Raw genomic sequence first — 45,926 nt, 5'->3', positions numbered from 1 at the left:
GCGTTTCCGACTCTATCAGACCGTTTTCCGATCCGATTTCCTCGGTGCTTTCCAGGTTCCCGCTCCGCTTTCGCTTCGCGTTTCCCTTTCCGGCGGTTCCGACTTTATCAGAAGTTCTCAGCCGGTCTGACCGGGCTTCGCTTTCCGATTTATCGGGGGCTTCTTCGTAATCGATACCGATTCCGGAAGCAGATAGATGTTCACTGCCGCCCATCTGGACCAGGTCCAGCTCCAGGCAACTGTTCGAATCTACCTCCCCACCCGCTCCGTGTCAACGGCTCCGGTGGGGCGAAGAGGAGACTAGCAGCTCAGCGGGCCGAAACGCACATCAGGCGGCTGTCGGCACGGTGGCGCTTCGCTCGGTCGGCGCCACGTCTCCCGTGTCACCTGCGCGCACAGCACGGCCGCCCAGGACGTAGACGTAGGCCAGGAAGGCCAGTTCCACCGCGATGCCGATGCCGATGCGAGCCCAGGTGGGCAGGCCGGAGGGGGTGACGAAGCCTTCGATCGCGCCGGAGACGAACAGGACCAGGGCCAGTCCTATGGCCATGCCCACCGCTGCCCGTCCCTCCTCGGCCAGGGCTGTGCGGCGCGAGCGCGGGCCCGGGTCGATCAGGGTCCAGCCGAGACGCAGTCCCGTACCGGCAGCCACGAAGACCGCCGTCAGTTCGAGCAGGCCGTGCGGCAGGACCAGGCCGAGGAACGTGTCGAGCCGGCCGGCCGAGGACATCAGTCCGATCCCGACCCCCAGGTTGAGCATGTTCTCGAAGAGGACCCACAGGACCGGCAGTCCCAGGAAGACGCCCAGGACGAGGCACATGGCGGCGGCCTGGGCGTTGTTCGTCCAGACCTGGGCGGCGAAGGCGGTCGCGGGGTGGTCCGAGTAGTACGTCTCGTACTCGCCGCCGGGACGGGTGAGCTGTCGTAGCTCAGCAGGAGCCGCGATGGTGGCCTGGACCGCCGGGTGCGTGCCGATCCACCAGCCCAGGAGGGCGGCGACGGCGACGGAGAGGAGTGCAGTGGGCACCCACCAGTGCCGCGCTCGGTAGACCGCCGCGGGGAAGCCTTCCAGCAGGAACCGGGTGACGTCCCGCCATGAGGCCCGGCGGGTTCCGGTCACCGCTCCGCGCGCGCGGGCCACCAGCTGGCTCAGCCGACCCGTCAGCAGTGGGTCGGGGGCGCTGGAGCGGATCAGCGAGAGGTGAGTGGCCGCACGCTGATAGAGGACGATCAGTTCGTCGGCCTCCGTGCCGGTGAGGCGGCGCCGACGGCCGAGCAGTGCTTCGAGGCGGTCCCACTCGGCTCGGTGGGCGGAGACGAAGACGTCCAGGTCCATCGTGTCTGCCTGCTCCTCGGCTGGTTGGTCGACTGTCCGCCGGATGTGTCGGCTTGTCCTACTGCGACGCGACGGCCCTCAGCTTGGCAGACTGGCCGTCTTCGGGGCAGGCCAGGGAAGGGCGGCGGGGCGTGAGCGAGCTGGTGACGGGTGAGGCGGTGGCGCTGGAGCTGCGTCCGGCGAGGCTGCCCAGCAGGGCGCTGGCCGTACTGCTCGACCTCGTCGTGGCGATGGCCGTCTACGTCCCGGTGAGCGTGGGGCTGCTGGCTGCCACGGCCTCGCTGGACGCGGCGGCGCAGATCGCGCTGTCGATCGCGACCTTCCTGCTCGTCCTCGTGGGTGGGCCGATCGCGGTCGAGACGCTCAGTCACGGGCGCTCCCTGGGCAAAGTGGCGTGCGGGCTGCGTGTCGTCCGGGACGACGGCGGGCCCATCCGGTTCCGGCATGCGCTGGTGCGTGGCGCGATCGGCGTGGTGGAGATTCTGATGACGTTCGGGGTCGTCGCCTGCATCGCTTCGCTGGTGTCGGCGCGGGGGCGGCGGCTGGGCGACGTGTTCGCGGGGACGCTCGTCGTGCGGGAACGGATACCGGCCGGGCAGGCGGTTCCGGCACCGCCTCCGCCGCCGTGGCTGGCCGGGCGGTTCTCGGCGCTCGATCTGTCGGCTGTGCCGGACGGGCTGTGGCTGGCCGTGCGCCAGTACCTGACGCGGATGGGTCAGCTGGACCCGCAGGTCGGCTGGGGCATCGCGCAGCGCCTCGCCGCCGACCTCTCCGCGTGCACCGGTACTCCGGCGCCGGCCGAGGTACCGCCGGCGATGTATCTGGCAGCGGTGTTGCAGGAGCGGCAGGTCCGGGAAGCCCGGCGGGCGTTCGGGAACTCTTCGGCCGACGTCCCCGCGGCGCAGCCGCGCGTCGCGCCGCCGGCGTCTTCGGCTCATGCTCCGGCACCGGCTCCGTCGCCTGCCGTTCCGCAGCCGCCGGTGGCGCCGCCTCCGGCGCCTGTCGCGCCTCGGGGGCCGGGCGGGGGCGAGCCGCCCGCCACGGGCTTCGTGCCGCCCTCGTAGGCCCGGGCGGCCGGAGGTCCGGTTGGCGCTCGTCGCAGGGCCGGTGGGGGGCTCGGTCCGCGCTCAGGCCTCGAAGACGGACGGCGGTGACTGGAGGTCCTCCAGCTCGACGCCGGGGGCGGCCAGGACGACGTCGCCGGCGAGGTGCACCGTGTGCCGTTCGCCCGTGTCCAGGGCTGTGACCTGGTATTCGTCCACGGCCAGGGGGCCGTTGTCAGTGGCGTGTGTTTCTCTTTTCACCAGGGCCCAGGACTGGTCCACGGTGCGGGGGGCGAGGACCGGATCCGTGAAGGTGACGAGGCGTACGCGGGTGGCGGAGGCCGAGGGGGTGAGGCGCAGGAGACGAGCGGTGGCGACGAGGAACGCGGGGGACGTGCCGGTGAAGGCGTGGGCGCGCACATTGCCTTCGGTGGCGTGGGTTCCGGTGGGGTCGGTGCGCACCCAGGTGAGGCCGTCGAGGGCGGCGCCGCGCACCTGCCAGCCGCCCGCGTGCAGTTCGAGACGGAGGGGGCGGCCGAGCGCGTCGAGTGCGAGATCGACCGAGCCGCGGTGATCGCCCGAGGGGGAGGTGACCTGGGAGACGTAGCGCCAGCCCGAAGGGCCCGGTGCGCACTGGAAGTGTTCTTCCGCGAAGGGGGTGTGATCGTGCGGATCGTGGAGCGAATAGCGGCCGCGAGGCATGGGGGTCCTGGGGCTTGACGGGCCGGTCCGGTCAACGGGGCAGGCCCCCGGCACGGGGGTGCGGGGGCCTGTCTCGGAGGACCGGGGATCCGGTGGACCGGGCGAGCCTGCGGTGTGGCTCGCGGGTCGGTCCGTGGGAGCGGTCAGTAGCGGTAGTGGTCCGCCTTGTACGGGCCGTCGACCTCCACGCCGATGTACGACGCCTGCTCGGGACGGAGCCGGGTCAGCTTCACGCCGAGCGCGTCGAGGTGGAGGCGGGCGACCTTCTCGTCGAGGTGCTTGGGCAGCACGTAAACGCCGGTCGGGTACTCGTCGGGCTTGGTGAACAGCTCGATCTGGGCCAGGGTCTGGTCCGCGAAGGAGTTGGACATCACGAACGACGGGTGACCGGTGGCGTTGCCCAGGTTGAGCAGGCGGCCCTCGGACAGCACGATGATCACCTTGCCGTCCGGGAAGGTCCAGGTGTGGACCTGCGGCTTGACCTCGTCCTTGACGATGCCGGGGATCTTGGCGAGGCCGGCCATGTCGATCTCGTTGTCGAAGTGGCCGATGTTGCCGACGATCGCCTGGTGCTTCATCTTCGCCATGTCGGAGGCGAGGATGATGTCCTTGTTGCCGGTGGTGGTGACGAAGATGTCGGCGGTCTCGACGACGTCGTCCAGGGTCGTGACCTGGTATCCGTCCATCGCCGCCTGCAGGGCGCAGATCGGGTCGATCTCCGTGATGATCACGCGGGCGCCCTGGCCGCGCAGCGACTCCGCGCAGCCCTTGCCCACGTCGCCGTAGCCGCAGACGACGGCGGTCTTGCCGCCGATCAGGACGTCGGTGGCGCGGTTGATGCCGTCGACCAGGGAGTGCCGGCAGCCGTACTTGTTGTCGAACTTCGACTTGGTCACCGCGTCGTTGACGTTGATCGCCGGGAACAGGAGGGTGCCGTCGCGCTGCATCTCGTACAGCCGGTGCACGCCGGTGGTGGTCTCCTCGGTCACGCCGCGGATCTCGGAGGACAGCTGGGTCCACTTCTGGGGGTTCTCACCCAGGGTGCGGGTCAGCAGCTGGAGGATGACGCGGTGCTCGTCGGACTCGGCGGTGTCGACCGGGGGGACCTTGCCGTCCTTCTCGTACTCGACGCCCTTGTGGACGAGGAGGGTGGCGTCACCGCCGTCGTCGAGGATCATGTTCGGGCCGCCGGTGGCGGCGTCGGGCCAGGTCAGCGCCTGCTCCGTGCACCACCAGTACTCCTCCAGGGACTCGCCCTTCCAGGCGAAGACCGGGATGCCCTGGGGGTTCTCCGGGGTGCCGTGGGGGCCGACCGCGATGGCGGCGGCGGCGTGGTCCTGGGTGGAGAAGATGTTGCAGGACGCCCAGCGGACGCGGGCGCCGAGGGCCGTGAGGGTCTCGATGAGGACGGCGGTCTGCACGGTCATGTGCAGGGAGCCGGTGATGCGGGCGCCCTTCAGCGGCTGCTTCTCCGCGTACTCCTTGCGGATCGCCATCAGGCCGGGCATCTCGTGCTCGGCGAGGGTGATCTCCTTGCGGCCGAACTCTGCCAGGGACAGGTCGGCGACCTTGAAGTCCTGTCGGCTGTCGACAGTCGTCATTACGGGCTGCTCCTCGGGATCGGGTCGAGGTGGGTACGGCTGACCTGCGCGGCGGCGGACACAGGGGTGCCCGAGGAGGACACAGGCATGCCCGCGTGCGCGCAGCGCAGTCCGTCGGAGGCCCTCTCTCCCTCGGCCGGCCCGTCCTCGGGCCGCCCGACCGCCATCAGCAGCGACGTCTGGCTCCGTCCCAAGCTACACCGCAGTGCCCTGCGGCCCCAGTCCGCCTCCGCACAGATCGGGCCGTTCGTGGATCAGTGGCCGCCGCCGTGCGGGTTCGGTCCGCCGGGGGTGGCCTCGGGGTCCGCTCCCTTGGCGGCCTCCGCCTCGCTGTAGATGTCGGGTTCGAGGTAGATGACGCGGGCGATGGGGACGGCGGCGCGGATACGGGACTCGGCGGCGTCGATGGCGGTGGCGACCTCGGCGGCGGTGTCGTCGTGCCGCACCGCGATCTTGGCGGCGACGAGCAGTTCCTCCGGACCGAGGTGGAGGGTGCGCATGTGGATGATGCCGGTGACGGTGTCGCCGTCGATGGTGGCGGTCTTGATCTTCTCGACCACGTCGGCGCCTGCGGCCTCACCGAGCAGCAGTGACTTGGTCTCGGCGGCCAGTACGAGGGCGATCAGGACGAGCAGCACGCCGATGCAGACGGTGCCGATGCCGTCCCAGACGCCGTCGCCGGTGAGCAGGGAGAGTCCGACGCCGCCGAGGGCGAGGACGAGGCCGATCAGGGCGCCGAAGTCCTCCAGGAGGACGACGGGCAGCTCGGGTGCCTTGGCGCGGCGGATGAACTGCGCCCAGGAGAGCTTGCCGCGCAGTTCGTTGGACTCCTTGATGGCCGTGCGGAAGGAGAAGCCCTCGGCGCAGATCGCGAAGGTGAGGACGGCCACCGGCCAGTACCAGTTCTCCAGTTCGTGCGGGTGGCTGATCTTCTCGTAGCCCTCGTAGATGGCGAACATGCCGCCGATGGAGAACAGCACGATGGAGACCAGGAAGGCGTAGATGTAGCGCTCGCGGCCGTAGCCGAACGGGTGCTGCTCGGTCGCCTCGCGCTGGGCCTTCTTGCCGCCGATCAGCAGCAGGAACTGGTTGCCCGAGTCGGCGACCGAGTGCACGCCCTCGGCGAGCATCGACGAGGAGCCGCTGAAGGCGAAGGCCACGAACTTCGATACCGCGATCGCGAGGTTGGCGCCGAGTGCCGCCACGATCGCCCTGGTTCCGCCTGACGCGCTCATGTGTTCGCGTTGTCCCTTCGCCTTCGTGTCACCTTCGTACGGGGTGTGTACGTGTTCGCACACCTTCGTGCGCCTTCGTACGGGTCGAACGCCCCTGTTGCGCACGTGTCCGTGCCCGGCCTCGCCCTTTGCCCGCCCTTTGCCGGTGGGTCATTGTTGCAGCCCCGCCGGGCAGCGGTACGTCAGGTCACCACAGGCCCGGGCGCGCACGTCAGGCAGGTCAGACGACGACCGTCGCGCGGAAGAGCGTGCCGGCACCGGCGACCTCGGCCTTCTCGCCCGCCGGAACGAACACGGAACCGCCCGGGGTGAGTTCGTGCTCGCCCGCCCGTACGGAACCGGCGGTGCAGAGCAGGATCTGCGGGGTGCGCAGGGTGAGGTCGTGGGCCGGGGCGCCCGCCGGGAGGACGTAGCGGGACAGCCTGAACTCGTCGATGGGCGTCTCGTAGACCTCCTCGCCGTCCCAGGCGGCCTCGGGGCGCAGCACGCCGGGGTCGCCCGCCTCGAAGCGGACGATGCGCAGGAGTTCGGGGACGTCGACGTGCTTGGGGGTCAGGCCGCAGCGCAGGACGTTGTCGGAGTTGGCCATGATCTCCACGCCGAGGCCGCTGAGGTAGGCGTGCGGGATGCCGGCGCCGAGGAAGAGTGCCTCGCCGGGCTGGAGGCGGACGTGGTTGAGGAGCATCGCGGCCAGGACGCCCGGGTCGCCGGGGTAGTGGTGCGCGATGCCCGCGTAGGGGGCGTGGTCGCCGCCGAGGCGGGCGCAGGCGGTGGCGGCCTCTGTGACCGTGCGGGTCATCTCCTCGGGGTCGGCGGTGAGGATCGCGGTCAGCACCTCGCGCAGGGCCGCCTCTTCGGGATGGGCGCGCAGCAGGTCGACGTAGGGCTTGAGGGAGTCAACGTCGAGGGCGGCGAGCAGGTCGGCGGCCTCGCCGGGGGCACGGAAGCCGCACAGGCCGTCGAACTCGGTGAGCGCGCAGATCAGTTCCGGCTTGTGGTTGGCGTCCTTGTAGTTGCGATGCGGGGCGTCGACGGGGACGCCGCGGCGCTCCTCGTCGGCGTAGCCCTCCTTGGCCTGGCGGAGGTCGGGGTGGACCTGGAGGGAGAGGGGGGCGCCGGCGGCGAGGATCTTGAGCAGGAAGGGCAGGCGGGGGCCGAACTTCGCGACCGCCTCGGCGCCCAGTTCCCGCTCCGGGTCGGTGTCGATGACCTCGACGAGGGTGCCGCGCGCGGTGCGCGAGGGCGCGCCCGGGTGGGCGCCCATCCACATCTCCGCCTGCGGTTCGCCGCTCGGTTCGACGCCGAGGAGGTGCGGGATGGCGGTGGGGGAACCCCAGGCGTAGGGGCGGATGGTGTTGTCGAGGCGGTCCATGCGCTTCTCTCTGCAGTTCTGGTCAGCCACCGCACCCCGTCGTACGGCGATCCGGGCGTCCAGGTCGTGTCGGGCCGGTCGTGTCCGGACGGGCGTGTCCGGACGGTCGTGTCCGGACGGTTGTGTCCGGACGGTCGTATCGGGCCGCTCGTCTCGGGTCGGGTCCTGGAGTCAGGCCCTGGAGGCGAGCGACAGGTAGACGGCGGTGAAGTCCGTGACCGCGATGAGTTCCGCGAGGCTCTCGATCTCGCCGCCGGGCTCCGGTTCCAGCTCGCTGATCGGCGTGTCGTGGCTGAGGGCCAGGTCACGGGCGGAGGGGGCGGCGGTGAGGCCGCCGAGCGGGCGGTCGCGCAGCAGCACCACGCGGGCGTGCAGGGCGGGCGGCTCGTCGACGCGGTCGCGGAAGAAGTCGTCGGGGTCGGCGCTGGCGGCCAGCGGGCCGGCGAGCAGGGCGCCGTGCGCGGCGAGCCCCTCGGGGAGTTCGGCGACGGCGGCGGGGATGCCGGACAGTTCGGCGAGAACGGCGGCGAACCGGCGGCCCGCGGGGCCTGCCGCGACGCCCTCGGTCCAGATCACCGGCAGGGCGTCGGCGAGTTCCGCGGCGAGGGTCTTGGCCGGATTGCTGTACGTGGCGATGGCGGGTCCGCAGCGCTCTGCGATCTGGTCGAGCCGGTCGGCCGCGGCTTCCAGGGCGTCGGGCGGGGCGGTGAGCAGGCCGACGCGGTCCAGGAGCGCGAGCAGCGGGGTCAGCAGCGCCCAGAGCACACCGGGTGCGGATCCGGCGAGGGGTTCGTCGTGGTCGTAGGGGGCGGTCGCCATCGGGATGAACAGGCCGTGGACGCCTTCCATGGACTCGGCGAGCGGGGTGTGGGCCGGGGCGACGGCGACGACCGTGCAGCCGCGGCGGTAGGCCTGGTCGGCGAGGGCGGACAGGCTCGGCTCGGTGCCGTCCGGGGTGGCGATGAGCAGCAGGTCCACGGAGCCGGCCCAGCCGGGCAGTTCCCAGCGCAGGGCGCCGGAGGCGGAGGCGACGCCGGTCGGGGCCAGCCGGGTGACGGGGCTGCCCGCTCCGGCGAGGGTGCCGAGCAGGTCGGCGGCGTGGGTGGCGGCGGCGCCGGGGCCGGCGATCAGAACGGCGCGCGGGCGGCCGTCGGGCTTGAGGCCGCCCACGCCCGCCTCCGCGGCGTGCCGGGCGGCGGTGCGGACGCGGGCGCCGGCCTCGGCCGCACCGCGGAGCAGTCCGCGGTGGTCGGCGGCGGCGAGCGCCTCCGGGGCGTCGAGCAGCGATTCGTCGAGCATGGGCGGCAGCCTCCGATCGGGTGCCGAACGCCGGGCACCGGGGCGTCGGAACGTCGGGTGGTCGGGACGGCGGGGCATCTGGACTGCGGGTCGCGGACGGCGGGTGGGGCTGGTCGGCGGTAGGCCGTTGGGCGGTAGGCCGTTGGGCGGTAGGCCGTTGGGCGGTAGGCCGTTGGGCGGTAGGCCGTTGGGCGGGCTCGCGGACCGGGGTCGGGCCGGTCCGCGGGAGCCGGGCGACGGTGGGCGGGGGCCGGGCGGGCGGTCTTCCGGGGGCCGGGCCGCGGGCTCGTGTCCCGGCGCCGGCAGGTCCTCCGGTCGGCGGCGGCCGGGCCTCGCGCCGTCGGGGCGGCGGTCCGGCGGGGGTCAGGCGGGGCGGCGGGCCTCGTCGACGAGCAGCACGGGGATGCCGTCGCGGACCGGGTAGGCCAGCCCGCAGTCCTGACCGGTGCAGATCAGCTCGGTGTCCTGCTCCTCGAGGGGGGCGTGGCAGGCCGGGCAGGCGAGGATCTCCAGGAGGCCGGCTTCGAGCGGCATGGGGGTTCCCTTCGGGACGCGGGGTGCGTGTGTGGTTGTACGGACGTGCCTGGTCAGCGTACCGCCGGTCGGGGGCCCGGTGGTGGGGGTCGGCCCGGCTGGTGCCCGCCGGTGTCCTGCAGGTGTTCGGCCGGTGCCTGCCGGGGGCTGCCGGTGCCTCAGCCCCGGATGATCTGCAGGACTTCGTCGCGGACCTCGGCCATCGCCGCGGCGTCACGCGCCTCCGCGTTGAGCCGGAGCAGCGGTTCCGTGTTGGAGGGGCGCACGTTGAACCACCAGTCGGCGGCGGTGACCGTCAGGCCGTCGAGTTCGTCGAGGGTGACGTCGTCGCGGCCGGCGTAGGCGGCCCTGAGCGCGGCGAGGCGGCCGGCCTGGTCGGCGACCGTGGAGTTGATCTCACCGGAGCCGGTGTAGCGGTCGTACTGGGCGACGAGGGCCGACAGGGGGCCGTCCTGGCCGCCCAGCGCCGCGAGGACGTGCAGGGCGGCCAGCATGCCCGTGTCGGCGTTCCAGAAGTCCTTGAAGTAGTAGTGCGCGGAGTGCTCGCCGCCGAAGATCGCGCCGGTCCTCGCCATCTCGGCCTTGATGAAGGAGTGGCCGACGCGGGTGCGCACCGGTGTGCCGCCGTTCTCCTTCACCACCTCCGGGACCGACCAGGAGGTGATGAGGTTGTGGATGATCACGCCCCGGCCGCCGTGCCGGGCCAGTTCGCGGGCGGCGACCAGCGCGGTGATCGCGGACGGGGAGACCGGCTCGCCGTGTTCGTCGACGACGAAGCAGCGGTCGGCGTCCCCGTCGAAGGCGAGCCCGAGGTCGGCGCCCTCCTCGCGGACCCGCTTCTGCAGGTCGGCGAGGTTGGCCGGATCGAGCGGGTTGGCCTCGTGGTTGGGGAAGGTGCCGTCCAGCTCGAAGTACAGGGGGACCAGGTCTACGGGCAGGCCGGTGAGGACCGTGGGCACGGTGTGGCCGCCCATGCCGTTGCCCGCGTCGACGACGACCTTCAGAGGGCGGATGGTGGTCACGTCGACGAGGGAGCGCAGATGTGCCGCGTACTCCTCCAACGTGTCGCGCCGGGTGACGGTTCCCGTGCGCGCCGCCGGTTCCGGGGCGCCCGACTCGCGCCAGCGCTCGGTCAGTTCGCGGATCTCGGTCAGCCCGGTGTCCTGGCCGACGGGTGCGGCGCCCGCGCAGCACATCTTGATGCCGTTGTACCGCGCCGGGTTGTGCGAGGCCGTGAACATCGCGCCGGGCAGGCCCAACGCGCCCGAGGCGTAGTACAGCTGGTCCGTCGAGCAGAGTCCGATCTCTGTGACGTCGACGCCGAGCCGCGCCGCGCCGCGGGCGAAGGCGCGGGCCAGGCCGGGTGACGAGGGCCGCATGTCGTGCCCGGTCACGATGGCGTCCGCACCGGTCACCTCGGCGAAGGCCGCCCCGAACAGTTCGGCGAGCGACTCGTCCCACTGGTCCGGGACCACCCCGCGCACGTCGTACGCCTTGACGATCTGCGACAGATCAGCAGCCACGGCCAACCCTTCTGAAGTCCCTATCGGTCCCCACAAACTACCCGTCCCGGACGCCGCGGCCGACGCACGAGGCGAGTGGCGGGTGACGGGTGGCGTGGGAGGGGGACCGCGCCGAGCGGGGCGGAACGCGCGGCGGAGGATGGGGAGAACGGGGACGTCGTGCCCGACCAGGGCCGTGGTGAACGGTTTTGTCAGTTGTCCGGCGAGCGCAGGACCCGCAGGTGGCCGCGGCGCGCGACCTCCATCGGGTCGGCCCCGCGGGCGCCGCCGCCACCGGCCTCGGCCGCCCGCTCCTGAGGACGGGCCGCCTCGCGCACGGCGTTGGCCAGCGCCTCCAGGTCGTCGCCGCTGGGCCGGGCGGGGGCCGAACCGTCGAGGAGCCGGACGACCTCCCAGCCGCGCGGGGCGGTGAGGCGCTCGGAGTGTTCGGCGCACAGGTCGTAGCAGTGCGGCTCGGCGTAGGTGGCGAGCGGGCCGAGGACGGCGGTCGAGTCGGCGTAGACGTACGTCAGCGTCGCTACGGCGGGACGGCCGCAAGCGGTGCGCGAACAGCGACGTACAGGGCTCACGACGTTGGACGGTACCGCACTCTTGAGCGGGCCGCGACGACTCTCCACCAGGTCACTCCCCCGTGTCGTGCTGTGAAACACCCCACACACTCCTTCCGACACACCCTACTGACCTGCGCGGACGGCGGATGTCGGGGTCTCGAACACCTCTTGTTCCGGTCACGATTGGGTACGAACACCGTCAATTGCCTTGAGTTCGGCGGTCCCGGAGAGATACGGAATCGAGTCCGAGCTTGGCCGGAACCGGCCTCGGGTGACCGGTCTCCACGCGGACGCCACGGTGCCGGGACGGCATCCGGAACGAGGCGCGGGGGCCTGCCCGGGACTACCCTTCACCAGTGATGGACAACCGTGTACCGCCCCCTGGCGCCGCGCCCGGGCCCCGACGACGTGATCGCCACGGCCGGGGCATGCGCGGCCCGATCGCCCCGCCGCAGGTGCCACTGGCCGCGAGCCGTGCCGAGGCGTTCGCGGACCTGGTGCAGGACTCCGTGGATCGGCTGGAGCGGCGGTGGCCGCAGCTGGCCGACATCGACTTCCTCGTGCTGGAGGTGCCGCGTCCGGCCGGGCCGGGCCAGGCCTGGAGCGACGAGCCGGTGCCGCTCGGCGACACCGTTCCCGCCGCTGAGGGGCGCCGGGCGCGGGTGGTGGTCTACCGGCGGCCGGTGGAGATCCGCAGCAAGGGCCGTGACGAGCGGGCCGCGCTGGTACACGAGATCGTGGTCGAGCAGGTGGCCGAGCTGCTGGGCCTGACCCCGGAGACGGTGGACCCGCGCTACGGGGAGGACTGAGCGTCGGCCCGGCCGGCGCCTCGCGCAAGTCCGTGAGCACGGCACCGGCGCGAGCCGGGCGGCCCGGCTCGCGCTCACGGCTTCTGCAGGACCGTCACGTCCTCGTCCGTGTGCGGGACCGAGACCGTCCCGCGGTCGTCCGGCAGGGTCTGGACCGTGAAGCCGGGGGCGCCCTCCACCGTCGCCGTGAGGGTGCGCGCCCCGTAGACCGGACCGCCGGACAGGCACTCCACCGTGAGGGCGTACGTGCCCTTCAGGCCGGCCGGGCGGGGCGGGGTGATGTCCTGGGTGGTGCCCGCCTTGACGGAGTACGTCTGCGACGCCGCCGTCCCGCCGTCGGTACCCGCCGACGCGGTGACCTTGACCTGCGCGGCGGCGGTGGGGGCCGTCAGGGACAGCGTGGACCCCTTCGCGCTGTTGTCGGCGGACGTCGCCCGGGTGCCGACCGGGCCGGACGCCGGGATGAACGCCGTCTCCTGCTTGCTCCCCTTCCCCCGGGTCACCCGCAACGCGGCCACCACCGGCACGGGTGACGAGGCCTGGGTGAGGACCAGTGAGCCCGCCTCCCCGCGTGTGACGTCGCCCAGGTCCACGGCGGCCGTGGTGCCACCCTTCAGGTGCACGGTCTCGTGCCCGGCCGGGGTGATCAGGCCGGTGGGCGAGGCCAGCTTCACCTTCAGGTCGGTGTCGGCGTCGGCGGGCGTGAAGGCGATCAGCCGCACGGAGGTGGCGTCCTTCGGGATGCCCGGCAGCACCAGGTCGGCGGCCGGGTCCGCGGCGGCCGCCAGCCAGTCCCCGCCGTTCTTGTCGTCGAGGGCCTGCACCGCCGCGCCGACCCTGCCGCTGCGCACGCTCACGTGCACCGTGAGGTCTTCCTGCCGCGTGTCGCCGAGGGTGGACAGCAGGACGGCCTCGCTGGAGCGCGGGGCGACGGTGATGCCCTCCCCCGCTGTCGACTTCACGGCGCCGTCCTTGCCGTACAGCTCGATGTCCACGACGGCGGCGGAGTCGTCGGGGTTGGTCAGGTGGACGTAGTCCGAGCGGCCGGAGGCGGTGCTCGCGCCGGGGAACCAGAACTCGGTGTCCGGAGCGGTGCAGTCCACGCCCAGCAGGCCGCGTCCGGCGCCCGCCGCCACCTCCGTGGTCTGCTGCATGGTCCAGCCGGGCGCGAACTTGCCCTCGGCGGTGCCGATCAGCGCGGGCGCGTCCCCGCCCGAGGTGTCCCCGGCGACCGGCGTACCGGGCGTCTTGGGCTGCAGGGCGGGCCGGCCGGCCTTGTTCTTGCCGCCGTCCTTCCCCTTGCCCTTGCCTGAGGAGCCGCCGTCCGACTGCTCGGTGGCGGGCTGGAGTTGCGCCTTGCCGTCGCTGCCCGTCCCCTTCGTCACAGGGGTGAACGAGGTGTACGAGGTGTCGGCTATGTCGGAGCTGCTCGGTGCCGGGCAGACCAGGGTGGTGCGTTCGACGGGGAGCTGGGCGGCGGCCTTCGCGGGGCCGGCGCCTGCCGCGTCGGGGCTTTCCAGCGCGGCGAATCCGGTGACGGCGGCGAGCGCGGCCACACCGGCGATCAGGGACAGGGTCGTGCGGTTCACTGCTGGCTCCCGTCGGGGCGCTCACTGCCGTTGCCGTGCGGGTGGTGCTGCTGTGCGGGGTCGTACGGCTGCTCGCCGTACTGCCGTTCGCCGTAGGGCTGCTCTTCGTAGGGCTGCTCCCCGTACGACTGGGGGTAGGTCTGGCCGTAGGAGGCGGGCGCTGCCTGGCCGCCGCCGTACGCGTACGGGTCGTACTGGCCGCTCTGGTACGGGTCGGCCTGGCCGCCCTGGTACGTCTGGTCGTACGCGCCCGCCGGGTACTGCTGGGGCTGGGCGGCGGCCTGGTACTGCTGGTCGCCGTAGGCGCCGTAGTCCGCGCCCGCCGGAGCCCCGGCGTAGGCGGTGGTGTCCCACTCGCCGTAGGACTGCTGGTGCGGTACGGCGGCCGGGGCGCCCTCCGCCGGCGCGGGCGCACTCTCCGGGTCCGGTGCCGCTGTCTCCTGGCCGGGGTCCTCGGACTCGGCCTGGGCGCGCAGCCGGCGGACCCGGCGGCCCTCGCCGGTGACGGCCTGCGCGGGTACGGGCTGCTCCTCGGGCAGGTCGTCGTCGACGTCTCGGCGGCGGCCGGGCAGGGCGAGCACGACGAGGACGACGGCGAGGGCGCCCTGGACCCACAGCCAGGCGGTGCGCCCGAGCGGGGCGTCGAAGGTGACGTCGAGCCTGCCGCCGGAGGCGGGGAGCTGGAAGCCCTGGGCCCAGCCGTCGACGGTGGTGCGGGTGAGCGGCTTGCCGTCCAGGGTGGCGGTCCAGCCCGCGGCGGCGGAGTCGGCCAGGCGCAGTACGCGGCCCGCGGAACCGGACGGGATGGTGGTGTGGATCTCGACGGGACCGGCGGCGACGGGCTGCGCGGCGGCGGTGCCCGAGCCGGAGGCGGTGCCCTGGGCGGGCAGGACGGCCGCGCGGGAGACCTCCTGGTTCACACGCCACAGGGCGCTGCCGTCCTGCTGGCTGAGCCGGGACAGGCCGGGGGTGGTGTCCAGGACGCGGCTGATCTCGCGGGGGGCGCCCTTGTGGACGAGGACGTAGCGCACGGCGAAGCCGCCGAGCTGGCCGGCCTGGTCGGCGCCCGAGCCGGCGACCAGGTTGGCGACGACCTTGTCGAGTCTGCTGTTCCCGCCGTCCGCCGAGACCAGTTCGGCGTCGCCCATGCGCACGCCGGAGCCGCGCACGAGCATGTAGCCGACGTGGGCCGGGGAGTCGCTGTCGAGGACCAGGGTGCGGGCCTGGTCGCGGGTGCTGCTCTCCTCGGCGACGAACGCGGGCACCTGCACGGGGTCGCGCCGCTCCAGCGGGCCGTCGGCGCCGCGGATCATCCAGCCGGCGACGACGAGCAGCGGGCCGGCGGCCGAGGCGAAGGCGATCAGCGCGGCGACCGGCTGGCGCCAGCCGAAGCTCTGTTCGGCCACGCGTGAGCGTGCCCCGTCGGCGCCGAGCAGGGCGGCGCTCAGCAGGGCGATGCCGTAGACGAGGGTCGCGGGCCCGGCCCAGGCGGAGCCGTTGGACAGGACGGCGAAGACGAACGACACCAGGGCCACCGACCAGGCGGCCCAGACGGCGAACTGGCGCTGCGAGCGCAGCAGGGCGGCGAGCGCGGCCAGGACGATTCCGATGAGCATCAGCCCGTGCACGGTGCCGGGGCCGCCCGGGGTGGCGCCCAGCAGGTCCAGGGCGGAGGCCGCCGAGGAGCCGTACTCGAGACCGGCCTCCTTGAAGAAGCCGGACGGCAGCAGCGTCAGCGACCAGGGGGCGAGCAGCAGCAGCGGGGTGAGCAACTGGGCCAGGAAGCGCAGCAGGTGGGCCACGAGGTCGCGGCGGCGCACGGCCAGGACGGCGAGGCCGAGGACGAGCGCGATGGGCCAGACGATGGGCGTGAAGGCGGTCGTGACGGTCAGCAGGAGGGCGTACGCCCAGGTGGCGCGCCAGCTGCCGCGCGCGCCGGGGGGTGCGGTGAGGCCGCTCGCCGCGATGCCCGCGCGGGCGATCAGTGGCAGCAGGACGGCGAGCACGGCGGTGCCGACGCGTCCGCCGGCCAGTGCTCCGGTGGTGGCGGGCAGGAAGGCGTAGGCGACAGCCGCCCAGGCGCGCAGCAGGCGCGAGGGGACGAGGGGACGGGAGGCGAAGTACGCGGTGAACCCGGCCAGGGGCACCGAGCCGACGAGCACGACGGTGACGGCGAGGCCCGTGGAGCCGAGCAGCAGGGACGCGAGCAGCGCCATGATCGCCAGGTAGGGCGGCGCGGAGGTCGTGCCGCCGGAGCCGACGGGGTGCCACGCGTCCAGGTAGCGCGACCACAGGTCGCCGGAACCGGCGGGGGCGGGCAGCAGGGCACCGCCCGCGAGGGCGCCGCCGCCGAGCAGGCCGCGGCAGGCGATGAGGGAGACGAGCAGCAGGGCCAGGAAGAGCACCGGGCCCGGTTTGCGGGCGATGCGCTTGAGGCGCGCGAACTGCTCGATCTCCAGGTAGTCGGCGTCCTCGCCGCCGGGTCCCGACTCGACGGCGCCGCCGTGCCGGCCCGCGGCCGAGGCCTCCGGGTCGGAGCTGCCGACGAGGTTGCCCGCGACCTGTTCGACGGTGGCGCGGACGGTTGCGCCGGGCGGCGGGAACAGGGCGCGCAGCTCGCCCTTGTCGATCTGGGAGGCGCCGCGTACGCGCCGGCCCGCGATGATCCGCTCGGGACGCAGCAGGGTGCCCGCCAGGCCGCGGATCTCGTCGAGGGCCTGTCCGGGGACCTTGCCGACGAGGTAGGCGACGGTGCGCAGCACGGTGCCGAGGACGATGCGTGCCAGCACCCAGGGCAGTGCCGCCGTGCGGGTGTTGACGAGGAGGGTGTAGACGGCGCCGGCCTTGTCGACCTTGTGCGGGGAGGCGGCGGTGCGGCCCACGCAGTCGACGGTGCGGCGCTCGCGGGAGGCCGCCTCGGCATGGCGGACGACGGCGTCGGGGGCGACGAGGACGCGGTGGCCGGCCGCGTGGGCGCGCCAGCACAGGTCGACGTCGTCGCGCATCAGGGGCAGCCGGCGGTCGAATCCGCCGAGCTGTTCGAAGATGTCACGCCGGATCAGCATGCCGGCGGTGGACACCGACAGGACCGGCCGGACGTGGTCGTGCTGGCCCTGGTCCTGTTCGCGGCGGTCCAGGCCGGTCCAGCGGCGGCCGGAGTTGGCGATGCTGACGCCGACTTCGAGGAGTTGGCGGCGGTCGTACCAGCCGCGGAGCTTGGGGCCGACGACGGCCACGTCGTCGCGGCCGAGTTCGTGCTCGTTGTCGACGACGCGCAACAGCTGGGCGAGGGCGTCGGGTTCGGGAGCGCAGTCGTCGTGCAGCAGCCAGAGCCACTGCACCGGTTCGCCGTGCGGGAGGTCGGGCAGGTCGTAGGCGTCGTCACGCCAGCTGCGGGTGACGGGGTCCCAGCCGCTGGGGCGCTTGAGGTAGGGCAGTTCGTCCGGGGTGAGGTGCGGGGCGGTGCGGACGGCATCCTCGACGGCCTGGCCGAAGCCGGTGCGGCGGGCGAGGTGGAGCACGTGGTCGTCGCCGAGGGCGTCGCCGAGGACCTGGGCGGATGTGTCCGCGCTGCCGGTGTCGGCCGCGACGGCGTACTGCACGGGGCGTTCCTGGCCGAGCAGCCCGGCGACCGCGTCGGGCAGCCAGCGGGCGCCGTCGTGGGAGACGAGGACGGCGGTCACGACGTGCCGCGGGAACTCCGGCGGACGGTCCGTCTCGGACTGCGCGGCAGCGAACTGCGTGGCGCGCGGGGGGTCCGACGGCGGTGCGGCGTCGTAGTGGGCTGCCGTATGGCTGTGCACGGACATCGAGATACACGGCCCCGGTTCGGTGGGTGCGGTGGACGCCTGTGCCGCCTGGGGCAGCGGGGCGTCTCGGACGAGCGACCACACTACTGGCTGGCCATGACGGCGGCCCGCCGCCTGTGGATAACCCACCTGCGACGGGCCGTTCGTGAGGATTCTGGGGGGATGTGCGGTGCCCGGCGTCCCGGTCGGCGGTCAGACCGCGGCCTTCTTCAGGCGGCGCCGTTCCCGCTCGGAAAGGCCGCCCCAGATGCCGAAGCGTTCGTCGTTGGCGAGGGCGTACTCGAGGCATTCGGAGCGGACCTCGCAGGCGAGACAGACCTTCTTGGCCTCGCGGGTGGAGCCGCCCTTCTCGGGGAAGAAGGACTCGGGGTCGGTCTGGGCGCACAGCGCGCGCTCCTGCCAGCCGAGTTCCTCGTCCGCGTCGTCGACCAGCAGTTGCTGCACCAGCTCGGTCATGTGCGCCCCTCGTCTGTCTTTCGCGTCCCCGTGATGTAGCCGTTACCGATACCGGCTGAACGACACGAGTGAAATTACAAGTGTGCTGCTCCGGGCGAGTCAAGCCGAGATCTGCTATTGAGCCCCTTATTCACTCTGCGGAACCAAGGCCATGCGGAAAGTGTTCAAATCGGCATAAACCTTGACACACAGCCGGGGGCTCGAAGGCCGCCCGCCCCGCACGGGCTCCCGTCGGAGCCCGCAAAGGGAAGGACGCCCAGGCCTTCGATCCCGTTCCGGACCGTGCGCCGAAGCGAAGCGGATCACATTCGGATCACGGGATCGCAACGGGGCTTGCGCGCCCGGCATGTGCGCCATGTGTCCCGGTCTCCCGCTGAGCAAACCTTTCATCTGAGAGATGAACCGGATGAGGTGAAACAGGTCCCACATTCCGGGCCGCGAGTTGACAGCCCTGGTGTGAACCGATGTCCTTGTGGGCATGCTCGCGAACTCGGTACTCACCTCGACCCGCACCGCCGGGTCCCACGGTGCTGCCCGCGCTCGCTGTAGCTGTCGCCGCTGCGGCTGTTGAGCCCCGCGCCCCGCGCGCCCGCTCCAGTCGCCGTCCGGGCCCCCTGCGCGGCCCGGCGCCCGGTCCGCCGATCCGCGGTCCTGCCGATCGCCGATCTTCCCCGAGCTTCTCCGAGCTTCCTTCGAGGAACCACCGCACCTCATGAACAGCGACAGCGACCTCCAGATCGCGGGCGACCTCCTCGAGGTCCCGCACCTCCTCCAGGCACCGCGCGAGCACCCGGTCACCGTGGCCGAGTTCGTCGGCCTGGCCAGGTCCCTCGCGGCCGACCGCGCCCAATGGGAGCACCTGGTCCGGTACGACGCGACGACCCGCTGGTACCACCGGCTGCGCGCCGCCCCCGGCTACGAGGTCTGGCTGCTGTCCTGGGTGCCGGGGCAGGGCAGCGGAGTGCACGACCACGGCCGCTCCTCCGGGGTCCTGACCGTCCTGGACGGCACCCTGACCGAGCGCACCCCGCGGGGCACGCGCGCGCTGGAGGCCGGTCAGCAGCGCGTGTTCGCACCGGGATACGTGCACGAGGTCGTCAACGACGCGCTGCGCCCGGCCGTCAGCCTGCACGTCTACTTCCCGGGCCTGACCGAGATGCCCATGCACCCGGCGCACACGGCGCACACCGCCGCCCGGTGCGCCGCCGCCCCCGACGCCCGGGAAGCGGCCGCCGCCGTCAACGCCTGACCCGCGCCCGGGCGGTCGCGTGCCCTGCTCCGTTCCGTCCGCGCGAGGCGTCGCGTTCCGTCCGCGTGAGGCGTCGCGTGCCGTCCGCGTGAGGCGTCGCGTGCCGTCCGCGTGAGGCGTTCCGGGCGTCCGCGTGTCCCGTTGTCGTACCCGCCTGCCAGACTTGGGCCATGCGCATTGTGGTTCTGGCAGGCGGCATCGGCGGTGCCCGTTTCCTGCGCGGTCTGAAGCGGGCCGTGCCGGACGCGGACGTCACGGTCATCGGCAACACCGGCGACGACATCCACCTCTTCGGGCTGAAGGTCTGCCCGGATCTCGACACGGTGATGTACACGCTCGGCGGCGGCATCGACGAGGAACAGGGCTGGGGCCGGGCGGAGGAGACCTTCCACCTCAAGGAGGAACTCGCGGCCTACGGCGTCGGGCCCGACTGGTTCGGGCTCGGCGACCGGGACTTCGCCACACACATCGTGCGGAGCCAGATGCTCGGCGCGGGCTATCCGCTCAGCGCGGTGACCGAGGCCCTGTGCGACCGGTGGAAGCCCGGGGTGCGGCTGATCCCCATGTCCGACGACCGGGTCGAGACGCACGTCGCGGTGGACATCGACGGCGAGCGCAAGGCGGTCCACTTCCAGGAGTACTGGGTACGGCTGCGGGCGTCGGTCCCGGCCGAGGCGGTCGTGCCGGTCGGCGCCGAGCAGGCCAAGCCCGCACCGGGCGTCCTGGAAGCCATCGCCGAGGCGGACGTGATCCTCTTCCCGCCGTCCAACCCCGTCGTCTCCGTCGGCACCATCCTCGCCGTGCCCGGCATCCGGGAGGCCATCGCCGAGGCCGGTGTGCCGGTGGTCGGCCTGTCCCCCATCGTCGGGGACGCGCCCGTGCGCGGGATGGCCGACAAGGTCCTCGCCGCCGTCGGCGTGGAGTCCACCGCCGCGGCGGTCGCCGAGCACTACGGTTCGGGGCTGCTCGACGGCTGGCTCGTCGACACCGTCGACGCGGGGGTGGTGGAGCGGGTCGAGGAGGCCGGGATCCGCTGCCGGGCGGTGCCGCTGATGATGACCGACCTCGACGCCACCGCGCAGATGGCGCGGGAGGCGCTGACGCTGGCGGAGGAGGTACGGGGAGCATGAGCGGCACGCCGTCGGCAGGCGCCGGCGCAGCGGCGCCCGCGTTCCGCGCGTGGGCCCTGCCCGGGATGCCCGAGGTGGCACCGGGCGACGACCTGGCCAAGCTGATCGCCGCCGCGGAGCCCGCCCTGGCCGACGGGGACGTGCTCCTGGTCACCTCGAAGATCGTCTCCAAGGCGGAGGGACGCGTCGTCGAGGCCGCCGACCGGGAGGCGGCGATCGACGCCGAGACCGTACGGGTCGTGGCGCGGCGCGGGCCGCTGCGCATCGTGGAGAACCGGCAGGGCCTGGTCATGGCGGCGGCCGGTGTCGACGCGTCCAACACCCCCTCCGGCACGGTGCTGCTGCTCCCCGAGGACCCGGACGCCTCCGCGCGGGCGATCCGCGCCGGTCTGCGCGCCGCCCTCGGGGTCGACGTCGCCGTCGTCGTCACCGACACCTTCGGCCGCCCGTGGCGGGCCGGGCTCACGGACGTCGCCATCGGCGCCGCCGGCCTGCGCGTCCTGGACGACCTGCGCGGCGGCACCGACGCCCACGGCAACCCGCTCAGCGCCACCGTCGTCGCCACCGCCGACGAACTCGCCGCCGCGGGCGACCTGGTCAAGGGCAAGGCCGCGGGGCTGCCCGTCGCCGTGGTGCGCGGGCTGGGGCACGTGCTCGTGGCGGACGACGGCGCCCCGGGCGCACGGGCCCTGGTGCGCGACGCACGCGACGACATGTTCCGGCTGGGCACCTCCGAGGCCGTACGGGAGGCGGTGACCCAGCGGCGGACCGTGCGCTCCTTCACCGACGAGCCCGTCGACCCCGGTGCCGTACGGCGCGCGGTGGCCGCGGCGGTGACCGCGCCGGCGCCGCACCACACGACGCCCTGGCGGTTCGTGCTGCTGGAGTCCGAGGCGTCGCGGACCCGGCTGCTGGACGCGATGCGCGAGGCGTGGATCGCCGATCTGCGGCGGGACGGCAAGAGCGAGGAGTCCGTCGCCAAGCGGGTCCGCCGCGGGGACGTCCTGCGCCATGCCCCGTACCTGGTGGTTCCTTGCCTGGTCATGGACGGCTCGCACAGCTACGGCGACGCGCGGCGCGACGGGGCCGAGCGGGAGATGTTCGTGGTCGCCGCGGGCGCCGGCGTGCAGAACTTCCTGGTCGCGCTCGCCGGGGAACGGCTCGGCTCGGCGTGGGTGTCCTCGACGATGTTCTGCCGGGACGTGGTGCGCGAGGTGCTGGCCCTGCCGGCGCACTGGGACCCGATGGGGGCGGTGGCGGTCGGTCATCCGGCGGAGCCGCCGAGTCCCCGGCCCGAGCGGGACGCCGGGACGTTCGTCGAGGTGCGGTGAGGCGGCCCGGCCGGCGCGGGTGACCGCTTAGGCTCGTAGCGCACCATCGACGACCCCGGGATCTGATTCGTGGCAGGACGCTTCGCCCCGCGACCGCGGCCCACGCGCACCACCGTGCGCGGCGGCCATGTCGACGTGCCTGCCGTGCCCACCATGCCCGGCTCGCCTGCCGTGCCCGGCTTGCCCGCCGCGGGCGCTGGGGATGCCGGGGGCGCCGGCGCCGCCGGGGGCGTGCCGCATCAGGCCGGCGCGCCCGAGCGGGTGCGGACGTGGGTGCCGGACGGGCCGCTGGACCTGGGGCTGGTGCTCGGACCGCTGCGGCGCGGGCCGGCCGATCCGACGTTCCGGGCGATGCCGGACGGGTCCGTGTGGCGGGCCAGCCGCACCCCGCTGGGTCCCGGCACACTGCGGGTCTGCGCGCGCGGCGGGGAGGTGCGCGGGCAGGCGTGGGGGCCGGGGGCCGAGTGGCTGCTGGAGCGGTTGCCCGAGTTGCTCGGCGCGGCCGACGACCCGGCCGCGTTCACGCCGAGGCACCGGCTGCTCGCGCTGACCCGGCACCGGCGGCCGGGACTGCGGCTGACGCGGACCGGGCTGGTGCTGGAGTCGCTGATCCCGTCGATCCTGGAACAGAAGGTCACGACGGTCGAGGCGTACGCGGCGTGGCGGACGCTGGTGCGCACGTACGGGGAACCGGCTCCCGGGCCCGTACCGGTGCGGATGCACGTGATGCCGGAGCCGCGTACCTGGGCGCTGATCCCGTCGTGGGACTGGCACCGCGCCGGGGTCGACGACAAGCGGGCTTCCACGGTGCTGCGGTCGGTGCGGGTGGCCGCGCGGCTGGAGGAGGCGGTGCGGATGGCTCCGGCGGCGGCGCGGGAACGGCTGGAGGTCGTGTCCGGGATCGGGCCGTGGACGTCGGCGGAGACCGTGCAGCGCAGTCACGGCGCCCCGGACGCGGTGACCGTCGGGGACCTGCACCTGCCGGGGATCGTCGGGTTCGCGCTGGCCGGGGACCGCGGGGCGGACGACGCGCAGATGCTGCGGCTGCTGGAGCCGTACGCCGGGCAGCGGCACCGTGCGGCCCGGCTGATCCTGCTGAGCGGCCGGGTGCCGCCGCGACGGGCGCCGCGGATGCCGGTGCGCGACATGGGCCGGTTGTAGCGGCCTTGGCCGTCGGTGAGGGCGACTCGGTCCGCCGTGGTCCCACCCCGGTCGGCCGGCAGGTCACGCACGCCCCCCGCCCCTGGTCAGCCGCCGGACGCCGCAGCCCCCGGGTCGGCCCTCACCGGTCCGAGGAGAAGCGGACCGCTCGTGCCGGGATGCGGGCGTCGCACCAGATTCTGATGCCGTCCCGCAGCTCGTTGTCGGCGCCGACCACCGCGCCGTCGCCGATCACCGTGCCGGTGAGGACGGAGCGGGTGCCCACGCGGGCACGGGCGCCGATGAGGGAGTCGGTGACGACGGCGCCGGGTTCGATGACGGCGCCGGGCAGGATCGTGCTGCCGCTCACCCGCGCGCCCTCGGCGACGAACGCGCCCTCCCCCACCACCGTGCCCCCGGTCACCTTGGCGTCGGGTGCGACGACGGCCGTGGGCAGGACCAGGCGGTCGCCGCAGCGGCCGGGGACCGCCGGAGAGGGGGCCCGGCCCAGCACCAGGTCGGCCGAGCCGCGCACGAAGGCGGCCGGGGTGCCGAGGTCCAGCCAGTAGGTGGAGTCGACCATGCCCTGCAGGTGGGCCCCGGCCGACAGCAGGCCGGGGAAGGTCTCGCGCTCCACCGACACCGGACGTCCCCGCGGGATCGTGTCGATGACCGAGCGGCGGAAGACGTACGCCCCCGCGTTGATCTGGTCGGTGACGATCTCCTCGGGGGTCTGCGGCTTCTCCAGGAAGGCGAGGACCCGGCCGGTGCCGTCGGTCGGGACCAGGCCGTACGCACGCGGGTCCGTCACCTTCGTCAGGTGCAGGGAGACGTCCGCGCCCGTCTCCTCGTGCGTGCGCACCAGGGCTCGGATGTCCAGGCCGGTCAGGATGTCGCCGTTGAAGACGAGGACCGGTTCGTCGGGACCCGAGCGCAGACGCGGGGCGACGTTGCGCAGGGCGCCGCCGGTGCCGAGCGGTTCCTCCTCGGTCACGTACTCCAGGTGGAGTCCGAGCGCGGAGCCGTCGCCGAAGTACGGTTCGAAGACCTCGGCGAGGTAGGAGGTGGCGAGCACGATGTGCTCGACTCCCGCCGCTTTGGCCCGCGCCAGCTGGTGGGTGAGGAACGGCACGCCGGCCGCCCGCACCATCGGCTTGGGGGTGTGCACCGTGAGCGGGCGCAGCCGGGTGCCCTTGCCGCCGACCAGGAGGATCGCTTCTGTCACCTGTCGTCTCTGCTTCCTGCCGGGACCGGCCGCGCTGTCTTCCGGCCGGCCAGTGTATGCAGATCGGCCTCAGCGGCCCTGGTAGCGCGCCGCGGTGGAGCGGATCGTGCCGAGCTTGCCGTAGAGCTTGCGGCCGGGGCAGTCGGTGGCGAAGCCGTCCCGGTGGCCCGAGATCACGTTCAGGTGCACGTTCTTTCCCTTTCTGTAGAGGTTGCCACCGCCGGACTTCAGGTATGTCTTCCCGCGCGGATTCATCCCGTAGAGGCCGAGCTTCCAGGCGGCCAAGCGGGCGACGGCCTTGACGGCGGCCGAGGAGGGCTTGGACCTGCTGTAGGTGCCGATGACGGCGATGCCGACGCTGTTGCTGTTGAACCCCATGGTGTGTGCGCCCAGCACCGCCTTGGCCACGCCGCCGGCGCGGCCCTCGTAGACGGTGCCGCACTTGTCGACCAGGAAGTTGTAGCCGATGTCGCGCCAGCCCATGCTCTTGACGTGGTAGCGGTAGATGCTGCGGATGACCGAGGAGGTCTGCGAGCAGCGGTAGTTGTTGCCCGTCGCGGTGTGGTGGACGAACGCCGCCTTGGCCTTCTTCGTGTAGACGAACCCGGGGGAACGCAGTGACTCGTCCGCCCCCCAGCCGCGCCGGGTGACGATGCGCGGGCGGGCGCCGATGTGCGGCTCCGCCCGCTGGGCGTCCGTCAGTTCGTCGCCGCGCAGGTCGAGCAGTTCGCGTTCGGTGTCCGCCCGGTCGAGGGCCGGGATCTCGGTGGCGCCGAGGGGGGCGAGGCCGCTGTTGGCGGCCGAGGCGGCGGTCGCCGCCTCGCTCAGGTCGCCGGTGCGCGGCTGGTCGGTCTGGGGGCCGTCCGCCCCGGGTGTGTCGCCGGGGTCGACGAGTTCCAGGCGCAGCCCGGACGGCAGCGGGACGGGGGGTTCGGCCGCGGTGGTGTCCGTACGGTCCCCGGTGTCGGCGCGGACGCGCAGGTCGACGCCGTCGGAGTCGCCCACCCACAGCGGCGCGGTGGCGCCGCGGATGTGTCCGCCGGTGCGCTCGGCGGTGCCGGGGTCGGCGCCGTGGTCGGCGTTGTGGGTGTCGACGTCCTGCCAGTCGGACCAGGTGCCGGTGGCTGCGGAGCGGGTGCGGATCTGGACGCTGCCGTGCAGTTCGGTGGCGGGGTTGTCCCAGACGACGCCGACCAGGGAGAAGTGGCGTACGTCCGCGCGGCGGAGGCCCTGTTCGAGGGCGGCGCCGGCGGCCCGGCCGCGGGTGCGGCCCGCTGCGCGCGGGACGAGGGGCAGGGACTGGGTGCTGCCGGGGACGGCCGCCGGGCCGCCGGCCGGGGCCGCTCCCGCCGTCGTGGCCGACGCGGCGGGAGCGGCGGCTGCGGCGGCGCCCGCGGGGACGCCCGGTACGAGGGCGAGACCGGCCGCACAGGTGACACCGATCGAGGACGCAAGGAATCCGTATCGACGCATGCCCCTGATCTTGGACATAGTCAGACATATATGTCCATCTACGAACTGACGGTGCGTCGGGTGTCGTTCCCCCGAACCGGTGGCCGGCCGGGGCACCCACGGCCGCCGTCCCCGGGTGCGCGGGCGCGGCGCCGCGTACCCTTGCGCAAGTGAACGCCACCGAACGCACCCCTGCCGACCTGCTGCGTTCCGCGCTCGCCGCGGACCCGGGACGCCCCCTGGTGACCTTCTACGACGACGCCACGGGCGAACGCGTCGAATTGTCCGTGGCCACCTTCGGCAATTGGGTGGCCAAGACGGCGAACCTCCTCCAGGGGGACCTCGCCGCCGGCCCCGGCGACCGGGTCGCGCTGCTGCTCCCGGCGCACTGGCAGACGGCGGTGTGGCTGCTGGCGTGCGCGTCGGTGGGTGCGGTCGCGGACGTCGGCGGGGATCCGGCGGCGGCCGACGTCGTGGTCAGCGGCCCCGACACGCTGGAGACGGCGCGCGCCTGCACGGGCGAGCGGGTCGCGCTGGCGCTCCGGCCGCTGGGCGGGCGCTTCCCGCAGCCGCCCGCGGGTTTCGCCGACTACGCCGTCGAGGTGCCCGCGCAGGGCGACCGGTTCGCGCCGTTCGCGCCGGTGGACCCGGAGGAGCCCGCGCTGATCGCGGCCGGTGCGCAGTACACGGCGGCGGAGGTCGTGGAGCGCGCCCGCGCGGACGCGCCTGGACTGAACCTGACGGGGCCCGGCTCCCGGCTGCTGTCCGGGCTGGCGTACGACACGTGGGAGGGGCTGAGCGCGGGCCTGTTCGCGCCGCTGGCGGCCGGCGGTTCCGTCGTGCTCTGCCGGAACCTGGACCACCTGGACGAGGACGCGCTGGCCAAGCGCATCGAGAGCGAACGGATCACGACGACGGCGAGGTGAGGTCGGCTCCGTACGCCTGGACGGCCGCCTGTCGCCCGCCGGACGGACGAGGCGGCCTCCGCACGACGGCACGACGGCACGACGGCACGACGGCACGTCCGTACCTCCGTACGTCCGTACCTCCGTACCTCCGGCCCGTCCCGCCGCCCGCCTGACCACGACCGGCGCAGCGCCACCGCCGCGCCCCTGCCCCGCGACCTGATGGTGCACGTGCCCGGTCGCCTCCGCCGCGACGGCGGCCGCCCCGCGCAGGTGTCCGCGATGCGCAACTACGCGCAGGAGACCGGGGGTTCGGCGTGCACGATCCGTACCGTGGAGAAGCTGACCGTCATCCGGATCGACCACCACGTGGTCGTCGACTTCAGCGGGCGCGACATCTCCACGGGACTGTTCGCCGCGCTGTGCGCCGACCGGCCGGTGGAGGTCGCCCCGGAGGTATCGCGGGATTCCAGCACAAACGGCGGCAATTCAGCTTGGCGGGAATCCGTACCCGGATCCGATTCCCCACCCGGGGAGGAATCGACTGCGCAGTCGTACGGCTACGTTCAGTACGTTTTCCGAGGGGTGCCGGCGGCCCCCGGGACCGCCTCCGCCCTCGCCGCCCCACCCTCGCCCACCCCTGTGTTCACCGGCAAGACCGCCGCCCGGTTCCCCTGCGGGTAAAGCCGCGGCCAAGGGCGAACTTTTGTCCAGGGAAAATGAGCGGATTGCCCAGTTGTAGGGGCGTGGAATTCGTCACCGGCGTCGCTCAATGCTCAACAGGCCGGATAGTGTGAGCGATCCGGTGCTACCGGCCGCGAGGTCACCCTGGGGTCGTACACCGTGAACCAGACCTGAGCGCCTCGGGGGAAGGCGCCGCGTGGCCCCGACGGAGGGTTCGGACAACCGTGGACGCGCAAGGCCGTGGGCGGGCGGACAACATCGATCCCGCAGACCAGTGGGTGCTCAATCCGAACACTGGTGAATACGAACTGCGACTGGATCCTTCCCCTCCGCAGTCACCGGTCCCGGGCCCGCGCAGATCCTCCGCCCCCGGGGCGGGCGGCGCGGCCTCCGGGCGGCGCGGTGCCCCGGCCGGAGAAGAGCGGGCGCGCGAGAGCGCTCCGGCACCCACCGTGCCCGGTCCGCGCCGCCGCCGCGGCGTGCCCGCGGAGGAGCCGGTCCCGCCCGGCAGGCGCAGCCGCCGCCCGGAAAAGAAGAAGAAGTCGAGGACCAAGAAGGTCCTGATGTGGACCGGCGGCACCATGGCGTTCGTCCTGGTCGGCGTCGGCACGGCGGGCTACCTGATCTTCAAGCACCTGGAAGGCAACGTCACCACCACCGACGTGGGCAGCGCGGCGAAGAACGGCTTCAGCAAGGACGAGGCCTTCAACATCCTCGTCATCGGCACCGACAAGCGGACCGGCGCGGGCAACGAGGGCTACGGCGACAAGGGCAGCGTGGGCCACGCGGACACCAACATCCTGCTGCACGTCTCCAAGGACCGTACGAACGCGACCGCATTGAGCATCCCCCGCGACCTGATCGTCGACGTGCCCGACTGCCCGACCAAGCAGCCCGACGGCACCACGAAGGTCATCCCGGGCACCTCGAACGTCCGGTTCAACACGAGCCTCGGCCAGGACGGCCGTGACCCGGGCTGCACGATGCGCACGGTCAAGGAGGTCACGGGGATCGCCCCGGACCACTTCATGATGGCCGACTTCAACGCGGTGAAGACGCTGACGTCGGCGGTGGGCGGCGTGGAGGTGTGCCTCAAGCACCCCGTCAACGACAAGGACTCGCACCTGGACCTGCCCGCCGGTTCGTCCAAGATCCAGGGCGAGCAGGCGCTGGCGTTCGTCCGCACCCGGCACAGCTTCGGCAACCACGGCGACCTGGACCGGATCAAGGTGCAGCAGCAGTTCCTGAGTTCGCTGATGCGCAAGATGGCCTCCAGTGACACCCTCACCAACCCGGTCAAGCTGTACGACCTCGCGGACGCGGCCACCAAGTCGCTGACCGTCGACACCGGCATCGGCAAGCCGAGCACGCTCAAGGACGTGGCGCTGGAGCTGAAGAAGGTGCCGACGAAGAACATCACCTTCCTGACCGTGCCGGTGCTCGACAACCCGGCCGACGGCCCGGTGCACAAGACGGTCATCGTCGATCAGAGCCAGGCGCCCAAGGTCTTCCAGGCCATCGGCGGCGACGTCTCCTTCACCGACGTGAAGAAGAAGGAGCAGCAGGCCAAGGACGCGCAGTCGGCCCAGCTCAAGGGCACCCGGTCGGCGGCCGGCGAGGTGCGGGTGCGCATCCTCAACGGCGGGGCCAAGGACGGCGCCGCGCAGGAGACCCTCACCTGGCTGCAGAACCAGCAGGGCGTGCTCAAGTCGGAGAACGGCAGCAACGCGCCCCAGAAGCTGGACAAGACCACCCTGGAGTACGCACCCGACCAGGGGGCCCAGGCCCGTGAACTCGCCGCGCTCATGGGGCTGCCCGGTTCCGCGCTGAAGCCGGGCAAGAGCGTGACCAACTCCCAAGGGCTGCCCGCCATGACGCTGACCCTGGGCAAGGACTACAAGGGAGCGGGAGTGTCGCTCACCGCACCCGAGAAGGCACCCACGGTGCAGGGGCAGCACACGGCGGACAAGGTTCAGTGCGCCAGTTGAGCGCACCGTGTGACCTTACGGGCCTGTCGTACGTCTAACACGGCGTACGACAGGCCTGTTCGATGACATGAGGGCGGGGAGGATGGGGAGTTGACGCAGAGCGGTCTGCGCGGGGAGGGGCCCGCGGTCGAGGACACGATGCCTCTGGCGCAACACGAGAAGAGCGCGGGAGGCGGTCACGGCCGTCGCGGCGGTGGAGGTGGCCGGGGAAGCCGCGGCACCGGCGGCAGACGTCCGAAGCGGCGGGTGCTGCGCTGGTCGGCCACGGTCCTCGCGGTGGTCATACTCGGTACGGCCGGCGCCGGATACCTCTACTACGAGCACCTCAACGGCAACATACGCAAGGGCGAGCGCGACAGCGGCGACTCCAAGGCGCAGAAGACGAGGGCGAACGCCGACGGCCAGACGCCCGTGAACATCCTGCTGATCGGCTCGGACAGCCGCAACTCCGATGCCAACGTCGCGCTCGGCGGCAGCCGGGAGAACCGCGGCAGCCCGCCGCTGGGCGACGTGCAGATGCTGATCCACCTGGCCGCGGACCGCAAGAGCGCCGAGGTCGTGAGCATCCCGCGCGACACCCGCGTGGACATCCCCAAGTGCAGGGACCCGAAGACCGGCAAGGAGTATCCGCCGGTCAACACCATCATCAACGAGTCGCTGGCCCGCGGCGGCGCCGGCTGCACGCTGGCCACCTGGCAGAACCTCACCGGTGTGTACATCGACCACTGGATGACGATCGACTTCGCGGGCGTGGTGAAGATGGCGGACGCCATCGGCGGCGTGGACGTGTGCGTGAAGCAGAACGTGTGGGACCACTCGACGGCAGCCCAGCGCGGCGGGTCCGGCCTGAAGCTGACGGCCGGCACCCACAAGGTCAAGGGCGTGCAGGCCCTCCAGTGGCTGCGCACCCGGCACGCCTGGGGCAGTGACCTGCTGCGGGCCCGGGCCCAGCACATGTACCTGAACTCGATGATCCGCACGCTCAAGAGCCAGAGCATCTTCACCGACACCGGCCGGCTGCTGAACCTGACCGAGGCGGCCACGAAGTCGCTGGGGGTGTCCGAGGAGATCGGCACCCCCAAGAAGCTGTACGACCTGAGCATGCAGCTCAAGACGGTCCCCACCGACCGCATCACCATGACGACGATGCCCAACGTCGAGGACCCGCAGAACCGCGACCACCGCGTACCGGACGGCGCCAACGCCCAGAAGATCTGGAAGCTGCTCCGGGACGACGTGGCCTTCGACGCCAACGGCAAGACCGAGGACGCGAAGAAGGACGCCGGCAAGAGCGGCGCCAAGACCCCGCCCGCCACGCAACCGGCGCACCCGGACGGCCAGATCGGCGTCACGGTGCAGAACGGCACCCGCACCACCGAGCTGGCCCCGGTCGGCCACCGGGCCACCGCCATCAGCGACGAGCTGGTGGGCAAGGGCTTCAGCAAGGCGTCGCCGGACAGCACCACGACCCCGTCCGCTTCCCAGACGGTCGTGCGCTACCCGAGCGCCGAGCTGAAGGGCGACGCCGAGCGGGTCGCCACCGCCCTGGGCATCCCGACGACTTCGGTGGAGAAGTCGACGGACGTCTCCGGTGTCACCGTCGTCGTCGGCGCGGACTGGCGGCAGGGCAGCACCTACCCGAAGCAGGAGGCCCCCAAGGCCGGGGACATCCCGGAGAACTCCGACGCCATCAACGGTGCGGACACCAAGCAGTGCATGGACGTGTACAAGCCCTACCAGTGGTAGGGACGGACATCCATGCCCAAGGGCCCTTCGCCGCGGCGCGGTGAGGGGCCCTTGGGGGTGCTTGCTGTCAGAGGCCTTCCGGCGTGCTGCTCGGGCCGGCTGATCAGCCGGCGGTGGCGACGACCGCCGGCCGCCGGGAGGCGATGACCTTCCTCGCCAGGGACCTGGGGCTCGTCAGGAAGCCCCAGCCCCACGACATGTGCATGGTGGCCAGGGCCACCGGTATGCGCACGCGCGCCCGCAGCGGCAGGCCCTTGCCCGCCGGCAGCGAACCCGCGGCGATCGCCGCCAGGTAGCCGCCCGGGACGAGGAGGGCCCACGGGGTCACGGCCGCGCCCACCACGATCCCGGCCGCGATGGCGCACACGGCGGTCGGCGGGGCGAGGTAGCGCAGGTTGATGGAGCCCTCGTGGTACCGGGCGACGACGTGCCGCCAACGGCCGTAGTCCTTGTACTGCTTGGCGAGCGCCCGCACGTTCGGCCGGGGGCGATAGGAGACCCGCAGCTCGGGTGAGAACCAGATCAGGCCGCCCGCCTCGCGGATGCGGAAGTTCAGCTCCCAGTCCTGGGCGCGGATGAACTCCTCGTTGTAGCCGCCCTGTCGCTCCAGCGCCTCGCGGCGGAACACGCCCAGGTAGACCGTCTCGGCCGGGCCGGCCTGGCCGCCGGTGTGGAAGGCCGCGTTGCCGACGCCGATCTTCGACGTCATCGCGGCGGCGACCGCGTGCTCCCAGGCGTTCTCACCCTCGGCGTGCATGATGCCGCCCACGTTCTGCGCGCCCGTCTCCTCCAGGAGCCGCACCGCCGTGGCGATGTAGTTCGGCGAGAGCATCCCGTGGCCGTCGACGCGGACCACGATCGGATGGCGGGAGGCCTTGATCGCGGCGTTGAGCGCGGCCGGGGTGCGCCCGGTGGGGTTCGGGACCGTGTGCACACGCGGGTCGTCGCGGACGAGCTGGGCGGCGATCTCGTCCGTGCGGTCCGCTGACGGACCCAGGGCGATCACGACCTCCATCTCGCCGTCGTACTCCTGCGCGAGGATCGCTTCGACGGCCCCGCGCAGATGCCGCTCCTCGTCGAGGACCGGCATGATCACAGAAACAGCGGGGAGCCGCACGTCGGAGTTGGCGTTCATCGGTGCTCACGTTACCGCGAACGGGGGACACCGGTGCGCGCCGCGGGGCCCGCCGCACCGGGCAGCAGATCGTATGGGCCTACGGTGCTCACGGTGTCCACCCACGCCCTACGCGGAGGTGTCCCCCCATGTCCACCACGTCGCCCCGGCCGCCCCGGCCGCCCGCGCCCCCGCGGCGCGGACCGCGACAGGCCGCCGCCGCACCTTCCCGAGCGGCCCGTGCTCCGTACGCGCCCCCACCGCGCCGCAGGCCGCGCTGGGCCATGCGGGCAGCCACCACGGTCTCCGTGGTGGTGCTCGCCTCCGCCGGGATCGGACACGCGGTGGTCTCCAGCCTGGACGCCGACATCATCCGGGTCGACCCGTTCAAGGACATGAAGAACCGGCCGCCGACGGGCCACGGCATGAACGTCCTGCTGGTCGGCACCGACGGCCGCGACAAGATCAGTGAGCAGGAGCGGCAGCGTTACCGGCTCGGCGGCCAGCCCTGCCACTGCACCGACACGATGATGATCGTGCACCTCTCCCGGGACCGGGAACGGGCCAGCGTCGTCAGCCTGCCCCGCGACTCCTACGTCGACCTGCCCGCCCACCTCGACCGGAACACCGGCAAGCAGCACCTGCCGCACCCCGTCAAGCTGAACGCGGCGTACGCAGAGGGCGGCCCCAACCTCACCGTGCGCACGGTCGAGAGCATGACCCACCTGAAGATCGACCACTACCTGGAGGTGGACTTCACCACCTTCATGCGGACCGTGGACGTCCTCGGCGGCGTCGAGATCTGCACCGCGCTCCCGCTGAAGGACACCTACACCGGCCTGGACCTGCCCGCCGGCCTCCACTCCCTCACCGGCGGCCAGGCCCTGCAGTACGTCCGCTCCCGGCACATCGACGGGGCCAGCGACTTCGGCCGGATGAAGCGCCAGCAGCTCTTCCTGGCCGCGCTGATCGAGCGGGCGACCTCCTCACGGGTGCTGCTGAACCCCCTGAAGTTCCGGGACGTGACCCGGGCCGTGCTCGGCTCGGTCCGCGCCGACCAGGGCTTCCACACCGACGAGCTGCTCGACCTCGGCCGGGCGATGCGGAACTTCTCGCCCTCCTCGTCCGAGTTCACCACGGTCCCGGTCGCGCAGACGTCCTTCCCCGTCAAGGGGCTCGGCTCGACCGTGAAGTGGGACCAGGCGCAGGCGGACCGGCTCTTCCGCGCGCTGCGCGACGACCGTCCGCTGGCCGTGCGCGGGCCGGACCGGAAGCCGGACGGCACGGCGGCCGTGGAGATCCCCCCGCAGCGCATCAGGGTCCAGGTGGAGAACGGCACCGGCACGGTGGGCCTCGGCCGGCGGGTCGACACGGCGCTGGCCGCGGTCGGGTTCGGCACGACCAGGGCGCCCGTGGACGCCAGGGAACGCGGGGTGAAGCGGACCGTCGTCCTCTACGACCCCCGGTGGGACCGCTCGGCCAGGTCGCTGGCCGCCGCGCTGCCGGGCAGCGAGCTGCGGGCCGTACCGGGGCAGGGCGCCACGCTCCGGGTGATCGCCGGGAGCGAGTACCGCGAGGTGCGCAAGGTCCGGGTGCGCACGGTGAACCAGGACACCACCGAGGTGGTGCGGGGCGACCAGGTCGCGTGCGACTGAGCCCGGCGGGGCTCCGGGCGGCCGGGGCGGCGGCTCAGTCCTCGAAGCCCTCCGTCGCCCGCTTCTCCCGCAGCTCCTTGATGGCGCGGCGGCGGGCCAGGCGGTGCGTGCGGCGGATCTGGGCCTCCTGGCAGCGGCGCTTGTCCTGCTCGGTCTCGGGCAGGACGGGCGGCACCGCGCGGGGCCTGCCGTCCGCGTCCACGGCGGCGAAGACCAGGTAGGCGGAGCCGACCTGGGTGGCCGGGGCGGACTCGTTCCAGCGCTCGGCGAGCACCCGGACGCCGACCTCCATGGAGGTCCGCCCGGTCCAGTTGACCTGGGCCTTCACATGGACCAGGTCGCCGACACGGACCGGTTCGAGGAACGCCATCTCGTCCATGGACGCGGTGACGGCGGGCCCGCCGCTGTGCCGCCCGGCCACCGCGCCCGCGGCGTCGTCGACCAGCTTCATGATCACCCCGCCGTGCACCGTACCCAGGAGGTTGGTGTCGCTGTGGGTCATGATGTGGCTGAGGGTGGTCCGGGACGCCGAGGTGGGCTTGCCCGGTATCTCCGCGGTGCCGGATTCCGCGACGGGGGCCTGATCTGTCATGGGCTCCACCTTATGCCGCGTCGGGATCCGGGGAATTTGTGTCAGCTTGGCAACAGCCGTGACCTTATTTTCCGACGGCCCTTGTAAGGCACACCCCACCGCCCGGCACACTGGGGCGCATGAATGATTGGCCCGAGGGGCGGTCCGACGACAACCGCGGACCCCGGTACGGACGCGGCAGCGCCGGTGCGCAGCCGGAGGGCGCGCGCGTGATGCGCCAGGTGCGGCGCGGCGGCCCGGCGGTGCCGCCCGGCCGGCGCGGCTACGACGGCCCCGGCGGGCAGGGTCCCGCGGCGCCGCCCCACCGGGTCCCGCAGCAGCCGTCGTACGTCGACGGCGGCGAGGGCTACGACAGCGGCTACAACACCGGACACGTCTACGGCAGGCCGGGCCCCGGCGGCCCCGGCGGCCCGGACGGTCCGGACGGGGGCCGCAGCCGCGGCCCGCGGCCCGCGCCGAACTGGCGCCGCCGCATCAAGTGGACCGCGATCACCCTGGTCACCCTGCTCGTGGTCACCTCGGTGGGCACGTACTTCTGGGCCGACTCCAAGCTCAACCGGGACGTCGACCTGTCCAAGGTCATCGACCGGCCGGAGACCGGCAAGGGCACGAACTACCTGATCGTCGGCTCCGACAGCCGCGACGGGCTCTCCGCGGCCGACAAGAAGAAGCTGCACACCGGCTCCGCCGAGGGCAAGCGCACCGACTCCATGATGATCCTGCACGTCGGGGACAACGGGGACACGCTGATCTCGCTGCCCCGCGACTCCAACGTCACGATCCCGCAGTTCCGCGGCTCGGAGTCCGGCAAGATCAAGGGCCCCCTCGGGCAGAACAAGCTCAACGCGGCCTACGCCTACGACGGCCCGACCCTGCTGGTGCGCACGATCGAGTACAACACCGGGCTGCACATCGACCACTACGTGGAGATAGGCTTCGCCGGCTTCGCCAACATCGTGGACTCGGTCGGCGGCGTCGAGATGACCATCGACAAGCCCTTCAAGGACAAGTGGTCCGGCGCCGACTTCAAGGCCGGCAAGCAGACGCTGAACGGCGAGCAGGCGCTGGCCTTCGTCCGCACCCGGCACGCCTTCGCGGCCTCCGACCTCCAGCGCACCAAGAACCAGCAGAAGTTCCTCTCCGCGCTCGCGCACGAGGTCGCCACCCCGACGACGGTCCTGAACCCGTTCAAGTTCTACCCGACCATGGGCGCGGGCCTGGACTCCCTCATCGTCGACAAGGACATGAGCCTGTGGGACCTGGCGTCCATGTTCTGGGCGATGAAGGGGGTCAGCGGCGGTGACGGCACTTCCATGAACATGCCCGTCTCCGGTTTCATCGGCGGGAACGTCCGCTGGGACGACGCGAAGGTCAAGACCCTGGTGGACGAGCTGAAGAACGACCAGAAAGTGACCGTCTCCGGCAACTGAGCGTTCCCGGCGACCGGCCTACCGGCCGGCGCCGGCAGCGGGGCCCCGCGGCACACGTCCGCGGGGCCCCGCCGTCATGCCGGGGTCGGATCACATCCGGGCGCCCGCCATCGTGCGGCACATCTCCGCGCAGCGGCGACACGCCTCCGCGCAGCGCCTCATCATCTGGTCGTCGGGCATCGACATGCAGGCCTCGGCGCACATGTCACAGGCCTTGGCGCACATCGCGCACATCTCGGACGACATGGGCGAGCGGCGCATCATCATGTCCGCGCACATGCGGGTGGTCTCGGAGCAGTCCATGAGCGCGCGCATGATCTGCATCTGCGGCTGGCCGCCCATCTGCATGCAGGAGCTCATGGCCTCCTCGCAGATGTTGTGGCAGGTCATGCAGGCGTCGACGCAGTCCTGCATCTCCTTGGTCAGGGCGGTCATGGCACCGGGCTGGGTGTGGGTCATGGCTCCTCCTGGAGGGCGAAGGGGCCCCGGGGCGGGCCCCGTGCCCTTCCGTCGTACGCCCGCCCACGGCCGTCCGCCATCCGGCGGAGGTATTGATTCCGCTACGCCCGTTCGGATGACGGGGACACGGGCGCACCGGCACCGTGCGTCACGGCTTGCGGCCGACCCCCGCGAAGTGGGTGACCTCCACCGGCTCCCCGTCCCCCGGCTCGGGCCGCCAGCGGGAGCAGGAGACGATGCCGGGCTCCAGCAGCTCCACCGGGTCGAACAGCCGGACGAGATCGGCGCGCCCGCGCAGGGTCATGGGCGCCGAGCCCTGGCCGTTCCAGTACTCCACCGCCCGGGTCATCGCCTCGCCGTCCACCTCCGTGGTGGGGTGCGACACGACCAGGTGACTGCCCGAGGGCACGGCCGCCAGCAGCCGGCGCACGACGGAGACGGCCTCGTCGGTGTCCAGGACGAAGTTCAGGATGCCGAGCATGGTGATGGCGACGGGCCGGTCGAGGTCCAGCGTCTCGGCTGCCTTGCGCAGGATGGCCTCGGGGTCGTGCACGTCCGCGTCGACGTAGTCGGTGGCGCCCTCGCGGGTGCTGGTGAGCAGGGCGCTCGCGTGCGCGAGGACGAGGGGGTCGTTGTCGACGTAGACGATCCTGCTGGCGGGCGCGATCCGCTGGGCCACCTCGTGGGTGTTGTCGGCGGTCGGCAGTCCGGTGCCGATGTCGAGGAACTGCCGTATCCCCGCCTCCCCGGCGAGGTGACGCACCGCGCGGGCCAGGAAGCGCCGGTCCGCGACCGCCGAGCGGGGCAGTTGGGGCACGAAGGAGAGGATCTGCTCGCCGACCTCCTGGTCCACCGGGTAGTTGTCCCTGCCGCCCAGCCAGTAGTTCCAGATCCGGGCCGAGTGCGACACGTCGCTGCGCAGCCGTGCCGTGCGCGCGGCGCCCTCGTCGTACACCGGGGAAAGGTCGGACATGGTGCCGGGCCTCCTTCGGGCGGAACGGGTCAGCCGGGCCCAACGTAGCGCCAAGCCGCCTCCGGAACAGGCCACTTGGCCAACTTCAGCCCGTGCGACGGGCGTCGCCCTCCGCCCGCCCGGACAGAGGGCGGACGAAGGGCGACGGGAGCGGTGCGCGTACGGACGGTTATGGAAGGTTACGGGCCATCACGATCCGCTGGACTTGGTTCGTGCCCTCATAGATCTGCGTGATCTTCGCGTCGCGCATCATGCGCTCCACCGGGTAGTCGCGGGTGTAGCCGTAGCCGCCGAGGAGCTGGACGGCGTCCGTGGTGACCTCCATGGCGACGTCCGAGGCGAAGCACTTGGCGGCGGCGCCCTGGTAGGTGAGGTCGGCGTCGCCCCGCTCGGAGGCGGCGGCGGCCTGGTAGGTCAGGGCGCGGGCCGCGGAGACCTTCATGGCCATGTCGGCGAGCATGAACTGGATGCCCTGGAAGTCGGCGATCGGCTTGCCGAACTGCTTGCGCTCCTTGACGTAGCCCTTGGCGTAGTCGAGGGCGCCCTGGGCGATGCCGAGGGCCTGGGCGGCGATGGTGATGCGGGTGTGGTCGAGGGTCTTCATCGCGGTGGCGAAGCCGGTGCCCTCGGCGCCGATCATGCGGTCGGCGGGGATGCGCACGTTGTCGAGGTAGACCTCGCGGGTCGGGGAGCCCTTGATGCCGAGCTTCTTCTCCGGGGCGCCGAAGGAGACGCCCGGGTCGGACTTCTCGACGACGAAGGCGGAGATGCCCCTGGAGCGCTTCTCCGGGTCGGTGACGGCCATCACCGTGTAGAACTCGGAGACGCCCGCGTTGGTGATCCAGCGCTTGACGCCGTTGAGGACGTAGTGGTCGCCGTCGCGGACGGCCTTGGTCTTCATGCCGGCCGCGTCCGAGCCGGCGTCCGGCTCCGAGAGGCAGTAGGAGAACATCGCCCGGCCCTTGGCGAGCGGGCCCAGGTACTTCTTCTTCAGCTCCTCGGAGCCGGAGAGGATCACCGGGAGGGAGCCCAGCTTGTTCACCGCGGGGATGAGGGAGGAGGAGGCGCAGACGCGGGCCACCTCCTCGATGACGACGACGGTCGCGAGGGCGTCCGCGCCCGCGCCGCCGTAGCTCTCGGGGACGTGCACGGCGTGCAGGTCGTTCGCGACCAGGGCTTCGAGGGCCTCCTGCGGGAAGCGGGCCTCCTCGTCCACCTGGGCGGCGTACGGGGCGATCTTCGCCTCGGCCAGCGAGCGGACGGCGTCGCGGAGCATGTCGTGCTCCTCGGACGGGCGGTACAGGTCGAAGTCAGCCGATCCGGCCAAGGTCTCTCACGCTCCAAAAGCGACCAGTGATGACAGGTGATGACGAGCGGTGATGCTAATTACCGTTAAGTAACTCGAATTTTAGGGGCCTGCTCGCATGAGCGGTACGTGAGCTTGGCGACAGCGGGTGGGTGGTGGGACATTGCCCGGCGGGGGCTTCGCGCATGCCCCCGATATGCTCGGGCAGCGCATTGCCGTCATCCCTCCTGGAGCATCGATGAGCCTGAAGATCACCGTGATCGGCACCGGCTATCTCGGCGCCACCCACGCCGCGGCCATGGCCGAGATGGGCTTCGAGGTGCTGGGCCTGGATGTCGTCCCCGAGAAGATCGAGATGCTGCGGCGGGGCGAGGTCCCCATGTACGAGCCCGGTCTGGAGGACCTGCTGCGCCGGCACGTGGCCGGCCTGGAGGGCTCCACCGGGCGGCTGCGCTTCACCCAGGACTGGGCCGAGGCGGGCGCTTTCGGCGACGTCCACTTCCTCTGTGTGAACACCCCGCAGAAGCACGGCGAGTACGCCTGCGACATGTCCTACGTCGATTCCGCCGTCGCCTCGCTCGCGCCCCACCTGACCGGGCCCGCCCTGGTCGTCGGCAAGTCGACGGTGCCCGTCGGGTCGGCGGACCGGCTGGCCCGTGTGCTCACCTCCCTGGCGCCCGCGGGCGAGGAGGTCGAGCTGGCCTGGAACCCGGAGTTCCTGCGGGAGGGCTTCGCCGTCCAGGACACGCTGCACCCGGACCGGATCGTGGTCGGCGTGCGCGGCGAGCGGGCCGAGAAGCTGCTGCGGGAGGTGTACGCCGCGCCGGTCGCCGAGGGCTCCCCCTTCGTCGTCACCGACTTCCCCACCGCCGAGCTGGTGAAGACCTCCGCGAACTCCTTCCTGGCCACGAAGATCTCCTTCATCAACGCCATGGCGGAGGTGTGCGAGGCCGCGGACGGCGACGTCGCCAAGCTGGCGGAGGCCATCGGGTACGACGACCGGATCGGCCGGAAGTTCCTGCGCGCCGGGATCGGCTTCGGCGGCGGCTGCCTGCCCAAGGACATCCGCGCGTTCATGGCGCGCGCCGGTGAGCTGGGCGCCGACCAGGCGCTGACCTTCCTGCGCGAGATCGACTCGATCAACATGCGCCAGCGCGGCCGGATGGTCGAGCTGACCCGGCAGGCGCTGGGCGGCGGGCCGTTCCTCGGCAAGCGGATCGCGGTGCTGGGCGCCACGTTCAAGCCGGACTCGGACGACGTGCGGGACTCGCCCGCGCTCAACGTGGCCGGGCAGATCCACCTCCAGGGCGGACAGGTGACCGTCCACGATCCCAAGGGCATGGACAACGCGCGCCGTCTCTTCCCGACGCTCGGGTACGCCGACTCGGCGCTGGAGGCGGTCCGGGGCGCCGACGCGGTCCTGCACCTGACCGAGTGGCGGCAGTTCCGCGAGCTGGACCCGGCCGAGCTGGGCGAGGTCGCGGCGGCCCGGCTGGTCCTCGACGGACGCAACGCGCTCGACGCCGAGCTGTGGCGGCGGGCCGGGTGGACGTACCGGGCGATGGGACGCCCGACGGCGTAGCGGCGCGGGCCCCTGCGGGCGACGCCGGTTCGGCCGAGGCTCAGTCGGCCGAACCGGCGTCTTCCCGCATTCTCGCACCACCGCGGGGGTGCTCACGGCTCCCTGGCCCGGTACCGGCGCATCTTCGCGCGCGCCCCGCACACCTGCATCGAGCACCAGCGGCGGCGGCCGGCCGGGCTGCGGTCGTAGTACGCCCAGTGGCAGGTGCCGGCCTCGCACGCCTTCAGGCGCATCCAGGTGCCCGCGACCAGCGCCTCGGCGACGGCGGCGGCGACACGGGAGAGCAGCGGCCCGGTGTCGAAGGGGGCGAGGCCGGCGGTGCCGTCCCGGTCGTCGACGGCGACGAGCAGCGGGGCCCGCGCCAGCAGCCGGCCGAGGGGCGTCACCGGGCGGTGCGCGGGATGGCCGGCGTGCGCGAGCAGTGCGGCCCGCAGGGACTCGCGCAGCTCGCGCGCCTGGGGCACTTCCGCCTCGCCGATCCCGAAGCGGGCGCGGCCGTCGGCCGTGTCGAGCGAGTCGGCGGCCGCCTCGATGTCCAAAGTGTTGACCAGGGACTCGACCAGCGCCAGGCCGCCGGGCGCGGGCGATGTCTCACTCATGGCAGCGACGGTACCTCGCAAAGCGATTGCGCGGTTACCGGTAATCGGCGAGCATACGGTAACGGTTACTGGTTACCCGCACCTACAGGTAACTCCTACTGCGTCCTGGAGGAAGTCATGGCTCTCGCCAAGCTGGGTGTCGTCGTACTGGACTGTCCCGACCCGCGCGCGCTCGCCGGTTTCTACGCCGAGGTGCTCGGCGGGACCGTCGAGGGCGAGGGCGACTGGATCGACCTCAAGGTGCCGGGCGGTCCGGCGCTCGCCTTCCAGAAGGCGTCCGGGTTCGTGCCGCCGAAGTGGCCCGCCGCCGACGCCTCGCAGCAGTTGCACCTCGACCTGGACGTCGAGGACCTGGACGCGGCCGAGGAGGGCGTCCTCGCGCTCGGCGCGAAGCCGCTGGCCCACCAGGGCGCCAGGGGCTTCCGGGTTTACGCCGACCCGGCCGGGCACCCGTTCTGCCTCTGCGCCGGCTGACCGGCTCCGGTCAGTCGCTGTAGTGGTAGCGGGCCTTGAGGATCTTCACTTCCTTGTCGTCCGCCCGGTACACGAGCCGGTGCTCGTCGTCGATCCGGCGGGACCAGTAGCCGGTCAGGTCGCCCTTCAGCGGTTCGGGCTTGCCGATGCCGTTGAAGGGCGTGCGCTGGACTTCTCCGATCAGACGGGTGATCCGACGGGCCATCCTGCGGTCCGAAGCGAGCCAGAAGAGGAAGTCCTCCCAGCCGTCCGGGTCGAAGTGGACGCTCCTCACTCGTCGCCCGCCAGCGCCTGCAGCTCCTCCAGGGTCCTGCTGACGCCGGCCGATCCGGCGCGGTCCCGGGCGACCGCCTCCATGAGCCGCCGGGCGTTCGCCGGGGACCGCAGGAGATACACGGTCTCCTGCCAGGACTCGTAGTCCTCGGCGGACATGAGGACGGCGTCCCCGCCCTTGGAGCTGATGTGTACGGGCGTGTGGTCGTCGTTGACACGCTTGATGAGGGGGAACAGGTCCCGGCGGGCCTCACTGGCGCTTATGGTCATCTGCCGCCGCCTCTCTCACGCGTCACTGGTACCGGCAAACAGTACCAACAAGGTACCGGTTTCCGGTACCACTCCTCAGCCGTCCAGTTCCCCGATCGTCGCGTTCGACGGGGCCCGGGTGGCCTGGAGGTCGCGGGCGACGTCCTCGGCGGCGCCCAGGACCCGTACCGCGTTCTGCCAGGTCAGCTTGGCCAGGTCGGTCTTCGACCAGCCCCGGTCGAGCAGCTCGGCGACGAGGCGGGGGTAGCCGGAGACGTCGTCCAGGCCGTCGGGGGTGAAGGCCGTGCCGTCGTAGTCGCCGCCGATGCCGAGGTGGTCGACGCCGGCCACCTCGCGCATGTGGTCGAGGTGGTCGGCGACGGTGGCGACGGTCGCGATCGGACGCGGGTTCGACTCCTCGAAGGCCCGGTGGACCTTCATGCCCTCCTCGGTGGTGTCGAGGTGGTGCAGGCCGTGCGCACGCATGTTCTCGTCCGCGGCGGCGGTCCAGTCGACGGCGGCCTGGAGCACGAACTTCGGCACGAACGTCACCATGGCCATGCCCCCGTTGGCGGGCAGGCGTTCGAGGACGTCGTCCGGGATGTTGCGCGGGTGGTCGCAGACCGCCCGGGCGGAGGAGTGCGAGAAGATCACCGGGGCCGCCGAGGTGTCCAGCGCGTCCCGCATGGTCGTCGCGGCCACATGGGACAGGTCGACCAGCATGCCCAGGCGGTTCATCTCGCGGACCACCTCCCGGCCGAAGGCCGACAGGCCGCCCACGCCGGGCTCGTCCGTCGCGGAGTCCGCCCACGCCACGTTGTCGTTGTGGGTGAGGGTCAGGTAGCGCACGCCGAGCGCGTACAGGCCCCGCAGCGTGCCCAGCGAGTCGGCGATGGAGTGGCCGCCCTCCGCGCCCATCAGGGAGGCGATACGGCCCTGCCCGCGGGCCGCCTCCATGTCGGCGGCGGTCAGCGCCGGGGCCAGGTGTTGCGGATAGCGGGCGAGCAGCTGCCGTACGCAGTCGATCTGCTCCAGCGTCGCCGGGACCGCGTCGGGCAGGTCCGAGCGGACGTACACCGACCAGTACTGCGCGCCGACACCGCCGGCGCGCAGCCGGGGGATGTCGGTGTGCAGGTGGGCGTCCTGGTGGCCGGCGATGTCGCGGGCGCCGAGGTCGTAGCGGACCTGTTCGCGCAGCGCCCAGGGCAGGTCGTTGTGGCCGTCGACGACCGGGAACTCGCGCAGCAGCTCCCGGGCCTGTTCCAGTCGGCTCACCGCGCTCACTTCCCCGTGCCGAAGCCGAAGCCGGCCGAGCCCTCGACCTTGGCGCGCAGCCGCTTGCCCTTCTCGGTGGCCTGGTCGTTGAGGTCCTGCTGGAACTCCCGCATCCGGGCCAGCAGGTCCTCGTCGTGCGCGGCCAGGATGCGCGCGGCGAGCAGGCCCGCGTTGCGCGCGCCGCCGACCGAGACGGTGGCGACCGGCACCCCGGCCGGCATCTGCACGATCGACAGCAGCGAGTCCATGCCGTCCAGGTACTTCAGCGGCACCGGCACACCGATCACCGGCAGCGGGGTCACGGAGGCGAGCATGCCGGGCAGGTGGGCGGCGCCGCCCGCGCCGGCGATGACCGCCTTGAGCCCGCGCCCGGCCGCCTGCTCGCCGTAGCTGATCATCTCGTGCGGCATCCGGTGCGCGGAGACGACGTCGACCTCGTAGGCGATCTCGAACTCGTCGAGCGCCTTCGCGGCGGCCTCCATGACGGGCCAGTCGGAGTCCGACCCCATGACGATGCCAACAACTGGGCTCATTCGGTGATCGTGCCTCTCAGGTAGCCGGCTGCGTGACGGGCGCGCTCCAGCACGTCGTCCAGGTCGTCGCCGTAGGTGTTGACGTGTCCGACCTTCCGGCCGGGCTTCACGTCCTTGCCGTACATGTGGATCTTGAGCTGGGGGTCACGCGCCATGCAGTGCAGGTACGCCGAGTACATGTCCGGGTAGTCGCCGCCGAGGACGTTGACCATGACCGTCCAGGGGGCGCGCGGGCGCGGGTCGCCGAGCGGCAGGTCGAGGACGGCGCGGACGTGGTTGGCGAACTGCGAGGTGATCGCGCCGTCCATCGACCAGTGGCCGGAGTTGTGCGGGCGCATCGCCAGTTCGTTGACCAGGATGCGGCCGTCGCGGGTCTGGAACAGCTCGACGGCGAGGTGGCCGACGACGCCCAGTTCCTTGGCGATGCGCAGGGCCATCTCCTCGGCGCGCAGTGCCAGGGCCTCGTCCAGGTCGGGGGCCGGGGCGATCACGGTGTCGCAGACGCCGTTCACCTGCCGGGACTCCACCACCGGGTAGGCGACGGCCTGGCCGTGCGGGGAGCGTACGACGTCGGCCGCCAGCTCGCGGACGAAGTCGACCTTCTCCTCGGCGAGGACGGGAACGCCGGCGCGGAAGGGATCGGCGGCCTCCTCGACGGAGTCCACCACCCACACGCCCTTGCCGTCGTACCCGCCGCGCACGGTCTTGAGCACGACCGGGAAGCCCTCCCCTTCCGCCGCGAAGGCCGCGACATCGGCCGGATCGGTCACGATCCGGTGCCGCGGGCAGGGCACGCCGAGCGCGTCGAGTTTCGCGCGCATCACCCCCTTGTCCTGGGCGTGCACCAGCGCGTCGGGGCCGGGGCGGACGGGGATGCCGTCCGCCTCCAGCGCGCGCAGGTGCTCGGTGGGCACGTGTTCGTGATCGAAGGTGATCACGTCGCAGCCCCGCGCGAAGGCCCGCAGCGTCTCCAGATCGCGGTAGTCGCCGATGACGACATCGCTCACGACCTGCGCCGCCGAGTCCTGGGGGGTGTCACTGAGAAGCTTGAACCTGATGCCGAGCGGGATGCCCGCCTCGTGTGTCATACGAGCGAGCTGGCCACCGCCGACCATGCCGACTACCGGGAACGTCACGCCCCTAGGGTATCGGCCGCGCCACGGCGGCCGGATTCCGCGCCCCGTACCGGTCGCGCGACCCGCTTCTCCGCCCGCGCCCGGTGCGCGGGCGCCACCCGCTCGCGCTGGATAGCATGGGCGGGTTGACCGACACCGACCCGGACGGGGGCCTGCACGACCATGGAACATGGTTCCTCGGGGCACCGATCGGCGCCACCGGCGCCCCGAAGCGCGCTCCTGCGGCGCGTGCGACGGGCCTGGCGGGAGGTCGCCAAGTTCGGCGCCGTGGGCGGAGCGGGGCTGCTGGTCAACCTGCTCGTGTTCAACCTGGTGCGGCACGCGACCGACCTCCAGGTGGTGCGGGCGAGCGTCATCGCCACGATCGTGTCGATCGTCTTCAACTACATCGGCTTCCGCTACTTCACCTACCGGGACCGCGACAAGAGCGGGCGCACCAAGGAACTGACCCTGTTCCTGCTGTTCAGCGCCATCGGTCTGGTGATCGAGAACGGTGTGCTCTACCTGGCGACGTACGGCTTCGGCTGGGACAGCCCGCTGCAGAGCAACGTCTTCAAGTTCCTCGGCATCGGCATCGCGACCCTGTTCCGCTTCTGGTCGTACCGCTCCTGGGTCTTCCGCGCCATGCCCGTGGCCGGCGAGACGGCCCCGCGGACGAGCCGGGCGCAGGCGGGGCACCGGGCGGAGACGAAGAAGGCCCGCACCGACGCCTTCCGCTGAGCCGCGCCGGCCGGAGTCGGGTCGGCCTGAGCCGCGCCGGCCTGAGCCGGGCTCACCGCTGAGCCCCGCTACCGCACCGTCGGCTGCTCCTCGGCCGACCTCTTCAGCGGGGGCGTGCGGGAGAGGAACAGGCCGAAGACCGGGGGCTGGGCCTGGAGCAGTTCCAGACGGCCGCCGTCGGCCTCCGCCAGATCGCGGGCGACGGCGAGGCCGATGCCGGTGGAGTTGCGGCCGCTGATCGTCCGCTCGAAGATGCGGGCGCCGAGGTCGGCGGGGACGCCGGGTCCCTCGTCGGTGACCTCCACGACCGCCTGGTTGCCGGTGACGCGGGTGCGCAGCGCCACCGTGCCGCCGCCGTGCATGAGCGAGTTCTCGATCAGCGCGGCCAGGACCTGTGCGACCGCGCCCGGCGTACCCACGGCCTGGAGGTGCCGCTTGCCCGAGCTGACGATCGCCCGGCCCGCGCTGCGGTAGGCCGGGCGCCACTCGGCGATCTGCTGCTGGATGACCTCGTCCAGGTCGAAGGAGACGGCGGAGCCGGTGCGCGGGTCGCGGGAGTTCGTCAGCAGGCGTTCCACCACGTCCGTCAGCCGCTCGACCTGGGTCAGCGCGACGTTCGCCTCCTCCTTCACCGTGTCCGGGTCGTCGGTGAGGGTGATCTCCTCCAGGCGCATGGACAGCGCGGTCAGCGGGGTGCGCAGCTGGTGGGAGGCGTCGGCGGCCAGGCGCCGTTCGGCGGTCAGCATCCGGGCGATGCGTTCGGCGGAGCCGTCCAGCACGTCGGCCACCCGGTCCAGCTCGGGCACGCCGTAGCGCTTGTGGCGGGGCCGCGGGTCGCCGGAACCGA

General features: G+C 72.5%; 41 protein-coding genes and 1 pseudogene (1 of these 42 only partly in view). 15 read left to right on the top strand and 27 right to left on the bottom strand.

The window, feature by feature from the left end; all coding sequences use genetic code 11:
• Both AB0G56_RS33245 and AB0G56_RS33240 read right to left on the bottom strand, forming a co-directional pair.
• Positions 1-214: hypothetical protein (locus AB0G56_RS33245; protein WP_360976955.1), on the bottom strand; the 214-nt coding region annotated here is incomplete at its 3' end.
• 114 nt (positions 215-328) lie between these two features.
• Entirely contained in the window at positions 329-1,336 is a 1,008-nt protein-coding gene (locus AB0G56_RS33240; RefSeq protein WP_360976952.1) for a stage II sporulation protein M, read from the bottom strand.
• Positions 1,337-1,467: 131 nt separating this feature from the next.
• On the opposite strand from AB0G56_RS33240, the gene AB0G56_RS33235 reads away from it, so the two are divergent.
• On the top strand, positions 1,468-2,400 hold the full coding sequence (locus AB0G56_RS33235; protein WP_360976949.1) for an RDD family protein: 933 nt from the start codon (positions 1,468-1,470) through the stop codon (positions 2,398-2,400).
• Positions 2,401-2,463: 63 nt separating this feature from the next.
• Here AB0G56_RS33235 and AB0G56_RS33230 read toward each other — a convergent pair whose 3' ends face one another.
• The 8 genes from AB0G56_RS33230 to AB0G56_RS33195 all read right to left on the bottom strand — a co-directional run bounded on the left by AB0G56_RS33230 (position 2,464) and on the right by AB0G56_RS33195 (position 11,262).
• Entirely contained in the window at positions 2,464-3,081 is a 618-nt protein-coding gene (locus AB0G56_RS33230) for a hypothetical protein (protein ID WP_360976946.1), read from the bottom strand.
• A gap of 143 nt (positions 3,082-3,224) precedes the next feature.
• On the bottom strand, positions 3,225-4,682 hold the full coding sequence (gene ahcY, locus AB0G56_RS33225; RefSeq protein ID WP_360976943.1) for an adenosylhomocysteinase: 1,458 nt from the start codon (positions 4,680-4,682) through the stop codon (positions 3,225-3,227).
• A gap of 254 nt (positions 4,683-4,936) precedes the next feature.
• A complete protein-coding gene (locus AB0G56_RS33220) occupies positions 4,937-5,917 on the bottom strand; it encodes a cation diffusion facilitator family transporter (RefSeq protein ID WP_360976941.1) in 981 nt (326 codons plus the stop codon).
• A gap of 220 nt (positions 5,918-6,137) precedes the next feature.
• Complete coding sequence (gene manA / locus AB0G56_RS33215) at positions 6,138-7,289, bottom strand: mannose-6-phosphate isomerase, class I (protein WP_360976938.1); 1,152 nt, start codon at positions 7,287-7,289, stop codon at positions 6,138-6,140.
• A gap of 171 nt (positions 7,290-7,460) precedes the next feature.
• Positions 7,461-8,588 (bottom strand): SIS domain-containing protein, encoded by a 1,128-nt coding sequence (locus AB0G56_RS33210; RefSeq protein WP_360976935.1) that lies wholly within the window; start codon positions 8,586-8,588, stop codon positions 7,461-7,463.
• A gap of 363 nt (positions 8,589-8,951) precedes the next feature.
• The gene (locus tag AB0G56_RS33205) at positions 8,952-9,122 is read right to left on the bottom strand and encodes a Trm112 family protein (protein ID WP_078936097.1); all 171 of its coding nucleotides are present in this window, start codon (positions 9,120-9,122) and stop codon (positions 8,952-8,954) included.
• Positions 9,123-9,280: 158 nt separating this feature from the next.
• Complete coding sequence (locus tag AB0G56_RS33200) at positions 9,281-10,645, bottom strand: phosphomannomutase/phosphoglucomutase (protein WP_360976932.1); 1,365 nt, start codon at positions 10,643-10,645, stop codon at positions 9,281-9,283.
• Positions 10,646-10,836: 191 nt separating this feature from the next.
• A complete protein-coding gene (locus tag AB0G56_RS33195) occupies positions 10,837-11,262 on the bottom strand; it encodes a DUF3499 domain-containing protein (protein ID WP_360976929.1) in 426 nt (141 codons plus the stop codon).
• A gap of 293 nt (positions 11,263-11,555) precedes the next feature.
• Between AB0G56_RS33195 and AB0G56_RS33190 the strand changes: the two genes are divergently transcribed.
• Positions 11,556-12,005: a metallopeptidase family protein gene (locus AB0G56_RS33190; RefSeq protein WP_360976967.1), complete on the top strand. Its 450-nt coding sequence runs from the start codon at positions 11,556-11,558 to the stop codon at positions 12,003-12,005.
• Positions 12,006-12,079: 74 nt separating this feature from the next.
• Here AB0G56_RS33190 and AB0G56_RS33185 read toward each other — a convergent pair whose 3' ends face one another.
• From AB0G56_RS33185 to AB0G56_RS33175, 3 genes are all read right to left on the bottom strand, one after another.
• On the bottom strand, positions 12,080-13,594 hold the full coding sequence (locus AB0G56_RS33185; RefSeq protein WP_360976926.1) for a DUF5719 family protein: 1,515 nt from the start codon (positions 13,592-13,594) through the stop codon (positions 12,080-12,082).
• Positions 13,591-17,403: a glycosyltransferase family 2 protein gene (locus tag AB0G56_RS33180; protein WP_360976925.1), complete on the bottom strand. Its 3,813-nt coding sequence runs from the start codon at positions 17,401-17,403 to the stop codon at positions 13,591-13,593. The genes AB0G56_RS33185 and AB0G56_RS33180 overlap by 4 nt, the downstream gene beginning before the upstream one ends.
• A gap of 192 nt (positions 17,404-17,595) precedes the next feature.
• Positions 17,596-17,859: a WhiB family transcriptional regulator gene (locus AB0G56_RS33175; protein ID WP_003975777.1), complete on the bottom strand. Its 264-nt coding sequence runs from the start codon at positions 17,857-17,859 to the stop codon at positions 17,596-17,598.
• A gap of 712 nt (positions 17,860-18,571) precedes the next feature.
• Between AB0G56_RS33175 and AB0G56_RS33170 the strand changes: the two genes are divergently transcribed.
• The 4 genes from AB0G56_RS33170 to AB0G56_RS33155 all read left to right on the top strand — a co-directional run bounded on the left by AB0G56_RS33170 (position 18,572) and on the right by AB0G56_RS33155 (position 22,730).
• A complete protein-coding gene (locus AB0G56_RS33170; RefSeq protein ID WP_360976922.1) occupies positions 18,572-19,108 on the top strand; it encodes a cysteine dioxygenase family protein in 537 nt (178 codons plus the stop codon).
• A gap of 170 nt (positions 19,109-19,278) precedes the next feature.
• The gene (cofD, locus tag AB0G56_RS33165; RefSeq protein WP_360976919.1) at positions 19,279-20,238 is read left to right on the top strand and encodes a 2-phospho-L-lactate transferase; all 960 of its coding nucleotides are present in this window, start codon (positions 19,279-19,281) and stop codon (positions 20,236-20,238) included.
• Complete coding sequence (locus tag AB0G56_RS33160) at positions 20,235-21,569, top strand: coenzyme F420-0:L-glutamate ligase (RefSeq protein ID WP_360976916.1); 1,335 nt, start codon at positions 20,235-20,237, stop codon at positions 21,567-21,569. The genes cofD and AB0G56_RS33160 overlap by 4 nt, the downstream gene beginning before the upstream one ends.
• 69 nt (positions 21,570-21,638) lie before the next feature.
• The gene (locus tag AB0G56_RS33155) at positions 21,639-22,730 is read left to right on the top strand and encodes a DNA-3-methyladenine glycosylase 2 family protein (protein WP_360976913.1); all 1,092 of its coding nucleotides are present in this window, start codon (positions 21,639-21,641) and stop codon (positions 22,728-22,730) included.
• Between the two features lie 121 nt (positions 22,731-22,851).
• On the opposite strand, the gene AB0G56_RS33150 is transcribed toward AB0G56_RS33155, so the two are convergent.
• Together AB0G56_RS33150 and AB0G56_RS33145 are read right to left on the bottom strand one after the other, a co-directional pair.
• Positions 22,852-23,934 carry an NDP-sugar synthase gene (locus AB0G56_RS33150; protein ID WP_360976910.1) on the bottom strand — a complete coding sequence of 361 codons (1,083 nt, stop codon included), beginning with the start codon at positions 23,932-23,934 and terminating at the stop codon, positions 22,852-22,854.
• Positions 23,935-24,003: 69 nt separating this feature from the next.
• Positions 24,004-25,425 (bottom strand): peptidoglycan recognition protein, encoded by a 1,422-nt coding sequence (locus tag AB0G56_RS33145; protein WP_360976907.1) that lies wholly within the window; start codon positions 25,423-25,425, stop codon positions 24,004-24,006.
• Between the two features lie 131 nt (positions 25,426-25,556).
• Here AB0G56_RS33145 and AB0G56_RS33140 point away from each other — a divergent pair, with 131 nt between their 5' ends.
• From AB0G56_RS33140 to AB0G56_RS33125, 4 genes and pseudogenes are all read left to right on the top strand, one after another.
• Positions 25,557-26,312, top strand: coding sequence for a TIGR03089 family protein (locus AB0G56_RS33140; protein WP_360976904.1), 756 nt, complete (start codon positions 25,557-25,559; stop codon positions 26,310-26,312).
• A gap of 159 nt (positions 26,313-26,471) precedes the next feature.
• Positions 26,472-26,681, top strand: a pseudogene (locus tag AB0G56_RS33135) (LCP family protein); the annotation flags it as partial.
• A gap of 518 nt (positions 26,682-27,199) precedes the next feature.
• A complete protein-coding gene (locus tag AB0G56_RS33130) occupies positions 27,200-28,963 on the top strand; it encodes an LCP family protein (protein WP_360976901.1) in 1,764 nt (587 codons plus the stop codon).
• 138 nt (positions 28,964-29,101) lie between these two features.
• Complete coding sequence (locus tag AB0G56_RS33125) at positions 29,102-30,709, top strand: LCP family protein (protein ID WP_360976965.1); 1,608 nt, start codon at positions 29,102-29,104, stop codon at positions 30,707-30,709.
• 103 nt (positions 30,710-30,812) lie between these two features.
• Here AB0G56_RS33125 and AB0G56_RS33120 read toward each other — a convergent pair whose 3' ends face one another.
• Positions 30,813-31,844 (bottom strand): glycosyltransferase family 2 protein, encoded by a 1,032-nt coding sequence (locus tag AB0G56_RS33120; RefSeq protein WP_360976898.1) that lies wholly within the window; start codon positions 31,842-31,844, stop codon positions 30,813-30,815.
• 128 nt (positions 31,845-31,972) lie between these two features.
• On the opposite strand from AB0G56_RS33120, the gene AB0G56_RS33115 reads away from it, so the two are divergent.
• Entirely contained in the window at positions 31,973-33,478 is a 1,506-nt protein-coding gene (locus AB0G56_RS33115) for an LCP family protein (RefSeq protein WP_360976896.1), read from the top strand.
• Between the two features lie 34 nt (positions 33,479-33,512).
• Here AB0G56_RS33115 and AB0G56_RS33110 read toward each other — a convergent pair whose 3' ends face one another.
• On the bottom strand, positions 33,513-34,070 hold the full coding sequence (locus tag AB0G56_RS33110; RefSeq protein WP_360976893.1) for an acyl-CoA thioesterase: 558 nt from the start codon (positions 34,068-34,070) through the stop codon (positions 33,513-33,515).
• A gap of 119 nt (positions 34,071-34,189) precedes the next feature.
• Here AB0G56_RS33110 and AB0G56_RS33105 point away from each other — a divergent pair, with 119 nt between their 5' ends.
• Positions 34,190-35,500: an LCP family protein gene (locus tag AB0G56_RS33105; RefSeq protein WP_360976890.1), complete on the top strand. Its 1,311-nt coding sequence runs from the start codon at positions 34,190-34,192 to the stop codon at positions 35,498-35,500.
• Between the two features lie 90 nt (positions 35,501-35,590).
• Here AB0G56_RS33105 and AB0G56_RS33100 read toward each other — a convergent pair whose 3' ends face one another.
• The 3 genes from AB0G56_RS33100 to AB0G56_RS33090 form a co-directional block, all read right to left on the bottom strand.
• Complete coding sequence (locus AB0G56_RS33100) at positions 35,591-35,959, bottom strand: four-helix bundle copper-binding protein (RefSeq protein ID WP_360976887.1); 369 nt, start codon at positions 35,957-35,959, stop codon at positions 35,591-35,593.
• Positions 35,960-36,107: 148 nt separating this feature from the next.
• Entirely contained in the window at positions 36,108-36,932 is an 825-nt protein-coding gene (locus AB0G56_RS33095; RefSeq protein ID WP_360976884.1) for an SAM-dependent methyltransferase, read from the bottom strand.
• Between the two features lie 169 nt (positions 36,933-37,101).
• Positions 37,102-38,259 carry an acyl-CoA dehydrogenase gene (locus AB0G56_RS33090; RefSeq protein ID WP_360976881.1) on the bottom strand — a complete coding sequence of 386 codons (1,158 nt, stop codon included), beginning with the start codon at positions 38,257-38,259 and terminating at the stop codon, positions 37,102-37,104.
• A 217-nt stretch (positions 38,260-38,476) separates the two neighbouring features.
• Here AB0G56_RS33090 and AB0G56_RS33085 point away from each other — a divergent pair, with 217 nt between their 5' ends.
• On the top strand, positions 38,477-39,820 hold the full coding sequence (locus tag AB0G56_RS33085) for a UDP-glucose/GDP-mannose dehydrogenase family protein (RefSeq protein WP_360976878.1): 1,344 nt from the start codon (positions 38,477-38,479) through the stop codon (positions 39,818-39,820).
• Positions 39,821-39,912: 92 nt separating this feature from the next.
• Here the strand turns inward: AB0G56_RS33085 and AB0G56_RS33080 are convergent, their stop codons facing one another.
• Positions 39,913-40,419, bottom strand: coding sequence for a CGNR zinc finger domain-containing protein (locus AB0G56_RS33080; protein WP_360976876.1), 507 nt, complete (start codon positions 40,417-40,419; stop codon positions 39,913-39,915).
• A gap of 117 nt (positions 40,420-40,536) precedes the next feature.
• Between AB0G56_RS33080 and AB0G56_RS33075 the strand changes: the two genes are divergently transcribed.
• Positions 40,537-40,893: a VOC family protein gene (locus AB0G56_RS33075; RefSeq protein WP_360976873.1), complete on the top strand. Its 357-nt coding sequence runs from the start codon at positions 40,537-40,539 to the stop codon at positions 40,891-40,893.
• A gap of 10 nt (positions 40,894-40,903) precedes the next feature.
• Here the strand turns inward: AB0G56_RS33075 and AB0G56_RS33070 are convergent, their stop codons facing one another.
• The 5 genes from AB0G56_RS33070 to AB0G56_RS33050 all read right to left on the bottom strand — a co-directional run bounded on the left by AB0G56_RS33070 (position 40,904) and on the right by AB0G56_RS33050 (position 44,359).
• The gene (locus AB0G56_RS33070; protein WP_360976870.1) at positions 40,904-41,167 is read right to left on the bottom strand and encodes a Txe/YoeB family addiction module toxin; all 264 of its coding nucleotides are present in this window, start codon (positions 41,165-41,167) and stop codon (positions 40,904-40,906) included.
• The gene (locus AB0G56_RS33065; protein ID WP_360976867.1) at positions 41,164-41,436 is read right to left on the bottom strand and encodes a type II toxin-antitoxin system prevent-host-death family antitoxin; all 273 of its coding nucleotides are present in this window, start codon (positions 41,434-41,436) and stop codon (positions 41,164-41,166) included. The genes AB0G56_RS33070 and AB0G56_RS33065 overlap by 4 nt, the downstream gene beginning before the upstream one ends.
• 75 nt (positions 41,437-41,511) lie before the next feature.
• A complete protein-coding gene (locus tag AB0G56_RS33060) occupies positions 41,512-42,699 on the bottom strand; it encodes a dipeptidase (RefSeq protein ID WP_360976864.1) in 1,188 nt (395 codons plus the stop codon).
• A complete protein-coding gene (purE, locus tag AB0G56_RS33055) occupies positions 42,696-43,223 on the bottom strand; it encodes a 5-(carboxyamino)imidazole ribonucleotide mutase (protein WP_360976861.1) in 528 nt (175 codons plus the stop codon). The genes AB0G56_RS33060 and purE overlap by 4 nt, the downstream gene beginning before the upstream one ends.
• Positions 43,220-44,359 (bottom strand): 5-(carboxyamino)imidazole ribonucleotide synthase, encoded by a 1,140-nt coding sequence (locus AB0G56_RS33050; RefSeq protein WP_360976858.1) that lies wholly within the window; start codon positions 44,357-44,359, stop codon positions 43,220-43,222. The genes purE and AB0G56_RS33050 overlap by 4 nt, the downstream gene beginning before the upstream one ends.
• Positions 44,360-44,521: 162 nt before the next feature.
• On the opposite strand from AB0G56_RS33050, the gene AB0G56_RS33045 reads away from it, so the two are divergent.
• Entirely contained in the window at positions 44,522-45,079 is a 558-nt protein-coding gene (locus tag AB0G56_RS33045; protein ID WP_360976855.1) for a GtrA family protein, read from the top strand.
• Between the two features lie 68 nt (positions 45,080-45,147).
• Here the strand turns inward: AB0G56_RS33045 and AB0G56_RS33040 are convergent, their stop codons facing one another.
• A protein-coding gene (locus AB0G56_RS33040) for an ATP-binding protein (protein ID WP_360976852.1) crosses the window boundary here: on the bottom strand, positions 45,148-45,926 show its 3' portion. The gene runs 493 nt beyond the window's last position; 779 of the gene's 1,272 nt are visible here — the last part of the coding sequence; the start codon falls outside the window, past its right edge; the stop codon is at positions 45,148-45,150.

The organism is Streptomyces sp. NPDC021356, assembly GCF_040641015.1.
Lineage (GTDB): Bacteria > Actinomycetota > Actinomycetes > Streptomycetales > Streptomycetaceae > Streptomyces.
This window is presented reverse-complemented; position numbering and strand designations above follow the sequence as displayed.

What these genes read in the sequence shown, in the direction of transcription:
- AB0G56_RS33210 (WP_360976935.1), bottom strand. Translation starts at nt 8,588, where the DNA reads ATGCTCGACGAATCGCTGCTCGACGCCCCGGAGGCGCTCGCCGCCGCC.
- AB0G56_RS33160 (WP_360976916.1), top strand. Translation starts at nt 20,235, where the DNA reads ATGAGCGGCACGCCGTCGGCAGGCGCCGGCGCAGCGGCGCCCGCGTTC.
- AB0G56_RS33230 (WP_360976946.1), bottom strand. Translation starts at nt 3,081, where the DNA reads ATGCCTCGCGGCCGCTATTCGCTCCACGATCCGCACGATCACACCCCC.
- AB0G56_RS33080 (WP_360976876.1), bottom strand. Translation starts at nt 40,419, where the DNA reads ATGAGTGAGACATCGCCCGCGCCCGGCGGCCTGGCGCTGGTCGAGTCC.
- AB0G56_RS33175 (WP_003975777.1), bottom strand. Translation starts at nt 17,859, where the DNA reads ATGACCGAGCTGGTGCAGCAACTGCTGGTCGACGACGCGGACGAGGAA.
- manA (WP_360976938.1), bottom strand. Translation starts at nt 7,289, where the DNA reads ATGGACCGCCTCGACAACACCATCCGCCCCTACGCCTGGGGTTCCCCC.
- AB0G56_RS33220 (WP_360976941.1), bottom strand. Translation starts at nt 5,917, where the DNA reads ATGAGCGCGTCAGGCGGAACCAGGGCGATCGTGGCGGCACTCGGCGCC.
- cofD (WP_360976919.1), top strand. Translation starts at nt 19,279, where the DNA reads ATGCGCATTGTGGTTCTGGCAGGCGGCATCGGCGGTGCCCGTTTCCTG.
- AB0G56_RS33085 (WP_360976878.1), top strand. Translation starts at nt 38,477, where the DNA reads ATGAGCCTGAAGATCACCGTGATCGGCACCGGCTATCTCGGCGCCACC.
- AB0G56_RS33145 (WP_360976907.1), bottom strand. Translation starts at nt 25,425, where the DNA reads ATGTCCAAGATCAGGGGCATGCGTCGATACGGATTCCTTGCGTCCTCG.
- ahcY (WP_360976943.1), bottom strand. Translation starts at nt 4,682, where the DNA reads ATGACGACTGTCGACAGCCGACAGGACTTCAAGGTCGCCGACCTGTCC.
- AB0G56_RS33075 (WP_360976873.1), top strand. Translation starts at nt 40,537, where the DNA reads ATGGCTCTCGCCAAGCTGGGTGTCGTCGTACTGGACTGTCCCGACCCG.
- AB0G56_RS33180 (WP_360976925.1), bottom strand. Translation starts at nt 17,403, where the DNA reads ATGTCCGTGCACAGCCATACGGCAGCCCACTACGACGCCGCACCGCCG.
- AB0G56_RS33110 (WP_360976893.1), bottom strand. Translation starts at nt 34,070, where the DNA reads ATGACAGATCAGGCCCCCGTCGCGGAATCCGGCACCGCGGAGATACCG.
- AB0G56_RS33125 (WP_360976965.1), top strand. Translation starts at nt 29,102, where the DNA reads ATGCCTCTGGCGCAACACGAGAAGAGCGCGGGAGGCGGTCACGGCCGT.
- AB0G56_RS33105 (WP_360976890.1), top strand. Translation starts at nt 34,190, where the DNA reads ATGAATGATTGGCCCGAGGGGCGGTCCGACGACAACCGCGGACCCCGG.
- purE (WP_360976861.1), bottom strand. Translation starts at nt 43,223, where the DNA reads ATGAGCCCAGTTGTTGGCATCGTCATGGGGTCGGACTCCGACTGGCCC.
- AB0G56_RS33065 (WP_360976867.1), bottom strand. Translation starts at nt 41,436, where the DNA reads ATGACCATAAGCGCCAGTGAGGCCCGCCGGGACCTGTTCCCCCTCATC.
- AB0G56_RS33120 (WP_360976898.1), bottom strand. Translation starts at nt 31,844, where the DNA reads ATGAACGCCAACTCCGACGTGCGGCTCCCCGCTGTTTCTGTGATCATG.
- AB0G56_RS33045 (WP_360976855.1), top strand. Translation starts at nt 44,522, where the DNA reads ATGGAACATGGTTCCTCGGGGCACCGATCGGCGCCACCGGCGCCCCGA.
- AB0G56_RS33190 (WP_360976967.1), top strand. Translation starts at nt 11,556, where the DNA reads ATGGACAACCGTGTACCGCCCCCTGGCGCCGCGCCCGGGCCCCGACGA.
- AB0G56_RS33100 (WP_360976887.1), bottom strand. Translation starts at nt 35,959, where the DNA reads ATGACCCACACCCAGCCCGGTGCCATGACCGCCCTGACCAAGGAGATG.
- AB0G56_RS33115 (WP_360976896.1), top strand. Translation starts at nt 31,973, where the DNA reads ATGTCCACCACGTCGCCCCGGCCGCCCCGGCCGCCCGCGCCCCCGCGG.
- AB0G56_RS33095 (WP_360976884.1), bottom strand. Translation starts at nt 36,932, where the DNA reads ATGTCCGACCTTTCCCCGGTGTACGACGAGGGCGCCGCGCGCACGGCA.
- AB0G56_RS33205 (WP_078936097.1), bottom strand. Translation starts at nt 9,122, where the DNA reads ATGCCGCTCGAAGCCGGCCTCCTGGAGATCCTCGCCTGCCCGGCCTGC.
- AB0G56_RS33240 (WP_360976952.1), bottom strand. Translation starts at nt 1,336, where the DNA reads ATGGACCTGGACGTCTTCGTCTCCGCCCACCGAGCCGAGTGGGACCGC.
- AB0G56_RS33170 (WP_360976922.1), top strand. Translation starts at nt 18,572, where the DNA reads ATGAACAGCGACAGCGACCTCCAGATCGCGGGCGACCTCCTCGAGGTC.